This is a genomic window from Nonomuraea sp. NPDC048826, assembly GCF_043198225.1.
Taxonomy (GTDB): domain Bacteria; phylum Actinomycetota; class Actinomycetes; order Streptosporangiales; family Streptosporangiaceae; genus Nonomuraea.
This window is the reverse complement of record NZ_JBICUQ010000002.1, coordinates 917,022-971,744: the sequence shown is the minus strand read 5'-3', so window position 1 is coordinate 971,744 and position 54,723 is coordinate 917,022. Positions and strand designations below refer to the sequence as shown.

Below are 54,723 nucleotides of genomic sequence, written 5' to 3'. Positions count from 1 at the left end.
GCCGGACCTGCTGGTGTGCGACGGCTACGGGCGGGTGCACCCGCGCGGCTTCGGGCTGGCCTGCCACGTGGGCGTGCTGACGGGGCTGCCCTCGCTGGGCGTCGGCAAGACCCCCTTCGTGGGCACGCACGAGCCGCCGGCGCCGGAACGCGGCGCGTGGTCGCCCATCGTGCTGGACGGCGCGGTGGCCGGGCGCGCGCTGCGCACCCGGGACGGCGTCAAGCCGGTGTACGTGTCGCAGGGGCATCGCATCACCCTGGACACGGCCACCGGCCAGGTGCTGGCCCTGACGCCGCGGCACCGGCTGCCCGAGCCGGTCCGCCGCGCCGACCACCTGGCCAGGCACGGCGGCTGACCGGACCCTAGGGCCGCCAGGACCAGACCAGGAGCCACACGCTCAGCCCGAACAGCCCTGCGCCGAGCGGCACGTGCGTCAGCACCGCGCCGGATCCGCCCAGCATGGACTGCACGAACCCGAGCAGCAGCACCGCCAGGCTCACCAGCGCGGGCCAGCCCGCCCGCCGCCCCGGCCGCCACAGCAGGACGGCGGCGACGAGCAGCACCAGGCCGAGCACGTGGACTGCCCCCGCGCCCGCCCCGTGCATGCCCGCCCCGGCGCCGCTGAGCATCTGTCCTGCCGTGACAGCCTGGAAAAGCACCGCCGCCGCGTTGAGCAGCGCCGCCGCCCGGAAGGCCATCAGATATCCGTTGCGCTGCGCGACCTCGGTGACCACCACTGGTTCCTCCTCGAACCTCGTACGTGATCACCAGCATCGCGGCCCGGCGGCCGGTGGACATCCGCCGGTGGTTGACATCGCGTCTACACCAGCCGTCGTACACCGATTCCGTCGGCGGGCCCTGGCATGCTCGCGGGGTGCGTGGAGAAAGGGAGCGGGCGCGACGGCCCGAGGACCTCAACCGGCTCGTCCTGGAGCGGCTCAACGCGGGCGATGTCGACGGCCTGGTCGAGCTCTACGAGCCCGGGGCGGTGCTGGCGTTGCCCGGCGGGCTGACGGCGACGGGCCATGCCGAGATCCGCGCCGCCTACGAGCGGATCGTGGCCGGCCGGCCGTCGTTCGCGCCCGGGGCGCAGGGGCAGACCCTGGTGTCCGGCGAGCTGGCCATGACGTCGGTTCGCCTGCCCGGCGGCGGCGCCACCGCCGAGGTCGCCCGCCGCCGGCCGGACGGCACCTGGTTGTGGGTCCTCGACCAGCCCGACGTCCTCGCCTGAGGCCGACGCGGCGCTCCCGGACGCGCGGTCTCAGGTGGATTCCGCGGGCGCCGGGGCAGACCGGTGAGCGCCGGACTGCGCCAGGGGCGGGAGCACGGCCTGGGCGTCGGCGCCGGCGAACCACAGGCCGATCACGAACGCGGCCGTCGCCTCCAGCAGTGCGGCGCGGTCGAGCCCGCCGCCGTGCACCGGGGTGCATCCCAGGTCCGCGGCCAGTTCGCGGGTGAGCGCGAGCGCGTCCGGGTCGTCGCCGCAGTACGGCACGGCGAGCGGGCGCCCGCCGAAGACCGGCGGCGTGCTCCGCCACACGTCCACGTGACACAGGTTGAAGGCCTTGACCACGTGCCCGCCGCTGAGCCGGGCGATCTCCCCGGCGACGGGCCGGACCCCGTGCGGTCCCACGTCGTTGGTCACGTCGATCACCGGCTTGCCGCGCAGCGCCTCCCTTGCCTGGCCGAGCACCGCGGGCACCGCGTCCGCCAGGACCGCCACCACGGCGGCCTCCCCGAACCCGGCCGCCTCCCGGAACGTCCCCGCCCGCGCCCCCGCCCGCGCGGCCCTGGCCGCCGTCCGGCCGGGGTCGCGCCCGCTGACCATGACCTCGTGCCCGGCCCGCGCCCACGACGCGCCGAGGGCCTCGGCCATGTTCCCCGCTCCCAGGATCCCGATCCGCATGTCACTCCTCCACGTCCTGATACATGTAGGAATGACCGTAGAAAATCCGATACGCACCATCCGGTGCCCGACGGAGGCCGCGTTGTTCCTCGCCGACTGCCAGGCCAGGCTCGCCTTCGACCTGCTCGCCAACACCTGGAACGCGGTCGTGCTGTGGTCGCTGCGCCACGGCCCCCGCCGTCCCGCCGACCTGCGCGCCGAGATCGGCGGGATCAGCCAGAAGGTGCTCACCGAGACTCTGCGCCGCCTGGAGTCCAACGGCCTGGTCGACCGCCGGGCCTACGCCGAGGCGCCGCCCCGGGTCGAGTACGGGCTGACGGACCTCGGCCGGAGCCTCGTCGAGCCGATCGGCGCGCTCGGCGCCTGGGCGTTCGAGCACGCCGACGAGGTGCTGGCGGCGCGGGACCGTGCTGACGGCCTCAGCCCATGACGGCCGTCAGCCCGGACGCGCCCTGACGCGGCGGGAAAGCGATCACCCCTTCAGCCCGGTGTGCGCCAGGCCCTCGATGAACTGCCGCTGCGCCAGCACGAACACCACCAGGACCGGCAGCGCCGTCATGCTGGCCGCGGCGAGCTGCACGTTCCACATGGGCCCGCCGTAGGCGTCGACGAACTGGGTGAGCGCCTGCGGCAGGGTGAAGCGGGCGGGCGTGGACAGGAAGACGATGGGTTCGAGGTAGAGGTTCCAGGAGTGCAGGAAGGTGAAGATGGCGACGGCGCCGAGGGCGGGCCGGGCCAGCGGCAGCGCCACCCTGGCGAAGGTGCCGAACCGGCCGAGCCCGTCGACCCGGGCCGCCTCCTCCAGCTCGCCGGGCAGCGCGATGAAGAACTGGCGCATGATGAACGTGGCCAGCACGCTGGGCGCGCCCAGGATCGGCACCAGGATGAGCGGCCAGTGCGTGTCGGTCAGCCCGGCGGTGTGGAACATCTGGAACAACGGGACGATCGTCACCTCGCTCGGGATGAGCAGGCCGATGAGCACGACCACGAACAGCGCGTTCTGCCCGGGGAAGCGGATGCGGGCGAAGGCGTAGCCGGCCATGGCGGCGACCGCCATGGTGCCCACGGTGACGACGGCGGCGATGTAGAGGCTGTTCCAGTACTGCTGGGCGAAGGGCTGCAGTTCGAAGACGCGCCCGTACGAGGAGAAGTCCCAGCGGCCGGGCAGCAGCGACGGCGGGAAGGCGAAGATGTCGCTGATCGGCTTGACCGACGAGGTGACCATCCACCAGGTCGGGAAGACGAACGGCACGCACAGCACGCACAGCAGGCCGTACAGCGCGAGCTTGACCCTACGACTCATGGAAGACCCACTTCCGGCGCATCCGCCACTGCACCAGCGTCAGCACGGCGACGATCAGGAACAGCAGGACCGACAGCGTCGCCCCGTACCCGAAGTGCCTGAACTGGAAGGCCTGCTGGTAGAGGTAGTAGACGAGGACCGTGGTCGACATGCCGGGCCCGCCCTGGGTGAGCACCGCGATCTGGGCGAACACCTGCAGCGACCCGACCACGGTGATGATCGAGGTGAGCAGGATCGTGGGGCTGATCAACGGCACGGTGACGCGCAGGAAGCGGGTCCACGGGCCCGCACCGTCGAGCTGGGCGGCCTCGTACAGCTGGCGGGGCACGCCCTGGAGCGCGGCCAGGAAGAGCACCATGTTGAGCCCCACGTTCTTGATCACCTGGACGACGACCACCGACAGCAGGGCGGTGCCCTCGCCGCGCAGCCAGTTGGGCCCGTCGAGGCCGCCGACGGCGAGCAGCGCGTTGACGCCGCCCTCGCCCTGGAGCAGGAACTGCCAGACGATGGTCCAGGCGACCAGCGAGACCAGCACCGGCGAGAAGAACAGGGTTCGGAAGAAGACGGTGCCGGCCAGCTTCTGGTTGAGCAGGATGGCCAGGGTGAGCGCGAGCGCGAGGTTGAGCACGACCAGCCCGGCCGAGAACAGCGCGGTGCTGGTCAGGACCGCGCCCATGTTGGGGTCGGCGAGCAGCTTCGCGTAGTTCTGGGCGCCGATGAAGTCGAACGTCCCGGCCAGCACGTTCCACTCCTGGAGGCTGTACCAGACGACCAGGCCGAGCGGCAGCAGCACGAACAGGGCGCTGCCGGCGAGCTGGGGTGAGACCAGCAGGTAGCCGACGAGGGCGTCGCGGCGCGGGATGGTCCAGAAGGGGCGGCGCCGGGTGGCGGCATGACCCGCCACCCGGGTTCTGAGGTCCGTCGCGGCCACGTCACGCGCCGAGCATCGGCTGGATCTTCGCGCAGACGCCGTCCAGCACGGTCTTGACGTCGGCGTCGGGGACCCAGAGCGCGTCGAGCGAGGCCCGGATGGTCTGGCCCAGCTCGGCCTGACCGGTGTGGCCCGGCTTGACGACGCCCTTCTCGATGCCGTCGATCACGACCTCCTGGAGCTGCTCGGGCTTGAGCAGCGGGCTGGTCTTGGCCATGGTCTCGGCGGTGAGCTGGGAGCTGCGGGCGGGCGGGAAGTAGGCGGCGAGCTTGGCGGAGTTCGCCTGGTTGGTGAAGAAGGCGAGGAAGTCGGCCGCCGCCTCGGCGTTCGCCGACTTCTTCAGCACGCCGATCCCGGCCTGCCCGATGACCGCGTACTCGCCCTTGGGGCCGGCGGGCAGCGGCACCAGGTCCCAGCCGAACGTCCCGTCCTCCAGCATGGCGGCCCGGGAGATCTGCGCGATCACCATGGCGGCGTCACCGGCGAAGAAGTCGGCGACGGTGCCGGGGCCGGGCATGGCCTTGTCCTTGAAGATCATGGTGTGCAGGAACGTCATCGCCTCGACCATCTCGGGGCTGTTGAACCGGCAGGAGGCGCCGTCCTCGCTGTAGACGGTGGCGCCCCAGCCGCGCCAGACGGTGGCCAGGTTGTCCCAGCCCTTGTAGTCGAAGTCCCAGATGGTCAGGCCGTGCTTGCCGTCGGCGGCGACGGCCTTGTTGATCTCGTTGGCGTGCTCCCAGTCCCACTGGCCGGCCTCGATCAGCTCCCTGGGCGTCTTCTTGCCTGCGGCCTTGACCAGGTCGGTGTTGACGAAGACGCCGAACGGCGAGGTGGAGAACGGGTAGGCGAACAGCTCGCCGTCCTTCTCCCACAGCTTGGTGGCGGACGGCGCGAGCTCGCCGACGTTCTCGATCTTGCTCTTGAGCGGCACGAGGGCGCCCGAGCCGACGAAGTCGGGGGCCGAGTTCTCCAATATCCAAGCCAGGTCGGGCGCGTTGCCGCCGGCGATCTGGGTGGTGAGCGTGGTCGTGTAGTTCTCGAACGGGAGCGGGTCGAAGGTGATCTCGCCGGTCTCGGGACGGGACTTGCGGTAGTCGTCGGCGATCTCCTTGAACAGCTTGAGGTGCGCCTCGTTCGAGGTCCAGATCGTCATCCGGAGCGGCTGCGGGCCCTGCGCGGCCGGCGCGCCGCCGCCCCCGCCGCACGCCGTGGCCGTGAGCAGCGCGGCCAGCGAGAGGGCGGCCAGCTTGACGGATGTCTTCATGGGGGTTCTCCTTCGTCAGTAACCGGAGACGTCGGGCCAGCGCAGCTCGACCCCGTCGCGGGCCAGGCGGTGCCGGTAGTCGGCCAGGAGCCGCTCGTCCTCCCGCACGGCGTGCGGGGTGGTGGCGTGGTCCAGGCAGAACGCGGCGAGTGCGCCGGCGGCCTCGCCGACGTTCCACTCCACCGGGTGCAGGCGGTAGGCGCCGTTGGTGATGTGCGTGGTGCCGATGTTCTTGCCGGCGGGCAGCAGGTTGGCCGTCCGCCGCGGGATCAGCGCGCCGAGGGGGATCTCGAACGGGGAGCAGGCGACGTCGATGTAGTTGTCGCCGCCGGTCGACGGGTGCAGGTCGATGCGGTACATGCCGATGCCCACCGAGTCGGGATAGGAGACGGCGCCCTTGTCGCCGCGTACCGCCACCGACAGGTCCTGCTCGGTGACGGTGGTGAGGGCCCGGATGCGCCGGGACTCGCGGATGTAGGGGGCCATGGCCAGGCCGTCGGCGCCGCCCGTGACGTCGCCGCGCGGCCGCAGGCCGGGGTAGCCGGTGCCGCCGTCGTGCCGGGGCGCCTCGGTCTGCAGCCAGTAGAGCACCGAGAGGGACAGCTCGCGGGCCGCCGCCAGGTGGCGGTCCGCGTCCGGCACGTCGATGACCGGACCTTCCAGGTAGTCGATCATCGGCCAGTTGACGAGCGTGATGTCGCTCTCGTACGCGCCAGGCAGGAAGTTGTCGCGGGCGGCGATCCTGCGGAACGTCCACAGGTTGGCGTCGCCCGGGTTGACCCGCTGGTCGGCCTCCACCAGCCGGGGGTCGTCGCCCGGGTTGGGGGTGAAGGAACGCTCCACGATCTCCAGCGTGCGCGGGCTCGGGCAGCGCCACGACAGCAGCCGGTCGCCCCAGAACGACGGCTGGTAGGACCGCCAGAAGTCGTACGAGGCGGGCCGGTCGACGGTGTGGTCGCCGTCCACGTGGTCCATCGCGAAGCACACGGACACGGCCTGCATGTTGAGCGGCTGCGCGGTGGCGGGCGCGCTCGGCTCGCCGGTCTCGGCCTGCGACTCGAAGCCGGTCACGTACTCCACCCCGGCCAGCGGCAGCAGTTCGCCGGTCTCGGTGGCGTCCAGCACGTACGGGGCGGTCGCGATGATCTCGCCGCCGCCGTCGCGGTGCGCGAGCCGCACCGCCGTCACCCGGTCGCCGTCCACCTCGGCCGCGACCGGCCGGTACGGCTGCAGCACGCGCAGCCTGCCCGACCCGCGGTACGGGGCGAGCATGGCCTCGATGACCGCGACCGCGACCCGGGGCTCGTGGCAGAGCCTGCTGACGTGGCCGGCGCCCGGGTTCAGCTCCGCCCACGCCCGCGCCCGCTCGGTGAGCGGGTAATGGTCGCGGTAGTAGCGGCGGATGCCCTCGCGCAGCGCCCGGTAGCTCGCGGTGACGCCGAACCGCTCCACCCAGGTGTGCTCGTCCGGGGGCACCGCCTGACTGGTGAGCTGGCCGCCCAGCCAGTCGTACTCCTCGGTGAGCACCACCGAGCGGCCCGCCCTGAGCAGGGCCAGGGCGGCGGCCACGCCGCCCAGCCCGCCGCCGACGACGAGCGCGTCTGCCGATGTCTCCAGCACGTGGGTGATTACCTTCCTTCCGGTACGCGTGCCAGGGTCGATCCCTCGACCAGCTCGCACGCCAGCAGTTCCTGCGGATGGTCGCCGCGTTCCAGCACCTGGGTGAGCAGCTCGACGGCCCTGCGGCCCATCTCGCGCCTGGGGATGCGGAACCCGGTGAAGTCGAGGCCGGCCGGCGCCGTCGGGGCGCCGAGCGTGACGATCGACAGGTCGCCCGGCACGTCCAGGCCGCGGGCCCGGGCCGCCTCGGCGATGGCCGCGCCGTCCGCCGGTTCCTCGGCGAACGCCACGGTGGCGCCGGAGTCGAACAGGTCGGCGGCCCGCAGGCGCAGGCCCGTCACGCCGGCGGCGGCGACGCCCTCGGTGAAGCCGCGCAACCGGTCGGCGTAGGACTCGGCGCCCTCTCCCGCGCCGACGTAGGCCATCCGCCGGTGCCCGAGCGCGGCGGCGCGGGCGACGAGCGCGCGCACCGCCGGCGGGTAGTCGGCGCCCACGTACGGCACGGGCCCGCCCGCGTCGTCGCGGCGGCCGACCGAGACGAACGGGATGCGCTCGGCCAGCAGCCTGGCCAGGTCGTCGTGGTCGACGGTGCGGCCGAGCAGCACGCATCCGTCGGCCAGCCGGATCCGGCTCTCCGCGCTGAAGATCCGCCGCCGCTCCCCCTGCTCCGCCTTGGCGCTGGTGAACAGCAGCAGGTCGCAGCCCGCCTCCTCGGCGCACTCCTCGATGCCGACGAGGAAGGGGTGGTAGAAGTCGGCGCTTTCGGCGGGGAAGACGGCCTCGTAGGTGAACACGCCGTAGATGCGGTTGCGCCGCTCGGCCAGCCGGCGCGCCGCGGGGTCGGCCACATAGCCCGTCTCCCGGATCACCTGGAGCACCCGTTCGCGGGTCTCCGGGGAGATCCGCACCTCGCCCTCGGCTCTTCCGTTGAGCACCAGCGACACCGTGGTCTGGCTCACCCCGGCCATCCGCGCGATGTCCTGCTGCGTCAGACGCCGCCCTGAAGCAGTCACACTCCGTCACCCGTTTCGCTTGCTAATGCGCATTAGTCCGACATTGTGCGACCGCTCCGGATACGCGGTCAAGAACTAATTCGTATTAGCAAGCGGGCGGGAGATTACAGTCGCATCTCCGCCGGCATCAGGGTCTCGGCGTCGGTCAGCTCGACGCCGAGCAGCGCGCCGTCGTCGCCGAAGTCGAGCACGACGCCATCGGCGACCACCTGACGGGTCGCCTCGCCCGCCCCGATCTCATGCTTCATCGATATATATGCGATGTTGTGGTAGCGGTCCCAGCTGGTGTAGACGGTGCGCGTACGCCTGCCGCCCGGTTCCTCCTCCTCGGCGAGCAGACCCTCCTTGGCCTCGTGCGAGCCCGCCAGCGCGGCCCGCACCATCGCCATCGCCAGCTCCACTGCCTGCAAGGAGTCGCTCCCGGTGGCCTTCCGCTCGTGCTCCCAGCCGGCCAGCCCGTCGATCCGGTACGGGCAGGACCAGTCTCCCTCGGGATCCTCGTACGGCATGCCGACGGCGGCGATCACCTCCTGAGGGGGCTCGGTGCGCAACGTCAGCGTGCGTCGGGCGATCTCGTACATGTTCGTCGCTTTACCCGGAGCGCCCGCTCCGGAAGACTGCCCATGCGACTTCACGAAGGGGGCGTGCGATGACCGAGTCGTTCGGAACACGTTTACGAGCCAGGATCGACAAGTACGGACCGCTCTGCGTGGGGCTCGACCCGAGCCCCGAACTGCTGCACGCGTGGGGGCTGGACGACTCACCGGCCGGTCTCGAACGCTTCAGCCGGAGCGTGGTCGACGCGGTGAGCGACCTCGCCGCCGTGGTCAAGCCGCAGTCGGCCTTCTACGAGCGGTGGGGCAGCCGGGGCGTCGCCGTGCTGGAGCGGACCATCGCCGATCTGCGCGACGCCGGCCCGCTGGTGCTCCTCGACGTCAAGCGCGGCGACGTCGGCAGCACGATGGCCGCCTACGCCGAGGCCTACCTCGACCGGGGCAGCCCGCTGGCCGCCGACGCGATCACGCTCAGCCCCTACTTCGGGTTCGGCAGCCTGGCGGGCGCGATCACCTCCGCGCTGGCCAGCGACGCGGGCGTGTTCGTGCTCGCCCGCACCTCCAACCCCGAGGCGGTCCGCCTGCAGCAGGCGGTGGCCGGGGAGATCTACGAGGGCATACGGGCCGCCAACGCCGGTCGTGAGCCCCTCGGCTCGGTGGGAGTGGTGGTGGGCGCCACGGTGACCGATCCCGGCTACCCGCTCGACCGACTCAACGGGCCCGTCCTGGCGCCGGGGCTGGGGGCCCAGGGCGCGACCCCGGCCGACATCGGGCGGTTGTTCGCCGGGGTGCGCGACGCGGTGCTGCCGTCGGCCTCCCGGGCCCTGCTCGCGGACCAGTCGGGGCTGCGGGCCCGCACAGAGCGCTGTCGCGACGAGTGCGTTCACCACCTGACCTCCTGGAACTCCTCGGCGGAGAACTAAACCCGAATCTCGCTCTTGATCACTTCGGCCGGCGGTCACATAATCCGGATGATCCCCATTTGCAGGGGACGAGGTAGAGGAGAAGTCCTTGGTCTCACTCATCCAGAAACTCAGCGACCAGATGCTCGGCTGGCTGGTGCCGAAGGCCGAAGCAGCCGCCGGGCAATGCAGCTGCAACTGCGGCTACAGCCCTCCCTACTCCTGTAAGAACTGCACGCGGTGCTACCGCTGCACCGACTGTACGAGCGGCGGCAACTGCCTGCAGTGTCACACCCGGTCGGCCTGCTGCTGAACACGTCGTGACCTATCTGGCGATCGGCCGCGCCTGCCTGGTGAGCGTCGTCTTCGCGACCTCGGCGCCCAGCAAGGCGCGCGGGCGCGCCGCGTACGGCGAACGCGCCCGAGCGGTGCGGACATCGATGCCCGCGCTCCGCGGCAGGAAGGCCCTCGCCTCGGCGACGGCGTCGACGGTCGCCGCCGCGCAGGCGGCGGCGGCCGTGCTCACACCCGTGCAGGGAGGAACTCACCATGACCATTCTCATCGCCGCAGTCATCCTGGTCGGGGCGCTGTGCCTGCTGGATCTGCTGCTGACGTTCGGCGTCATCCGCAGGCTCCGCGAGCACACCACACACTTGGAGGGGCTGCTCAACACGGTCGGCATGGGTGATGCCCAGCGGATCCTCGGCAAGCCGGTCGGCGACTTCGCCGCGACGACCACCGACGGCGAGCCGGTCTCGCGGGCCCTGCTGAGCGGCGAGACCGTGGTCGCCTTCTTCAGTCCGACGTGCGGTCCCTGCAAGGAGAAGGCGCCGGTGTTCGCCGACCTGGTGCGGGCGCACGCCCTGGACCGGCAGCAGGTCCTGGCCGTCGTGGCCGGCGACGGCGGCGAGGAGGAGAGCGCGCGGATGGCCGGGCTGCTGGAGCCGTCCGCCCGGGTCGTCATGGACCGGGGCGGCGAGGATTCCGTGGCCGGGGCGTTCCAGATCTCGGCCTTCCCGACGTTCTGCCTGGTCGACGCCGAGGGTGTGGTCCGCGTCGTGGACTCCGACGCCGATCGGCTCCTGGTCCCGGCCGACGCGTGAGCGACCGGCCCGACGCCGGGGCCGGCGCGGATCCCCCAGCCGGGACCACGCCGGATCCCCCCGCCGGGGCCGCGCCGGATCCCCCCGCCGGGACCGCGCCGGATCCCCCCGCCGGGACCGCGCCGGATCCCCCAGCCGGGGCCGCGCCGGATCCCCCCATCGGACCCGCGGCGGATCTTCCCGGCGCCGGGCCCGCGGTGCCGGAGTGGCGTGCGCTGCTGGTGAGCGCGGCCGAGGCGGCGCGGCTCGCGTGGCGGTCCGCGCCGCGGCAGCTCGCGGGCGTGAGCGCCGCCACCCTGGCGGGCGGCGTCGTGCCGGTCGCGGCGGCCTGGCTGACCAAGGCCGTGCTCGACCGGATCGTCGCGCCCGGCCCGACCGGCGTGGTGGTGGGCCTGGCCGTCGGCCTGGCCTGCGCAGGGGTGGTGGGCGCGGTCCTTCCGCTGCTGGGCCAGTACCTGCAGGGCGAGGCCGAGCGCCGGGTGGGCCTGCGCGCCCAGGACGAGCTGTTCGGCGCGCTGGAGCGCTACACCGGACTGCGCCGGTTCGAGGACCCGGCGTTCCTCGATCGGCTGCGGCTGGCCCAGCACAGCGCCCAGTCGCCGGGACAGATCATCGCCGCGATGCTCTCGCTGGCGCGGGACTCCGTCACCCTCATCGGGTTCGTCGTGTCGCTGGCGCTGATCAGCCCGGTCTTCACCGCGGTCGTGCTGCTGTCCGCGATCCCCGCGCTGGTGGTGGAGCTGCGCGTCTCGCGGCGGCGGGCGGACATGATGCTGCGGATCGAGCCCGCCGAGCGGTGGCAGTTCTTCTACAGCGGTCTGCTCTCCTCGGCCGAGGCGGCCAAGGAGGTGCGGCTGTTCGGTCTCGGCCCCTTCCTGCGCGGCCGGATGAACGCCCAGCTCGGCGCCGCCGACGCCGCCCGCCGCGCCATGGACCGCAAGGAACTGGCCGCCCAGGGCGCGCTCGTCCTGCTGGCGGCGGCCGTCTCCGGCGGCGGGCTGGTCTGGCTGCTGGCCGGGGCCGCGCAGGGACGGTTCACCGTCGGGGACGTGTCGATCTTCATCGCCGCGGTCGCGGGGGTGCAGGGCGCGCTCGGCGGCTCGGTGAACGCCACCGCCTCGGCGCACCGGCTGCTGCTGCTGTTCGGTCACTACACCGCGATCGTCAGGAGCGGCCCCGACCTGCCGGAGCCCGCCGCGCCCCGCGCCCTGCCGCCGCTGCGGCACGGCATCGAGCTGCGCGACGTCTGGTTCCGCTACAGCGACGAGCATCCGTGGGTGCTGCGCGGCGTCAGCCTGCTCATCCCGCACGGCCGTTCGGTGGCGATCGTCGGGCGCAACGGCGCCGGCAAGAGCACCCTGGTCAAGCTGCTGTGCCGGTTCTACGACCCGACGCGGGGCGCGATCCTGTGGGACGGGGTGGACATCCGGGACGTCCCGGCCGCCGAGCTGCGCGCCCGCATCGGCGCCGCCTTCCAGGACTTCGTCGCCTACGACTTCAGCGCCGCCGACAACGTGGCCGTCGGCGACCTGGCGGCGGTGGACTCCCCGGCCAGGATCGAGGAGGCCGCCCGCCGCGCCGGGGTGCACGACGTCCTGGCGGGCCTGCCGCACGGCTACGACACGTTGCTGACCCGTACCTTCGCAGCCACGTCCGCCGAGGAGGACCCGCAGGCCGGGACCATGCTTTCCGGCGGGCAGTGGCAGCGGGTCGCGCTGGCCCGGGCCTTCCTGCGCGGCGACCGCGACCTGATGATCCTCGACGAGCCGAGCGCCGGGCTGGACGCCGAGGCCGAGCACGACATCCACACGCGGCTGCGGCGGCTGCGCGCGGGCGGCACCACCCTGCTCATCTCGCACCGGCTCGGCACCGTGCGCGACGCCGACCTCATCGTCGGACTCGCCGGCGGGCGGATCGTGGAACAGGGCGGCCATGACTCCCTGATGAGAGCGGGCGGCCCCTACGCCCGCATGTTCGCCCTCCAGGCGGCCGGTTACGCGCCGTCCTCCCCCGCGGAGCTGCCGTGATCACGGCGGTGGTGGTGACGGCGGTGGCGGTGCTCGCCGGCGCCCTGCTGTGGGTGCGCCGCCGGTACGTCCTGATCACCGTGCGCGGGCTGAGCATGTGGCCCACGTACCACGACGGCGACCGCGTCCTGATCCGGCGGGTGCCCGTGACCGCGGTCCGGGCCGGGCAGGTGGTGGTCGTGGCGGCGTCCCCGAGGGACGTGGCGGTCCCGGGCCGGGGCACGCGGTGGCTGCTCAAGCGGGCGGTCGCGGTGCCGGGCGACCCGGTGCCCCGCGACCGGTTCCCGGCGCTGCGCTCGGTCCCTGATCCGGCCGTGCCGCCCGGTCACCTCGTCGTGCTCGGCGACAACCCCAGTCAGTCGTACGACTCGCGCCAGGCCGGATACATGCCACCCGGGCGGCTCCTCGGCGTGGTGGCCCGCCGCGTGGGCGGCGTCCCCTCACCACCGGGCCCTGCGTAGCACCCGTGGCGGCACGGCGTGCCGGGGCGGCGGAGGCCGCCGTTCCCGGGTCGGCTAGTCTCGGCGCCGTTGATCACTTCGCCGGGGGGACGCCGACCTATGCCCACGCCATCATCGCCACCCGCCGACGGGGCGTCCGTCCGGATCGGCGCTCTCGTACCGCTGACCAGGCCGGGCTGGGTCCAGGCGGGCCGGCACCTGCTCGCCGGGCTCGACCTGGCCGTGCACGAGGTCAACGCCGCCGGCGGGATCGCGGGCCGGCCGCTGGAGCTGGTGGTCCGCGACACCGCGGCCGACCCGGGCAGAGCCGAGGCGGCCGTCGAGGAGCTGGCCCGTTCGGGCGTGGCCGCCCTGGCCGGTGAGTACCACAGCGTCGTCGCCCGCGCCGCCGCCGCCCGGGCCGACGCGCTCGGGGTGCCGTACCTCTGCTCGTCGGCGGTGCTCGACGGGCTCACCGACCAGCGGACGGATCGGGTGGCCCGCCTCGCCCCGGCGCAGTCCCACGGCTGGCGGATCTACGCGGACTTCCTGCTCGGCGCGGGCCACCGCCGCGTCGCGGTGGCGGCCCAGCCGAGCGTCTACTGGGCGTCAGGGACCGGCATCCTGCGCGACCATCTCGCCGCGCGCGGCGGCGACCTCGTCGAGCTCGACATGGGCGCGCTCAGCCCCGAGGCGGCCTGTGAGGAGCTGGCCCGCGACGGCGCGACCGCGGTCCTCCTGCTGACCGGCATCCCGGAGCCGGCCGTGTCCCTGGTCAGAGCCGTCCGCCGCGACCGGCGGCTCGCCGGGGTGCTGGTCGGCGCGCCGGCCGGACAGCCGGAGTTCGCCGAGTGGGCGACCGAGCTGGGCGACGACGGTGCGGGGATCCCGTTCCTGCGTTACCTGCCCGCGCGGCTCGGGCCGCTCGGCGCCCGGGTCGGGTCGGCGTTGCGCGAGCTGCTGGCCGAGGCGCCGTCGTTCGTGGCCTTCGAGGGGTACGACACGGTCACGGTGCTGGCCGAGGTGCTCCGGGCGCACGGCACGGACCGGGCGCGCGTCGCCGCGGCCTGGCCGGACGTCTCGGTCGAGGGCACCCGGGGGCCGATCCGGTTCTCCCGCGTGCCGGGCATCGGCGTGTGGCAGTGGGCCTGGCCGCCCGTCCAGGTGGTCGACCGTGATCCCGCGGCGGCCGGCCGGTTCCGCGTCCTGCACTCCGGCTGACGGGAAGCCGCCGCTCAGCCGGTGGGGCCGACGTCGGGGCGTTCCTCGTCGCCTTCGGCGTGGCCCCGCTCCTCGGCCCTGTCCTCGTCGGTGTGCTCGTGCTCGGACTCGTCCCTGGCCTCGGGCGGGTCGGCCGGGACCGGGCGAGGGGCCTTCTCGGTGCTCGCGCCGGACCGCTCGGCCACCACGTCACTCTCGGCGCCGAGTCCGTCCGCCGCCGGGGGCAGGTCGTCGGGGTTCTCACTCATGCCCTCCCCTTGCCCGGGAGGAAGGGTTCGATGCGGGATGTCAGCCGAGCGCGGCGTCGATCTCCGCGCGCTGCGGCATGGAGGTGGAGGCGCCCTCTCTCCGCACCGACAGCGCCGCCGCCGTGGTGGCGAAGCGGAGGGCGTCAGCGGCGGCCAGGCCCTCGGACCTGGCGACCGCGAGCGCTCCGGCGAACGTGTCGCCCGCCGCCGTGGTGTCGACCGCCTTGACCGGCACCGCGGGCACGTGCAGCCGCTCCCCCGAGCGCGACCCGTACAGCGCTCCTTCGGAGCCGAGCGTGATGACCGCCTCCTCGACCAGGCCGAGCAAACCGTCCAGGGCGGCGTCGGGGGCGGCGGCGCCGGTGATGCCGGCCGCCTCGTGCTCGTTGGGCAGCAGCAGGGTGACCGCCTCCAGCAGGCCGGCCGGAAGGGACTGGGCCGGGGCGGGGGTGAGGATGACGGGCACGCCGGCCTCGCGGGCGGCGCGGGCGGCGGCGGTGACGGCGGCCATGGGCAGCTCCAGCTGGAGCAGCAGCGCCCGGGAGCCGGCGATGACGGCGCGCTCGGCCTCGGTGGGGCCGGTGACGGCGCCGTTCGCGCCGGGCACGACGATGATCGAGTTGCCGCCCTGGTCGTCGACCACGATGTGCGCGATGCCGCTCGGGCCGGGGACCCGGCGCAGCAGCGTCACGTCGACCCCGGCGGCGGCGAGCGTGTCGCGCAGCTCGGCGCCGAACGCGTCCTCGCCGACCGCGCCCAGGAACGTCACCTCGGCGCCCGCGCGGGCGGCGGCGACGGCCTGGTTGGCGCCCTTTCCGCCGGGCACGGTGCGGAAGTCGCGCCCGGTCACGGTCTCGCCCAGCCGGGGCGCGCGTGCGGTGTAGGCGACCAGGTCCATGTTGGCGCTGCCGAAGACGGTGATCACGCGGGCATCAGCTCCTGGGTGCGGCGGGCCAGCTCCTTCAGCCCGATGCCGTCGAAACCGGTCAGGCTGCTGGCCAGGCTGTCGCGCAGCGCCCACTGTCCGGGGACGCCGCCGCGGAGCGCGCCGGCGATGGCGCCCGCGGTGGCGCCGGCGGAGTCGGTGTCCCAGCCTCCGGCGACGGCCCCCGCGACGGTGGCGGTGAAGTCGCCGCGGCCGTGCACCAGGGCGGCGGCCACCAGCGCGGCGTTGTTGACCGTGTGCACCCAGTGGAGTCCGCCGTGCCGCTGGTGCAGCAGGTCGGCGACGCGCTCGAAGTCGTCCTCGCGGGCGGCGTCCGCGACCGCCCGCCGGACGGCCCGGTGCAGCCGGGAGCCGGGCGGCACCACGGACAGCCCGGCCTCGACGACCTCCTCGGTGGAGCCGGCGACCATCGAGGAGGCGCACATGGCCGCCACGAACATGGCGCCGTAGAGGCCGTTGGCGGTGTGGGTGAGCCGGGCGTCCCGCCAGGCGTACTCGGCCGCGGTGCCCGGATCGCCGGGGTTGACCCATCCGTACACGTCTGCCCTGATGAGCGCGCCGATCCACTCCCTGAACGGGTTGCGGCGGGTGGCGGTCCGCGGGGGCTCGACGCCGTCGAGGAGGTTGCGGTACGCGACGCGCTCGGCGGTGAACGTGCGCCCGGCGGGCAGCTCGTCGAGCCAGAGCCGGGCCACGTCGTCGGTGGTGAAGCCGCGGCCGTGCCGTTCGAGCACGGACAGGGCGAGCAGCGGGTAGTTGAGGTCGTCGTCCTCGGGGATGCCGTCGATGTTCTCGGCCAGGGAGTTGACGGCGCTGCGCCGGTTCCACGGCCACCGCGCGGCCACCTCGGGCGGCAGGCCCTCGGCGGTGAACCAGCCGCGGATCGGCCAGTTGCCGGTGGCCTCGGCGATCTCCCTGATGCCGGTACGCGGGATCTTCTCGACCGGCTTGCCCAGCACGCACCCGGCGGCGCGGCCCTGCCAGGCGCCCAGCACCCGGTCGGGCCCGGCGGCGGCCCCGCCCGGTCGCGGCCAGGATGGGCAGGCGGCGATGATCGCGGGCAGGTCGTCCGGCTCGTCCAGCGGGGACGGGATCGCGGCCAGCTCGTCCAGGAGCTCCTCGGCTAGCGGGCGCAGCGCCTGCGCGCCCGGCTCGGACGCGCCGGCCCGGGGCGGGGCGTCGTGCCCGCCCGCGGCGTGCCACCGCGCGGCGACGGCGGCGACCCGCGCGCCGTCAGGGCCGCCTTCCCTGCCGTCCTCGGCGGCCTGCCGCAGCTCGTGGCCGATCAGGTCCTCCGGCTGGACCCAGGTGAGCCGGATCATCAGCCCTCCAGGAGCGCGGCGAACGCCGCCTCGTGGGCGCGGCGCCTGGTCACGTCGTCGTCGTGCACCCGGCGGGCGACGGCGGCGAGGGCGCGGCCGGGCGCCACCAGGTCGGTCCGGCTGGCCGTGCCCACCTGCTCGACCCACTCCGGCGGGACCGCGCCGAGGCCGCCGAGCGCGCCGGCGATGGCGCCTCCCATGGACGCGATCGAGTCGGCGTCGCGACCGTAGTTGACGCCGCCCAGCACGGTGTCCCGGTAGTCGCCCTTGGCGATCACCAGGAACGCCAGGGCCAGCGGCAGTTCCTCGATGCTGTGCACGCGGCTCGGCCGGCGGGCGCCGAGACCCTGGTCGCGGTAGGTGTCGGCGACCGTGTCGTAGGGCCGCATGGCGGCGCGCAGCGCCTCGAACGAGCCGTCCCAGTGGCCGAGCCCCCTGGCCGTCTCGCACACGGCCTCGATGGCGGCGCGGGTGCCGTCCTTGGCCAGCCGGGCGCAGGCGGCGACCACGGAGTCGGCGGTGGCGCCGGGCCGCATCGCCTCGGCCACCGCCGCGGCCATCACCCCGGCGGCCTCGCGGCCGTAGCTGGACTGGTGGGCGCCGGTCAGGTCGAGCGCCTCGGCGTAGGCGGCGTCGGGATCGCCGGCGTTGACGACGCCCACCGGGGCCACGTACATGGCGGCGCCGCAGTTGACGATGTTGCCGACGCCCGCCTCGCGCGGGTCGGCGTGGCCGTAGTGGAGGCGGGCGACGATCCACTTCTCGGCCAGGAAGATCCGCTGCAGCGGCAGCGCCTCCGCCTCCAGTTCGGGGATCCACCGCCGCTCGGTCATCAGCTCGGGCACCAGGTGGGTGGCCATCGCGTACGCGTCGAGGTGGCCGCGCACCTTCTCGTAGACGCGGATGAGCGCGTGCGTCATCAGCGTGTCGTCGGTGATGTGGCCGTCGCCCTTGTGGTACGGGGCGATGGGGCGGGCGTTGCGCCAGTCGTCGTTGTACGGCGGCACGATGCCCTCGACCCTGCCCCCGTAGCGTTCCACGATCTGCGCGGGGGTCCAGCCCTCGGTCGCGCCGCCCAGCGCGTCACCGACCGCCGCCCCCGCCACGCAGCCAGTCGCCCTGTCCTCAAGCGGCGTCATGAGAGTCCTTCCGTGATGTCGATGAGATCTTCGCCCGCCAGCTCCGGCAGGCAACAGCCGGCCAGCGTGCGGGCCGGTGCGATCCACCCCTCCGGGATCGCACCGTACCCTCCGCAGGCCCCGGTGAGCGCGCCGGTGAGCGCGGGAGCCGAGTCGGCCAGCGCCGCCAGGCACGCGGCGGCGGGCACCGCCCGGACGAGCGCGCCCTCCGCCACCTCGGTCAGGGCGAGCGCGGCCGGCACGGTCAGCGCGGCCCCGACGCCGTAGCTGTAGACGTGGTCGAGCAGGGCGGCGTCGAGCGCGGGCACCGCGCCGAACGGGTCACCGGCGGCGCGGGCGGCGGCCAGCGCCACGCGGGCGTTGTGCCCGATGGCGGTGTCGCCCGGCAGCACGTCGAGCGCGGCGGCGACGGCCTTGACCGCCGAGCCGGTGGCGACGGCCTCGGCTACGGCGGCGGCCATGGCGCGCGCGCCGAGCAGGCCGTCGCCGGCGTTGGTGACCTGGGCGTCCTCGTCCGGCTCCGCGCCGCGCAGGCCGTAGGCGACGGCTCTGACGGCGGCGGCGTCGTCGAAGTGGTGCGGGTTGTCGTGCCCGCTGGCGGGCGGTTCGACGCCTCGGGCGAGGTTGTCCAGGGCGGTGGCGACCGAGACGCGGGCCCTGATGTCGTCGCGGCCCACCAGCGCACGGAACGCGTCGGCGCGCGGCGTGCCCATGGTGAGCAGCGTCCAGGCCAGCCATTCGGCGTCGTCGGACGGGCCGACGGCCAGCGGCGCGGTCGGCTGGTTGAGCGCGAACGGCACCGGCAGCGTGGTGACCCGGTGCTCCTCGGCGAAGGCGTCGAGCTCGCGGTGGAGCCTGCGGCTCCACGGGGCGTGCAGCGCGGCCCGGTGCCTGGCCGCGGGCCAGCCCGCGGCGTCTCCCGCGGCGAGCCCGATGACGGCTCCCGCGATCCTGTCCCCCGGCATGTGTTCTAGAGTCCTTCCACCCGCCCGGCGCGGGCGAGTTCGTCGGCGGCGTCCAGCACGTGCCTGCCCGCCACGACCGGCAGGCACTTCCCGGTGGCGGGGCCGATCCTGGCCGCCCACCGCTCGGGGACGCCGCGTTCGCCCTGCCCCGCTCCGGCGACGGCGCCCGCGATGGCGCCGATGGTGTCGGCGTCCCTGCCGAGGCTCACCCCGAAGGTGACGGATTCCTCGACGTCGCCCGCGCCGTGCACGTACGCGGCCAGCGCCAGCGCCACCGCCTCGGGCGCGACGTCCGTCCACGGGTAGTGCCTGACCACGACCGCCTCGTGCAGCGCGGCGGCGGGGTCGGCGGCGTCCAGGGCGGCGCGGGCGCGGATGATGTTCCTGGCCGTCCACGAGTCGGCGGGCACCGCCGACAGCGCCGCCTCGACCGCCTCGGACGGGGCCGCGCCGGTGATGGCGGCGGCGACCGCCGCGGCCACCGCCCGGCCGCCGAGCACGCCCTCGCCCGACTGGCTCACCCGGCCGTCCTCGGTCACCAGCCGGGCCGCCTCCGCCGGGTCGCCCGGGCAGAACACCCCGTACGGAGCGGCCCGCATGGCCAGCCCGTCGGACCAGCCGTGCTGGTGGATCAGCCCGGTCAGCGGCGGCTCCAGTCCCCGCCGCAACGCCTGCACGGTGCCCAGCTCGGAGAACCCGGCCCCGCGCATCGGCCCGGTGACCGCCGGGATCACCTTCTCCCGGTACGCGGCCGCGACCAGGGCGGACGTCAGCCCGTGGCCGTGCTCGGCCAGCAATCCGGCGGCGAAGATCGCGTACTCGGTGTCGTCGGTGCCGCCGCCCTCGATCTCGGTGAGCCGCCCCCACCGGCGGCTGATCTCCTGCGGCGTGAGGTTCTCGGCGGGGGCGCCGAGGGCGTCGCCGGCCGCCAGGCCGAGCAGACACCCCCGGGCCCTGTCGCGATACGTCACCGCTGATACCGCTCCAGCACCTTGTTGCCCTCCTCGACGAGCCGCTTGGCCGCGTCGTCCAACGTGATCTTGTTGGCGAAGAACTCCTGCAGCACCGGCGTGGCCACCTTGCTCTTCCACTCGTCGTACCCGTTCACCTTGAGGAACGGCGCCACCACGAGCTCCTTGGCGGAGGCGGTGGCCACGTCCCAGCCGTCCTCCTTGCCGGTGATCGACGGGTCGGCGGCGGCCTCCTGCGAGGTCGGCAGCAGCCAGTCGCCCTTGGCGAGCCGGGCCTGGTTCTTGCCGTTGAGGAAGAACGAGATGAACTGGACGGCCTGCTCCTGGTGCTCGCTGTCGACCGACACCGACAGGGTCTGCGACACCGCGCCCTGGTTGGCGGTGGTGCCCTTGAGCGGCGGCAGCGTCACCCACTCGAAGCCGTCGGGAGCCTGCTCGGCCACCTGCTGGCGCAGGTAGACGCCGACCGGGAGCATCGCGTACTTGTCGGCGAAGAAGCCGGGCAGCGGGTCGGCGGTGCCCATGCCGAGCGCCGCCGGGTCGGCCGTCTTGTCCTTGTAGAGCTGCTCGTGGATGCGCTGCAGGACCGCCTTCTCCTCGGCGCCGACCTTGACGGTGGTCTTGCCCTCGGCGGTCTGGAAGAAGGTGCCGTCGAAGTTGAGCGCCAGGTTCAGCACCTTGTTGACCGGCGACTTCATCGGCCAGGCGACGCCGAACGTGTCGCCCTTGGTGAGCTTCTTGCTCGCCTCGGCGAACTCGTTCCAGGTCCACGGCTCGGCGGGGGTGGGGATGCGCACCCCGGCGGCGTCGAGCAGCTTCTTGTTGGCGATGATGACCTGCGACTCCTGCAGGAACGGCACGCCGAACACGCCCTGGTCGCCGTTGCCGTCGTCGAAGGTGACGGTGTCCCAGGCGGCCTGCGGGATGTCGTTCTGCAGGGCGCCGGGCAGCTTGCCCTTCAGGTCGAGCAGGTAGCCCTTGGAGGCGAAGCCGGCCAGCGCGGGCGAGTCGTTGTGGAAGACGTCCGGCGCGTCGCCGCCCTCGAAGGAGGTGACGAGCTGGTCGTTGACGTTGTCCCAGCTGCCCTGGACGTAGGTGACCTGGATGTTCGGGTTGGCCTTGTTCCACTCCTCGACGATCGCCTTGTTGGCCTCCACCGACTCCTTCTGCCAGGCGAGGCTGAGGAAGTCGAGCTTGACCGGCTCACTGGAGCCGCCCGACGGCTCGCCGGAGTCCCCGCCGCCGCCGCACGCGGCGGCCAGGGCGACGACCGCCACCGCCGCCAACGCGGATTTGATACGCATCTGAGCCTCCTAGCCCTTCACAGCGCCGGCCATCAGGCCGGACCTCAGCCGTCGCTGGATGATTGCGAAAAAGATCAGACTCGGGATCGTCGCCATCAGCGACGCCGCGGCCAGCGGACCGAGCCTGGCCACTCCCTCGGGGCCGGTGAACCGCACCAGCGTCAGCGGGAGCGTCATCACGTCCGGGTCCTTCAGGACCACGAGCGCGAACAGGAACTCGTTCCACGACGAGATGAACGAGAAGAGCAGCGTCGCCACCACGCCCGGCGCCAGCAGCGGGGCGACCACGCTGACGATCGCCCGCATCCGCCCGGCCCCGTCCACCGACGCGGCCTCCTCCAGCTCGCGCGGCACGGAGCGCACGTACCCCTGGAGCATCCAGAGCGCGAACGGCAGCGTGAACGTCATGTGCACCGCCACCAGCCCGGCCAGCGTGTTGACCAGGTCGAGCTGCCGCATGACCATGAACAGCGGGATGATGATCAGGATGAACGGGAACACCTGGCTGACCAGCACCCACCCGAGCGCGATCCGCTTCAGCGCGCCCTGGTAGCGCGCCAGCGCGTACGCCGCGGGCAGCGCGACCGCGACGGTCAGGAAGGCGCTGGCCACGGCCACGATCAGACTGCGCAGCCCGGCCCCGACGAGGTCCTGCTCGCTGAACGCGTCGGTGAAGTTGGTGAGCGTGGGCTCGCGCGGGATCCAGGTCGGGTCGAGGCTCGCCATCTCCTGCGGCGTCTTGAGCGCCGTCGATAGCAGCCAGATCAGCGGGAAGGCGAGGAAGACCAGGTAGACCAGCAGGGCCGCGTACTGCGAGAGCTTTCTCATGACGCCTCCCTGAGTTGCCGCCACAGGTACACGCCGAGCAGGGCGAGAATGATGATCACCATGACGACGCCGAGCGCGGCCGCGTAGCCGAAGAAGCCGTAGTCGAACGCCTCCTCGTACGCGAAGAGCATGGGCAGCCTCGTCCGGCCGCCCGGTCCGCCCTGGGTGAGCACGTAGACCAGGCTGAACTGGTTGAAGTTCCACACGAAGTCGAGCGAGGTGATGGCCACGATGATGGGGCGGAGCTGGGGCAGCGTGATGTTCCAGAACCGGCGCCAGGTGCCCGCGCCGTCCATGGCGCCGGCCTCGTACAGCTCCCTGGGCACGTTCTGCAGGCCCGCCAGCAGCACCACGGTGGTCTGCGGCATGCCGCTCCAGACGCCCATGACGATGACGGCGGGCAGCGCCCAGGCGAAGTCGGCCAGCCAGTTGATGTCGGTGCCGAGCGTGCTGTTCACGATGCCGGCGTCCGGGTGGTAGACCAGTCGCCACATCAGGCCGATCACCACGGGCGGCATCGCCCACGGCACCAGGGCGAGCACCCGGGCCAGGGAGCGCAGCCGGAGCCGCTCGTTGAGCAGCAGGGCCAGCCCGAGCGAGGCGAGGAACTGCAGCACGGTCACCGAGACCGCCCAGATCAGCCCGACCTGCATGGACTGCCAGAACATCTCGTCGGCGAGCAGCCTGCCGAAGTTCTCCAGGCCGACGAAGCCGGTGTCCCGGTTCCGGCCGGCCTTGGCGTCGGTGAACGCCAGCGAGATCCCGTAGAGCAGCGGGCCGACGCTGAAGAGCAGCACCGGCACCAGCGCCGGCAGCAGGAGCACCAGCATCTCGCGGTTGCGCCGCGACCGGGTCTCGCGCCGGGGGCGGGCGGGCGGCGCCGGCCGCGTGGCGGTGGCCGTCACAGTCCTCCCTCCCCCGCTCCCGGCGCCTGGAACGGTGCGGGCTCCTCCCCCGTCGTCGAAGCCCGTACCGCCAGCCGCGGCGGCACGGTCACCCTGCGGGGCTCCCTGTCGCCGTTCTTGAGCCGGTCGACCAGCAGCTCGGCGGCCGCTCTGCCGCGCTCGGCCGAGCCCAGCGAGACGCTGGTCAGCGACGGCCAGGAGGCCGCCGCCAGCTCGGTGTCGTCCATGCCGGCCACCGCCACGTCGTCCGGCACCCGCCGCCCGGCCGCCCGCAGCACGTCCAGCGCGCCGAGGGCGATCAGGTCGTTGGCGCACATCAGCGCGTCCACGTCGGGCCGCCGCGCCAGCAGCGCCGCGACGGCCCTGCCGCCCTCGGCCCGGTAGAAGTCGCCGATCTCCACCAGGTCCTCGTCGTACGGGAGACCGAGGTCTTCCAGCGCCTCGCGGTACGCGGCCCCGCGCGCGGCGCCGGGCACCGTGTCGGTCGGGCCGTTGACCATGCCGATGGTGCGGCGGCCGAGCCGGTAGAGGTGGTCGACGGCCAGCTTCACGCCGGTCCGCGAGTCGGCCCTGACGTTGTCCACCGGCGTGCCCTCCGGCACCGAGCCGATGATCACGACCGGGGCGCGGGCCGCGGCGAGCATCTCCAGGTGCTGCTCGGTGACGCGCAGCGGGCTCATGATGAGCCCGTCCACGTACCGTTCGCCCAGACTGTGCAGCACGTCGATCTCGTCGGCCACCACCGCGTCCGTGGAGTGCAGGACGAGGCGGTAGCCGGCCGACTTGAGCACCGGCTGGATCTGGCGCAGCATGGCGAGGTAGGCGGGGTTGCCGACGTCGGCCATGGCGAAGGCCACCTGGTGGGTGCGGCGAGACTTGAGGGAGCGGGCGACGGCGTTGCGCACATATCCGAGCTCCTCGGCGGCGGCCATCACCTTGCGCACGGTCTCCTGCCGGGTGGGCAGGCCGTTGAGCACCCGCGACACCGAGGCGATGGAAACCCCGGCGCGCTGGGCGATCGTGGTGATCGTGGGTCCGTCGGCCAAGGCTGTCCTTCCAAGTACGTAAACGATTTCAGCCAAGCGCCTGTAAACGTTTACTGGGTGTGCGCCATGAAACCCTTTCGCAATGTGTCCGGTCAAGTCACGATCACATCACGCGCTCGTACGGGAGGAAGTCAGTCGCGGGCCGCGACCGGCTCGGGAACGGCGGGCACGGTGCGCGCGGTGAGCGCGCGGATGGACGGCACGCCCGCCAGGGCGACCACGGCCGACAGGACCGCGGGGACGATCAGCGCGACCGGGAGCGAGGACGACTCCGCGATGTAGCCGAGGATCGCCGGGCCCGCCAGCAGGCCGGTGTAGCCGCAGGCCGTGACCAGGGCCAGGGCCTTGCCCACCGGGCCGCCGGCGGCGCCGACCGCGCTGAAGATGACCGGCACCACCGTCGCCAGGCCCACGCCGGCCAGCGCCCACCCGGTCCAGGCCGTCGCCGTGGCCAGGCCCCCGGTGACCGGCGAGACCAGGACGAGCGCGTACCCGCAGGACGCCAGCACCCCGGCCAGCCGGATCGTGCGCACCGAGCCGAGCCGGGCCCTGATGGGGTCGCCGAGCAGCCGGATCGTGGTCATGGCCACCGCGAAGACCGTGTACGCGAGAGGCGCGGCGGCCGGGTCGGCGTCCAGGACCCAGCGGGCGTGCAGCGCGGCCCAGTCGATCGCGGCGCCCTCGGCCAGATGCCCGGCGAAGGCCGCCACCCCGAGCAGCCCGAGCAGCCACCAGCCCACGGGGCCGCCGGAACGGGCGCCGCCGGCCTGCGGCGCGGGCTGCTCGGGCGGGTCGGGCAGCAGCAGGTGAGCCGCCGGCAGGAACAAGAACGGCACCACGACGGCCCCCACCACGAGCAGCGTCTGGGCGTCCGCGCCCGCCCGGAGCGCCAGCGCGGTCAGCCCGCCGGCCGCCGCGCCGCCCAGGCTCCACGCGCCGTGGAACGCCGAGATGATCGGCCGTCCGTAGGCGCGCTCGACCTCGACGGAGTGGGCGTTCATCGCCACCTCGGTCACGCCCAGCCCCAGCCCGAACAGCACGGCCAGCCCCGCCAGCATCCCGTATCCGGTCGCGAGCGCCGGCCCGAGCAGCGCCAGCGCGCAGACCGGCCCGGCCACCCAGCAGACGCTCCGGCTGGAGAGCCGGTCCACCAGCGGCCCGGCCGCCAGCATCGACACCAGCGCGCCGCCCGAGATGAGCAGCAGGACGCTGCCGAGCCGGGCCGGGCCGAGATCCAGCCGCTCGTTCAGCGACGGCAGGCCCGCCGCCCACAAACCCATCACGAATCCCGTCAGGATGAAGAACCCGAACACTCCGGCGCGGGCACGTCGCGCGTCTCTCAGTTTTTTGTTCACGGCTAGAGCATAATGAAGGACACCATGACAGGGAATGGCGCGACCACAAGTGGCGAACTGCGCGCCCACAACCGGGTCCGGCTGCTCCGCGCCGTGCACGACGGCGGCGCGACCAGGACGCGCTCGCAGCTGACCCGCGACCTGGACCTGGCCAGAGGCACCGCCTCGGTGCTGGTGGGCGGCCTGACCGAGGACCGGCTGCTGCACGAGGAGCCCGCGCCGGAGCACGGCAGGGGGCGGCCCACGATGATCCCCGGCCCGCACCCGCACGGGCCCGTCGTGCTCGCCGCCGACGTCCGCGAGGACTCCTGGGAACTGGCCGCCTGCGAGCTGGGCGGCCGGGTGACCGTGCTCGCGGTCCGCCCGCACGACGGCACCCCGGAGGGCGCGTTCCTGCCGCTCGGCGCCGCCATCGCCACCCACGGCGCGCGCTACGGCGACCGGGTCGTGGGGGTGGGCGTGGCGGTGGCGGGCCCGGTCCGCCCGGACGGCCGCGTCGACGTCTCCCACCTCCGCTGGCGCGCGATCGACGTCCCCGCCCTCCTGTCCCAGGGAGCCTCCACCTCTCGCGACCTGCCATCAGACAACCCCGCCGGCCTGCCGGCGCACCAGGGACCCGCCGCTCACGGCAGCCCAGGGCCGTCCGACCGGCCCGCGCACGCCAACCTGGCGACCACAGACCCGGGGCCCGCCGATCAGCGCGCTCCAGGGCTGTCCGGCGACCCCACCGACCGACCCGCACGCGCCGAACACCCGGGGTCCGCCGAGTGCGGCGGGATGAGGGCGTCAGGACTCCGCTTCCCAAGGCAGAACGCTCGCGATCCCGCCGACCGGCCCGCACACGCCACCGAAAACCCGGTCGCCGCCGATCGCGGCGGGGTGGGGGCGGCAGGGTTCGGTCTCGCTGGGCAGGCCGGTGGGGATCCGCTTTCGGTGTTCGGGGAAATGATCGTTCCTGGTGTACGGGTGGGGAACGACACGGCGTTGGCCGGGTTGGCCGAGGCGCGGCGGGGGCGGCTGCGGGGGGTGGGGATCGGGTTGCATCTGCATGTGGACTTCGATCTCGGCGGGGTGCTGGTGGTCGGCGGCCGGCCGCTGGGCGGGGCGAGCGGGGCGGGGGCCGAGTTCGGGCACATGGCGCTGGGCGGCCCGGGAGCCGGGGAGCCCGCGCTGTGCATGTGCGGGGCCCGCGGATGCTGGGGGATGGACGTGGGCGCGAACGCCCTGCTGCGCCACCTGGGCCTCGAGTACGGCGGCGGCAGGGGCCGCGGTCAGGCGGAGGAGATCCTGGCCCGGGCCGAAGACGGCGACGAGGGCGCGGGCGAAGCGGTCCTGGCCGTGGTAGGGGCGCTCGGCAGGGGCATCGCCGCGCTGGTGAACGCGCACGATCCCGAGGTGGTGACCCTCTCCGGGCTCGGCGCCGACCTGCTCGACCGGGCCGGGGCGGAGCTGCGGGCGGCGGGCGAGCCCTGGCTCATGACGATCCGCCGGGAGAGCCCTCCCCCGATCGTGGCGTCGGCCCTGCGGTGGCGGGGTTCGCTGCTCGGGGCGATGGAGGCGGTGTTCGACGCGTTCCTCACGCCTGCCGGGCTCGCTTCCTGGACGGGCTCCGACACGCCCGGAAACAAAGTGTGACTAAAAGCACGCTTCAGGGTCAAAACTCGCCATCGACCGCATAACGCGACCGGGGTACGGGGCGCGCAGCGTAAGGGCCTGGAAGGAAGGGCGGCGAGCCGTGACGCGCGGCCAGTACGGGCAACCCGCCTGACCTCGCAGGGGATGCCGTATTGCCTGGTCAAAGGGCCTGCCGATGCCCCCGATACCGCACTCCGGCAGCCGCCGACCCCCAGGGGGACGGGGAGCGTGCCCGGCGGCGTGGGCGGCCGCCTCGACACGCCCGGGCGGGAGGCGGCGCGGGCCCGCGCGGTCCCCGCAGCCCGGCGGACAGGTCGAGCGGCGCTTTCCAATACACGATCCGCTGGTATCCGCCATGATTAGCCACTGCACTACGGGTAACAGAATCCCCGATCGTTAACTCCCCGAGGAGAGAACAACAGATGGCACTTCCTACTCTCACCCCCGAACAGCGCAAGGCCGCGCTGGAGAAGGCCGCGGAGGCCCGTGCTGCCCGCACCGCCCTGCTGGCGAAGGTCAAGGCAGGCGAGCTCTCGTTCTCGCAGCTGCTCGAGCGCGATGACGACATCGCCAAGAAGATCAAGGTGTCGCAGGCGCTCCGCGCTGTGAAGGGCGTCGGCCCCGCCAAGGCCACCGCTCTGATGGAGGAGGCCGGCGTCGACGAGAAGCGCCGCCTCGGCGGCCTGGGCGCCCAGCAGCGCAAGAAGCTGGTCGAAGCGCTCGGCTGACCCCGGGCTGCCAGGTCCGCGCGGTGCCCGCGCGGACCGGCCGGCGACGGGAGCACGGGTCGGCGAGGGATGCCGGCCGGCACACATGGGGATGACCGGGCCGAGTGGGGGCTGACGGGCGGGACGTACCGCCCCGAAGCGGGCCCGGTTCCGGCTGCCACGACCACGGGCACGCCAGCTGCTCCGGCCCCCGCCGGAGCGGGCCCGGCGGTCCGCACGGCGGCCGGCGAGACCGGCGCGACCGCCGCCCTCAGGGCGGCCCGAGGCCGCGCCGCGGGGTGATGCGCGCTCGGAGCACGGCCGAGCGAAGCCGGGACGACAGCCGTAAAGGGACGACAGCCGTAAAGACAACTGCCGTAAGGGGCGCTGACACGCGCAGCCCGAACGGCAGGCGTTCCGGAACGCCGACAGGCAAACCGGAACGGCGGGCGTTCAGGAGCGCAGGTAGGCCAGGACCGCGAGGACCCGGCGGTGCTGGTCGCTGTCGTCGGCGTAGAGGCCGAGCTTGTTGAAGATGCTCCTGATGTGCTTCTCCACCGCTCCGTCGCTGATGACGAGCTGCCTGCCGATGGCGGGGTTGGACTTGCCCTCCGCCATCAGGCCCAGCACCTCGCGTTCGCGCGGGGTGAGGGAGGCGAGCGGGTCGTTCCTGCGCCTGCGCACCATCAACTGCGACACCACCTGAGGGTCGAACACGGTCCCGCCCGCGGCGACCCGCCGCAGGCCCTCCATGAACTCGTCCACGTCGACGACCCGGTCCTTCAACAGGTAGCCGACCGCGCCCCTGGCGTCGGCGAGCAGGTCGTCGGCGTAGGACACCTCGACGTACTGCGACAGGATGAGCACCGGCGCCCCGGGCACCCGCTCCCGGGCGCGCACGGCTGCCCGCAGCCCCTCGTCGGTGAAGCTGGGCGGCATCCGCACGTCCACCACCGACACCTCGGGCCGATGCTCGACGACGGCCTCGACGAGGGCGTCGCCGTCGCCGACGGCCGCCACCACCTCGCAGCCGAACTCCTCCAGCAGCCTGACCAGGCCCTCTCTGATGAGCACGGCGTCATCGGCAACGACTACCCGCACGGCACCTCCGCTACGATCACCGTCGGCCCGCCGTCGGGCGAGCTCACCGTGAGCTCCCCGTCGACCGCGCGGAGCCGGTCGGCCAGCCCGGCGAGACCGTGTCCCTTGGCGACGTGCGCGCCGCCGACCCCATCATCGCCGATGGTCAGCACCAGACGATCACGGGTGTGCGCGAGCCTGACGGTGCAGACGGTGGCCTGGCTGTGCTTGGCCACGTTGGTGAGCGTTTCGGCGACGACGAAGTAGATCGCGTTCTCGACCGCCGCGTCGTACCGTCCGGTGGCCTGGACGTCCAGGTCGACGGGGACGGTGCAGCGGCCGGCGAGGGCGGCGAGCGCGGGCGCGAGCCCCCGGTCGGACAGGACGGGCGGGGCGATGCCGCGGGACAGGGCGCGCAGTTCGTCGAGCGTCTCGCGGGTGGCGGTGATCGCCGATCTGATCGTGTCCTGGGCCGCGCCGGGGTCCTTGGCGAGCTGCCGCTGCGCCCGTGACAGGTCCATGGCCAGCGAGACCAGCCGCTGCTGGGGGCCGTCGTGGATGTCGCGCTCCAGCTTGCGCAGCGCGTTGGCCTCGGCGGAGACGGCGGCGGCGCGGCCCTCGGCCAGGTCGTCGATGCGCTCCTGCAGTTCGGCGACTCCGGTGAGCAGCGCCCGGCCGAGCCCGGCGCGCAGCAGCGCGGTGCCGCGGACCACGAACGGCAGGATGAAGAGGAACAGCAGTCCCACCGACACGTAGAAGATCGCGTTGACCAGATATCCGTCGCCCAGCCCGAGCAGCTCGGGCAGCTCCACGTTGCCGGGGATCCGCGAGGTGACGATGCCGTAGATGGGCCAGGTGAGGCCGCCGAGCGGGACCGCCCAGAAGGCGACCGTGAGCGAGAACGAGACCACCGCGATCGGGAAGTTCACGATGGCGTGCAGCAGGTCGAGCCAGGACTGGCCGCTGGTCAGCGGGTTGACGATGCGGCGGAAGCGCCCGGCGCCCGGTGGCGGCGCCTTGTAGCGGGGGCGTACCGGAGGACGCGCGAGGACGTCCGAGAGCCAGGCGCGCTCCCCGTCGGCGAACGCGCGGGCCATCAGCAGGGTCCCCGCCAGCACGGGCACCCCGATCCACACGACGGTCGTGCCGATCCCGGCGGCCAGGCCGGCGATCGTGATGCAGAAGGCGAGCACGGTCGGGGGGAAGCCGACGAGCGTGTAGCGGGTGTCGAGCAGAACCCGCCTGATCACGGAGCGCATGGCACAAACGCTAAGCCCCCGGCTCATCCATTTCGACCCGGTATGCCGGTGTCCGGGGGTGGGGCCAGCCCTACCTTCCCCGGTCGCGCCGGCCCGTCCAGAAGACGGCGGCGCACGGCACTGTGCCCGGCGGCCGCGAGCGGAAGCCTTGACCGCATCACCCCCGATGAATCGAGGCATCCCCATGACCGTCATGCTGGAACGTCCCCGCCCGGCGCCGCCCGCCTCGCGTGATCCGTTCCTCGACATCCTGCGGGTGTTCGGGATGGCGCTGGTGGTGCTGCAGCACTGGACCATCCCGGTGCTCGGCTACGACGGCGCCCGGCTGACCACCGGCAACGCGCTGGCCACGCCGGGCGTGTGGGTGGTGACGTGGGTCAGCCAGGTGATGCCGCTGGTGTTCTTCGCGGGCGGCGCGGCGAACGCGATCAGCTTCGGCCGCTCCCCCGCCGGCGGGCCGCGCTGGCTGGCGGGCCGGCTGCGGCGGCTGGCCTGGCCGCTGCTGCCGCTGGCGGCGGTGTGGATCCCGCTGCCGCACCTGCTGCTGGCGCTGGGCGTGCCGGAGCAGCCGCTGGAGACGGGGGCGCGGCTGACGGGCCAGTTGCTCTGGTTCCTCGCCGTCTACCTGATCGCCGTGACGGCGACCCCGTACCTGCTGGGGCTGCACGAGCGGTACGGGGCGCGCGTCCCCGCGGCGCTGGCCGCCGGGGCGGTGCTGACGGACGTGGCCCGGTTCATGTCGGGGATCGACGCGGTGGGCTACCTGAACGTGGTCTTCGTCTGGCTTGCGGTGCACCAGCTCGGGTTCCTGTACGCGAGCGGGCGGCTGGCCCGGCCCGGCCTGCTGGCGGCCTGCGGGTACGGGGCGGCGGCGCTGCTCGTGGCGTTCGGCCCGTACCCCGGCAGCATGATCGGGCTGCCCGGAGCCGAGACGTCGAACATGGCGCCGCCCACCCTGGCGATCATGGCGGTCGGGTTCGGCCAGGTGGGGCTGGCCGTCCTGCTGCGGGAGCGGATCCTGCGGCTGCCCTCGCGCCGGCTGCTCGCCTGGGCGGCGCCGCGCATGATGACCGCGTACCTCTGGCACATGCCGGCGCTGTTCGCGGTGACGGGCGTGGTCGTGGTGGGGCTGGGCGCGCGCACGCCGGAGCCGGGCGGCGTGCTCTGGTTCGCGGGCTGGCCGCTCTGGTTCGGGCTGCTGTCGCTGGTGCTCTGGCCGCTGCTGCGGTGGTTCGCCCGGTACGAGGAACCGCCCGCCTTCGGGTACGGGGTCGCGACCTGGGGCACCACGCTGGCCGCGGCCGCACTGGTCGGCGGCGGGCTGCTGGCGCTGACGGTGGCGGGGTTCGCGCCGGGTGCCGTGCCGGTGCTCGCGGTGGCCTCGATCGCGGCCGGGCTCTGGCTGACGTCGGTGAGCGCGCCGCAACCCGCCCGTCATCTCGCCCCGGCAGAATGACCGGCCATGACGACCGTCCGTCCCCTGACCGAGTCCGACCTGCCGGCCGTCGCCTCGATCTACGCCCACTACGTCACCGAGACCGTCGCCACCTTCGACGAGACGCCGCCGACGCCGTCGGAGTGGCGGGCGAAGGCGGCGGCGATCACCGGGGCGGGGCTGCCGTTCCTGGTGGCCGAGGAGGACGGCGCGGTGCTCGGCTACGCGTACGCGGCCCCGTACCGTCCCAAGCCCGCCTACCGGCACACGCTGGAGGACACCGTCTATCTCGCGCCGGGTGCGACCGGGCGCGGGCTGGGCGGGCTGCTGCTGGGCGCGCTGATCCCGGCCGCCAGGAAGGCGGGGGCCGCCCAGCTCGTCGCGGTCGTGGCCGGCACCGGGCAGGAGGCGGCGTCCCTCCGGCTGCACGCCGCCTTCGGGTTCACCGAGTCGGGACGGCTGCGCCGGGTGGGGTTCAAGCACGGCCGCTGGATCGACACCGTGCTGCTCCAACTCGATCTGGGGTCCTAGCACCCCGCGGGCTTCGGCAGGATAGAGGTGTGAGCCTTCTCATCGACCGCCTGCCCGCAGAGATCGACGCCGATCCCGACGCCATCTACGAAGCGTTCGCCTCCTGGAACGCCGAGAGGGGGCTCACGCTCTATCCCGCCCAGGAAGAGGCGCTGATCGAGGTGGTGTCGGGCAGCAACCTGATCCTGGCCACCCCCACCGGCTCCGGCAAGAGCCTGGTCGCCGCGGGCGCCCACTTCACCGCGCTCACCCGCGACCAGCGCACCTTCTACACCGCGCCGATCAAGGCGCTGGTGTCGGAGAAGTTCTTCGACCTGTGCGCCGTCTTCGGCACCGAGAACGTCGGCATGATGACCGGCGACGCCAGTGTCAACCCGGGCGCGCCGATCATCTGCTGCACCGCCGAGATCCTGGCCAACGTGGCGCTGCGCGACGGCGCCACGGCCGACATCGGCCAGGTGGTGATGGACGAGTTCCACTTCTACGCCGAGCCCGACCGGGGCTGGGCGTGGCAGGTGCCGCTGCTGGAGCTGCCGCACGTGCAGTTCGTCCTGATGTCGGCGACGCTCGGCGACGTGGCCATGTTCGAGCGCGACCTGACCCGGCGCACCGGCCGCCCGACCGCGGTGGTCAAGAACGCCGAGCGGCCCGTCCCGCTGGTCTACTCCTACCGGATGACGCCGCTGCACGAGACGCTGGAGGAGATGCTGACCACCGGCCAGGCCCCGGTCTACGTGGTCCACTTCACCCAGGCGGCGGCCATGGAGCGGGCCCAGTCGCTGATGAGCATCAACATGTGCACCAAGGCCGAGAAGGAAGCGATCGCCACGATGATCGGCGGCTTCCGGTTCACCACGCGCTTCGGCCGCGCCCTGTCGAGGCTGGTCCGCCACGGCATCGGCGTGCACCACGCGGGCATGCTGCCCAAGTACCGCCGGCTGGTGGAGCGGCTGGCCCAGGCGGGGCTGCTCAAGGTCATCTGCGGCACCGACACGCTGGGCGTCGGCGTCAACGTGCCCATCCGCACCGTGCTGTTCACCGCGCTGTCCAAGTACGACGGCAACAAGGTGCGGCGGCTGCGCGCCCGCGAGTTCCACCAGATCGCCGGCCGGGCGGGCCGGGCCGGGTTCGACACCATCGGCTACGTCTCCTGCCAGGCCCCCGAGCACGACATCGAGAACGCCCGCGCGCTGGCCAAGATCGGCGACGATCCGAAGCGGCGGCGCGGCTACGCGCGCAAGAAGCCGCCGGAGGGGTTCGTCGGCTGGAGCGAGGAGACGTTCCAGAAGCTGCAGCAGGCCGAGCCGGAGCCGCTGCAGTCCCGGTTCAAGGTGAGCAACGCGATGCTGCTGGCCGTCATCAACCGGCCGGGCGACTGCTTCCAGGCGATGAAGCACCTGCTGACCGACAACCACGAAGACCGCAAGTGGCAGCGGCGGCACATCAGCCAGGCCATCGCGATCTACCGGTCGCTGCTGGCCGGCGGCGTGGTCGAGCAGCTCCGCGAGCCGGACGAGCAGGGCCGCCGCGCCCGCCTGACGATCGAGCTGCAGGAGGACTTCGCGCTCAACCAGGCGCTGTCGACGTTCGCGCTGGCCGCCTTCGAGCTGCTCGACCGCGAGTCGCCCGGCTACGCACTCGACATGGTGTCGATCGTGGAGTCCATCCTGGACGACCCGCGCCAGATCCTCTCGGCCCAGCTCAAGAAGGCGCGCGGCGAGGCCGTCGCCGAGATGAAGGCCGACGGCGTCGAGTACGAGGAGCGCATGGAGGCGCTCGCCGAGATCATGTATCCGATGCCGCTGGAAGACCTGCTGCTCGGCGCGTACGAGACCTACCGGCGCGGCCACCCGTGGGTGGGCGACTACACCGTCAGCCCCAAGTCGGTGGTCCGCGACCTGTACGAGCGGGCGATGACGTTCAGCGACTACATCCAGTTCTACGAGCTGGCCCGGTCCGAGGGCACCGTGCTGCGTTATCTGGCCGACGCCTACCGGACGCTGTCGCGTACCGTCCCCGAGCATCTCAAGACCGAGGACCTGGTCGACCTGATCGAGTGGCTCGGCGAGCTGGTGCGCCAGGTCGACTCCAGCTTGATCGACGAGTGGGAGAAGCTCGCCAACCCGGACGAGGCGCTGGAGCGGCGCGAGCAGCTGGAGACCAAGGTGCGCCCGGTCACCGGCAACCCGCGGGCGTTCCGGGTGCTGGTGCGCAACGCCATGTTCCGGCTCGTCGAGCTGTGCGCGCTGGAGAAGGAGGAGGAGCTGGAGGAGCTGGCTCCCGACGTCGACTGGAGCGCGGCGCTCGACGCCTACTACGACGAGCACGAGGAGATCCTGACCGACGCCGACGCCCGGGGTCCGGCGCTGCTGCGCATCGAGGAGGAGACCGGCGTGTGGAAGGTCCGCCAGACGATCAAGGATCCGGCGGGCGACGGCGACTGGGGCATCGACGCCCAGATCGACCTGACGGCGTCCGACGAGGAGGGCCGCGCCGTCGTCCACGTGCAGGGACTCAACCGGCTGTAGAGGGTGTGCGCCGCGCCACGGGTCCTCCTGTGGACATACCGGGCCGAAGGCTCCTCAATGGAGGGCGAGAGGGGGCCGGATGGGACGCGTTCAGGAGGACGTGGCGTGGTCGTGGCAGGATCCCGCGGCGCTGGAGGCCAACGCCGCGGGTGAGGTGACGCCGGCGCAGCGGGCGCTGATCATCGGCCCCCGGGTGCGGCCGCCCTACGTGGCGTGGATCTTCCTGGTCTTCCTGGTCGCGACGGAGGGCTTCTTCGGCTGGCTGGGAGCGCGGGATGACTTCCTGGGCGACGGGCGGGGGCTTCTCGGGGCGCTCGCGGCGATGGGCCTGATCATGATCGTCTGGGGCTGGCAGGCCGTGGCGGTCGTGCTGATCCACGGGGTGCCGCGCTGGCGCGAGCGACGGCGCCGCCGCCGGATGATCACCGCACTCGGCACCGGGAGGGTGGCGCACGGCGTGGGCCGCGTGCGCGACGGGGCCGCCCAGGTGGGGCAGGACGTGATCCCGGCGCCGCCGGGCGCCCCCGCGCTGCCGCCCGGCGACTACCGGTTCTTCTGGCTGGAGTCGCCCGCGGCCGGGCGGGGGCCGCTGCTCTCGGCCCGGCCGCTGAACGAGGACTAGGACGAGGACTAGACCGCGCGGGTCATGAACACGCTGTTCGGGTCGGGCCGGTAGTCGGCGAACGGCTCGCAGTAGGCGAACCCGAACTTCTCGTAGAGCTTTCTGGCGGGCAGGTAGAACTCGCCCGAGCCGGTCTCCAGGCTGATCCGGCGCACCCCCATCCGACCGGCCTCGGCGAGGATGTGGTCCAGCAGGAAGGACGCCACCCCGCCGCGCTTGCGGGCCGTGGAGGTGCGCATCGACTTGAGCTCGGCGTGCTCCGCGTCGAGCCGCTTGATCGCCCCGCAGCCGACCAGTGCGCCGTCGTCCCAGACCGACCAGAAGGTGATCTCGGGGCGGCGCAGGCCGTCGAGGTCGAGGGCGTGCTTGCTCTCGGGCGGCGTGGTCGACAGCATCTCCTGGACGTGTTCCTCCAGGAACTTGGCGATGTCCTCACCGGTGAGGTCGTCGACCACGATCTCCATTGCCTGCCCCTTCCGCTCGCCGATCGACCGTACATTTCCGTTGTTAAGGGAATATGTCCGGCGTGATTCAGCGGCTTTTCGGAAGAGTCCCATCTGCCGGGGTCCGGGCTGGCCCCCGCGATGAGCAGCCCCGGCACCCGACGGGGGAAAGAAAAAGCCGTGTGCCGGAATGGACTGGCAAGGGCATCCCGGCACACGTCTATTACGTTCATCATGGCGTCACGATGGTCGATGTCTCGTCATGACAATGTCCCAAGATCGTGACATTTGGGGATTCGACCCTGGTCAGCAGGCGGCGATCTTGCAGATCTTGCCCAGCATCTTCTTGCTGTCCTTGATCTGCATCTTGAAGTCCGCGTTCGCGGGCGGCCCCCACTCCCCCGCGACCGTGTAGATCACCAGCGCGTTGGCCCGCCGCGTCACGATGGCGCGCTCGCCGCCGATGGCCGGCTTCCTGCCCCGGTAGGCCTGGCCGATGACCGCCAGGGACTCGTCGCCGAGCTTCACGCGCTTGGCCGAGAACCGGTAGCCCTTGGTGCCGCACGCGCGGACCGCGGCCCGGACGTCGCGCATCGCCTTCTTGGCACCGGCCCTGGAGGTGTAGAGGATGACCTGCTCGGACTTGGAGTAGTCGGGCACCGCGGTGTAGATCAGGGTCTTCGCCGCCTTGCGGCCGGACCGGGCCAGCGTGGACCGGTCGCACGGGTTGACCACCAGCCTCGCGGAGGTCCTCCCGGTCACCTCCCAGCTGTGCTCGGGATTGTCATCCTTCTTGGCGGCGGCCTTCTCGTACAGCATGAACCCGTTGGGGATGGCCACCGCCGCGGCCAGTAAGAGCATCGGAATCATGGCCCACATCGTACGAGAGCCGCGCTAACCTCCCGAGACGTCCGACTCGGCGTCCTCCGGGACGACGGTGTCCCACGGGTCGTCCAGCCAGCCCTGCGGCAGGTGCACCTTCTCGCGCTCGCCGGACTTGCCGCGCGGCGTGTCGGTGTTGGCCGGCCACGGCTGCACCGGGTCAAGCTCCGCCAGCGCCTCCCGCAGCTCGTCGAGCGACCCGGCGGTCGTCACCCGGCGACGCGACTCCGCGCCCACCGCGAAGCCCTTGAGGTACCAGCCGATGTGCTTGCGAAAGTCGGCGATCGCGTACCGCTCGGTGTCGAACGTCTCGACCATCAGCCCGGCGTGCCTGGCCATCATCGCGGCCACCTCGCCGAGTGACGGCCGCAGCCGCTCGGAGCTGCCGGCGAACGCGTTCGCCAGGTCGCCGAACAGCCACGGCCGGCCCAGGCAGCCGCGGCCCACGACCACGCCGTCGCATCCGGTGCGCGCGACCATGCGCAGCGCGTCGTCGGCGCTCCAGATGTCGCCGTTGCCCAGCACCGGGATCTCCGGCACCGCCTCCTTGAGCCGGGCGATCGCGTCCCAGTCGGCGGTCCCGCCGTAGTGCTGGCGCGCGGTGCGCGCGTGCAGCGCCACCGCCGCCACGCCCTCCTCGGCCGCGATGCGGCCCGCGTCGAGGTAGGTGAGGTGGTCGTCGTCGATGCCCATCCGCATCTTCATGGTGACGGGCAGCGCGCCCGCGTTCGCCACCGCCTCACGCAGGATACGCCGCAGCAGGTTGCGTTTGTACGGGAGTGCGGAGCCGCCGCCACGCCTGGTGACCTTGGGCACGGGGCAGCCGAAGTTGAGGTCGACGTGGTCGGCCAGATCCTCCTCGGCGACCATCTTGACCGCCCGGCCCACGGTCTGCGGGTCGACCCCGTACAACTGCAGGCTCCTGGGGCGCTCCGACTCGGCGAAGCGGATCATCTTCATGGTCTTGACGTTCCGCTCCGCCAGGGCCCGCGAAGTGATCATCTCGCACACGAACAGCCCGTCGCCCTGCTCCCTGCAGAGCACCCGGAACGGCGCGTTCGTGATGCCCGCCATCGGCGCCAGCACCACCGGCGGCCACACCTCGATCGGCCCAATCTTCATCCGCTCAGTTTTGACGCGCTCTCCTGGCTGAAGCTGAAGCCCGGAGATTCTGGCCTGTGCCGCCCCTTCACGCGGCGGCACTGCTGTGGCTTCCTGCTTCTCGAGGCTGCGCCATCCCGAAGGATGGTCTGACCGGCCCTCCACAGGCGTTTGACCTGTCCGCCCGTCCGGCGGCCAGGATGTTGATCGCAGCATTGATGTCACGGTCGTGAACCACGCCACACACGCAGGTCCATTCGCGGACATGCAAAGGCATCGGCTCGGCTACGACTCCACAGGCCGAACACAGCTTGGAGGATGGAAACCATCGGCTGACCTTGGCGAATGTCCTGCCGTACAGCTTCGCTTTATACTCCAGCATGTTCACGAACGCCGACCACCCGGCATCGTGCACACTCTTGGCCAGCCTCGTGCGCGCCAGTGCGCCCACCGCCAGGTCCTCCACGAACACCGCTTGGTTGTCGCGGATGATCTGCGTGGAAAGCCGGTAGTGGAACTCACGGCGGGCGTCGGCGACCCGCGCGTGCGCGCGGGCGACCTTGTGTCGGGCCTTGCCGCGGTTCTTGCTGCCCTTCTCTTTCCGGGACAGGGCGCGTTGAGCTTTCTTCAGTCGTTTCTCCGCCCGGCGGAGAAAACGCGGAGAATCGATCTTCGTTCCGTCCGGCAGGACGGCGAAATGCCCGAGCCCGAGGTCGATCCCGGTCTCGGCTTCGACGGCGATCAGCGGTTGCGCGGTGACCTCGACCACGAAGCTCGCGAAATACCGACCCGCCGCGTCCTTGATGACCGTGACCGAGGACGGGCCGGCAGGCAGTGCCCGTGACCAGCGCACCGCGACCTCGCCGATCTTCGGCAGGACGAGTTTCCCGTTCTGGCTCACCTTGAACCGGGCATTCCTGGTGAACCGGATCGCCTGCCGGTTGTCCTTACGAGACCGCCACCGGGGCGGGGCGAGTTTCGGTCCCCTGCGCTTGCCCGACACCGATGCGAAGAAGTTGCGGAACGCCGTCGTGCAGTCGGCGAGCGCCTGCTGCAGCACCACGGCTGACACCTCGCCCAGCCACGCCCGATCGGGGTGTTTCTTCGCCTCGGTGATGACCTGGCGCGACAGCTCGGCGTCGCTCACGAACGGCAACCCGTTCTCATGGGCGTCGTTACGCATGCGCAGTGCATCGTTATACACCGTCCGGGCGCACCCGAACGCCCGGCCCAGCGCGATCCGCTGGGCGGGGGTCGGGTCGATCCGGTAGTTGTACCGCAACTGCACCTGATCATCATACAGTTAGGTTATGGCCGAGTACGGCTATATCAGAACAGGCAGGCACTGCGTTGGGTGCTTCCCGCTCATTTGGTCTTCGTGACGAAGTTCCGGCATCCGATCCAGCCGTGCGGGCACCTAGATGACGGGGACGCCCCTGACCGAGCTGGTCGGGCCCCAGGAGATGCTGGGGTGCCCACCAGGGCAGACCCGGCGAAATGGCTGGGCTGCCATCGGCTGGGAACGCCTCGGTGAACAGCTCGTCCGAGATTCTCTCCCTCGCCCACACGCACTGACTTTCACCATCAGTGTCGATTTGATATCTCATGAACACAATGGTCGTAGTGAGAGACCCCCAATCAACGGGGCCCTGAAGCCGGGACGGGAGTACTACCGACAGTTCTGGTAGCGCACGTCCGCCGTGAAGCGGTATTCGCCCGATACGCTGACCCCGACGTGCGGGGAAGAGGGGACCTGATGCTGCTACGCGTACGCGTCGCGCTGCCCGACCGGCCGGGCTCGCTGGCGCGGCTCACCCAGGCGCTCGGCGACGCCGGGGCCGACATCACCCAGATGATCGTCCTGGAGCGGGGCGACGGCCGGGCGGTCGACGACTTCACCGTGTTCTGCCCCGAGGGCACGACCTCCGAGACGCTGCGCGAACGCCTGCGGAGCGTGCCCGGCGTCGCCGTCGAGGGCGTCTGGCCCACCCGCGAGGCCGCCGGCACCTACCCCGAGCTGGAGATCCTCAAGTACGTCACGACGGCGGGCGACCGCGGCCTGACCACGCTGGTCGACTCGCTGCCGGTGCTGTTCAGCGCCGACTGGGCGGCGACCGCCGGCACCGGCGGCGTCGTCTACGCGAGCTGGCGCGCCCCGCAGGACGTGCCGCTGCCCGAGCCGGCCCCGGCCCGGCCCGCGGCCACCACGCTGGAGGGCGGCCTGCACGTCATCCACGCCCCGCTGCCGCCGCTCGCCCTCACGCTCCTGCTGGCCCGTTCCGACGGCCCCGCCTTCCATCGCATCGAGGTCCACCGCCTGACCCGCATCCTGGAGATCTTCCTCACCATGCCGGCCACCGAGCGGACCGTCGCCCGCCAGCTGCGCGGGTGAGGCGGGGCGGCGCGAAATTCGCTACAGTAGTCGGGCAACGCGGAAGTGGCTCAGGGGTAGAGCATCACCTTGCCAAGGTGAGGGTCGCGGGTTCGAATCCCGTCTTCCGCTCGGAGAGGTCGCCCCGGTGGAGTGGCCGAGAGGCGAGGCAGCGGCCTGCAAAGCCGTGCACGCGGGTTCAAATCCCGTCTCCACCTCCAAGGACGATTAGCTCAGCGGGAGAGCGCTTCCCTGACACGGAAGAGGTCACTGGTTCAATCCCAGTATCGTCCACCAGGCTCCACAGCCGGCCAGGTCTGTCCTGGTCGAGCGGAGACCGAGCCCCGGTCCGCGTGTCGCGCGGCCGGGGTTTCTTGTTGTTCCCTGGCGGGGCGCCGTTCTGACCTGGATTGTGGACGACTTTGATCGATTGAGTTAGGTTGCGCGGCATGAGGCTTCGTATCGCGTTAGGCGCCCTGACCGCGGCGGCCTGTGTGCTCGCCGTCACCCCCGTCCAGGCCCAGGCCGTCACCGGGCCGCGGTGGGAGCCGCAGGAGACCGGGGTGACCGCGCGGCTGCGCGGGCTGTCGCCGGTGAGCCGGCAGGTGGCGTGGGCGTCCGGGTCCGCGGGAACCGTGCTGCGGACCGTCGACGGCGGGCGGAGCTGGCAGAACGTCTCCCCGCCCGGCACCGAGGCGCTGCAGTTCAGGGACGTGGAGGCGTTCGACGCGCGCCGGGCCGTGGCGCTGTCCATCGGCGAGGGCACCGACTCGCGGGTCTACCGTACGGACGACGGCGGGCGGACGTGGGCCGAGACGTACCGGAACGACGAGCCGCGGGCCTTCTACGACTGCCTGGCCTTCTTCGACCGGCGGCACGGGCTGGCGATGAGCGACCCGGTCGACGGCAGATTCCGGATCCTGGCGACCGAGGACGGCGGGCGGAGCTGGCGCGTGCTGCCCTCCGACGGGATGCCCGAGGCGCTGCCGGGCGAGGCGGGGTTCGCGGCGAGCGGGCAGTGCCTGGTCACGGCCGGTTCGCGGGACGTGTGGCTGGCCGCCGGCGGGGCGGAGCGGGCGCGGGTGTTCCACTCGCGTGACCGCGGGCGCACCTGGACCGTGGCCGACACGACCATCCCGGCGGGCGACCCGGCCCGCGGGGTGTTCGCGCTGGCCTTCCGCGACCGGCTGCACGGGATCGCGGTGGGCGGCGACTTCCAGCCCGGCCTGCCGTCGCCGGACGCGGCCGCGGTGACCCGCGACGGCGGCGCCACCTGGCAGCGGTCCGCCGTGCCCCCGCCCGCGTACCGGTCGGGGGTGACGTGGTTGCCCTACCTGCCGTTCGCGGCGATCGCGGTGGGGCCGACCGGGAGCGACGTCACCTATGACGGCGGGCGGACCTGGCGGACGTTCGACACCGGGTCCTTCGACACGGTGGCGTGCACTGGGGACCTGTCGTGCTGGGCGGCGGGCGAGCAGGGCCGCGTCGCCCGGCTCACCCTGGGCCGGTGACCCGTCTGGCGTGACGCCTGCCGCGCGAGCGGCGGCCTCAGCGGACGCCGCGGGGGCGGAACTGGACGCTGATGCGCGGGCCCGCCGGGCGGGTGGTCTTGGGCACGGCGTGCTCCCAGGTGCGCTGGCAGCTGCCGCCCATCACGACGAGGTCGCCGTGGCCGAGGTCGTAGCGGAGCGATGGGCCGCCGCCGCGCGGGCGGAGCAGCAGCGGCCGGGCGTAGCCGACGGACAGGATGGCCACCATCGTGTCGTGGGTGCTGCCCCGGCCGATGGTGTCGCCGTGCCAGGCCACGCTGTCGCGGCCGTCGCGGTAGTAGCACAGCCCGGCGGTGGCGAACGGCTCGCCCAGCTCCTCGGCGTAGTGCTCGTCGAGTGCGCGCCTGGCCTCGGCGAGCACCGGGTGGGGCAGCGTCTCGCCCTCCTCGTAGAACTTCAGCAGCCGGGGCACGTCGACGACGCGGTCGTACATCTTGCGCCGCTCGGCCTTCCACGGCACCGACTCGGCCAGCCGCTCGAACAGCTCGTCGGCGCCCGACAGCCAGCCCGGCCGCACGTCGAGCCAGGCGCCCCGGTCGAGGACGGTGCGGCGGACCGCCGGGCCGAGCGGCCCGACGGCGAGCTCCTCGTCCATGCTGAGCAGAGATGCTTGGTAAACAGCCGCCATGAGGCCGAGTGTACGCGATCGTTCAAACAAGCTTTCGACTATGCGCCGCTTCGCGGTGGGCACCGGGTGGGAAGGAACGGGCAGCCCGCTGGATCGTCTACTTCCAGGCGCGCGGTTCGCGGTGATCACCAGCGCGGCCTGACCGGTCCGGGCCCGCGCCCGGCGGGGGTGTAACGTCTCCAGGGTGCTGACGCGTTACATGATCGGCGCTCTGGCCTCCCGCACCGGCGACGAGATGTCCGGGCCCGCGCTGCTGGTCGCCGGGCTGGCCGTGACCGGGTCGCCGGTGCTCGCGTCGGCGCTGCTGGCGGGGCTGACCGTGTCGGCGGCGGTCGGCGGGCCGCTGCTCGGCGTGCTGCTGGACCGGACGCGGCGGCCGGGCCGGGTGCTGGGCTGGTGCCTGGCCGGGTACGGCGCGGGCCTGCTCGTCGTGCTGGCCGGGCTCGGGCGGCTGCCGGACGCGGCGCTGATCGGGGTGGCCGTGCTGACCGGGCTGCTCGGTCCCTCGCTGAACGGCGGGTGGACCGCGCAACTCCCGCTGGTCGTGCCGGACGGCCGGCTGCCCCGGGCGAACGCGCTGGACGCGATGAGCTACAACGTGGCGGGGCTGGCCGGGCCCGCGCTGGCCGGGCTGATCGCCGCCGTCGTCAGCGGGCAGGCGGCGGTCGCGGCGAGCGTGGCGCTGCTGGTGGCCGCCCTGCCCGCGGCCTGGGTGCTGCCGCGCCGGCGGGAGAGACGCGAGCAGGCGGGCGCGGTGCGTGCCGAGATCGCCGCCGGTTTCCGTGCCATCGTCCGGAACCGGTCGCTGCGGCGGGCCACCGTGGCGTCCATGATCTCGATGGCCGGGGTGGCCATGCTGGTCGTCACCGCGCCGCTGCTGGGCCTGCGGCTCGCGGGCGACGCCGGGTACGGTGCGCTGCTGCTGGCGGTGACGGCCGGGGCCGCGCTGGCGGCCAACGCCGTGGTCGCGCGGGCCGGGACCCGGTGGCGCTGGGACACGGTGCTGGTCGTGTCCACCCTGCTGATCGGGGCGGGGACCGCGCTGGCGGCGCTGGCCGGGTCGTTCGCGGTGGCGGTGGCGGCCGCGGTCGTGGCGGGGGTGGGCGAGGGGCCGCAGCTCACGGCGCTGTTCGCGGTGCGCCATCGGGAGGCGCCGGAGCGGCTGCGCAGCCAGGTGTTCACGACCGGGGCGAGTTTGAAGATCACCTCGTTCGCGGCGGGCTCGGCCCTGGCGGGACCACTGGCGGCGCACTCCCCCGCGGTCGCGCTGCTGGCGGGCGCCGGGGTCCAGCTGCTGGCCGTCGCGGCGTACGGTCTGCTGTCGCTCCCCCGGCGGCCGGAGGAACGACATCAGGAAGGACCCGTGGTCGTCGAAGATGATCAGGCAGGACGGGTGGAGCGGTAGGCCGCCACCCGTTCGCGGGTCGCGCAGCGGGGGCTGCAGTAGCGGCGGGGGCTGCCGCCGCCCGCGTGCAGGAAGGGCCGGCGGCAGGTCGGCGACGCGCACAGGCCGCCGGGGATCCGCTGGTGGTCGGCCAGGAGCACGGCGAAGGCCATCGCCGACGACGCCTGGAACCAGTCGGCCCAGGGCGCGTCGTCATGGCCGTCGACGTGCAGGTGCCAGCCGGTCGTGCCGTCGTGGCTGGTGAGGCGGGGCGGCCCGGCGGCGCTCTCCAGGAGGTCGTTGAGCAGGGCCGCCGCCGAGGCCGCGTCGGGCGCGGCGAGGACCTCGACGAGCCGGCCGGCCGTCTCGCGCATCGCCCGCAGGTCGGACCCGGTGAGCTCGATCGGCCCCCGCTCCCCGTGGGCGCGCAGCACCCGGGCCGCCGACTCCGCCGTCGCTTCCTCGTACAGCAGGGCGACGCACAGGTCGACGGCCCTGGCCGCCATCGCCTTGGTCGAGTGAGCCTCCACGCCCCCGAGGGTAGAGGCTCAGCCGCCGCAGGCGGCGAACGACTGCGCGTCCTTCGGCAGCCGGTAGCGGTCCCTGACCTTGACCGTGCCGGTCTCGGAGTCGATCTCGACGACGGTCATCCGCTTGCCGTCGAGCAGGTGGAGCGTGATCTGCTGGTCGCCGGTCCAGTCGATGGCGCTCAGGTCGCCTTTCGGCAGCTTGACCGGGACCCGGCGGAGTACCTGGTCGCTCTCGACGTCGTACAGCAGGAGCTGGGACTTGCGCGGGATGAACCCGGCGACGGTGCGCCCGTCCGCGGCCAGGGCGAGCGGCATGCCGGCCACGACGAGCTGCGGCGGGGTGGCGCGGGAGAGCCGCTCGCCGGTGTCGGCGCGAACCACCAGATCGATCACGGACCCGCCGGCCTCGACGGTGCTGATGACCTCGCCGCCGTCGGCGCTGAAGTCCAGCATGGCCTCGCCGCGCGGGATCGTGCCGACGCGGCTGCCGTCGGAGGTGTCGAAGATCCGCACCTCCTTGTGAGCCTCGTAGCCGGTCTCGTAGCCGATCTTGATGGCGAGCCGGTCGCCGTTGTTGGACAGGACGAGCTCGACCACGTGCTGCGCTTCTTTGGGCGTGGCGTTGGCGGGCAGCAGCGTGACGCCGCCACCGAGCGTGCGGACCGCGATCCGGCGGGACTTCTTGACGAAGTAGGCCACCGTCGTGCCGTCGCCGCTGACCGCGACCGGCGCGGGCAGGTAGGGGTAGGTCGCGCCGTCGGGCATGAGGGAGACGGTCTGCGCGTCGGGCAGGGTGCGCTGCTCGCCACTGTGCATCGTCAGCCGCCACGGCCCGCAGGGCCCTCTTCCGGCGCTGCCGGCGCAGCTCTTGATGGAGGCGTAGCGGATGGCGTCGTGATGCGGCTCGGCCTGAGCCTGAGCCGGGGCCGCCAGGGGCATCGCCAGCAGGGCCGCGGCCACCAGGATGATCTTCATGTCACTCTCCCGCCACGTGGTACTGGTAGTGGTTCGCGCCGACCGCGTAGCGTGCGGTCCGCTTGACGGCGCCGGTCTCGGGGTCGGCGGTGAGCACCCGTATCACCGCCGGCTCGTCTTCGCCGCTCTCATTCAGGTGCATCGTGAGCTTGCCGTCCTCGCGCCATCGGGCAAAGTACGGACTGTCGCCGGGAGCGAGGTCAAGATCGACCCCCGCCGACAACTCTCCTGTCTCCAGGTCGTACAGGTGCAGCCTGGGAGGTTCGCCGCTCGCAGGGAGGCCCGAGACGACCGCCGCGACAGTCCGTCCGTCGGCGGCCAGCGCCGTGGCCCGCGCGTTGGCGACGACCTGCGGCGGCGTGCGCCTGGCCGAGGTGCCGTCGAGCCGGTACGCGATGAGCGCTCTGGTGCCGTCGGCGGTGTCGCGCTCGGCGAGCACCCGCCGGCCATCCGGGCTGAAGCCGACGGGGTAGTCGGCACCGCGCAGGCTGACGGTCTCACCGGTGGCGAGGGTGTAGAGCTTGGTGGGCACCCGGCCGTCACTGTCGCCGTGATCGACGAGCACGCGGTCTCCGGCGGGCGACAGGAAGAGGTTGACCAGTGCGGTGCCGGCGCCCTTGGGCAGCAGGGATTTCGGCAGGGTGGTGCGGCGCCCGCTGGGGAGGTGCCACACGACCAGGCGGTGGTCACCCCGACGCTGGTGGGCGATGGTCCGGCCGTCGGCGCTGATGGCGACGGGGGCGCTGTCGCCGGTGCTCCGGCCACGCCCGTCGACGCTGGTGAGAGCGATCTCCTTGGCGGTGGTCAGGCCACCGCCCGGGGCGATCAGCCGCCACCCGCCGCACGGGCTGGAGTCATAGGTCTTCTTGTCAGTGCAGGACGGCACCCAGATGAGGCCCGCCTGCGCGGGCCGGGCGTGAGCGGCGGGCGCGAACGCGATCCCGCCGAGGACCGCGGACGCCAGGATGGCGGCGGTCGCCGAGCTGATTCTCATGTCAATTGAGACATACGCTCAGCCGTATTGGTTGATCACGGATCCGCTACGTCTGCGGCAATCTGCGGCGGCCGGGGAAGCCCAGCTCCGAGCGGTGGTACCAGCCCAGCTCCGGCTCGCCCTCGATCCAGCACAGCCGTACGGACGCGCCGTCGAGCACGGCGGGGAAGTCGAGCAGCACCGGCGCGATGCCCTTGACCTCCAGGCCCAGGCCGGTCCAGCGGCTCAGGATCTCCTGCATGCGCGCCTCGATGCCCTTGAGCTCGGGCAGCCCGCCGAGCGGGGACGTGCCGCCGGTGTCGCGGTCGTAGGTGATCTCGGCGAGGTCGGCGCGGGCGGCGATGAGCTCGGCGGCCTCGGCGAGGATCCCCGGCATCAGCGAGCGGGCCTCACTGACGGAGAAGAGCCTGTTCATAGCCGAGAAGTTAGCGGTTCGGCTCGTAGGCACGGAGCAGAAGCTGCTCGGCGTGGTCGAGGTAGCCCTCCAGGTAGGCGACGGCGTCGTCGTGCTCGCCGGCCTCCATCAGCGCGAGCAGCTCGCGGTTGCGTGCGACGAACGGCTCGTGGAAGTCGCGCGGGTTCTCCATCACGTGGAAGACCAGGCGCAGCTCGGCGAGGAGCTGGCGCATGGCCTCGTCGAGCCTGGGGCTCTCGTTGAGCGTGACGAGGGCCTGGTGGAAGCGGATGTTGGCGGTGCCGACGGCCCGCCAGTCGTCGGCGGCCGCGGCCCGCTCCGCGTCGGCCACCGCCTCCCTGATCAGCGCCATCGCCTCCGGCGGCGGGGTGCGGCGGACGGCCGCGCCTTCGAGCACCCGGCGCACGCGGTAGAGGTCGGAGACGTCCTCGGCCGACAGCACGCGGACGAACACTCCCCTGTTGAGCCGGTGGTCGAGCAGCCGCTCGTGGCTGAGCAGCCGGAACGCCTCGCGCAGGGTGTTGCGCGAGACGCCGAGCGCCTCGCAGATCGACTCCTCGGAGAGGCGCTGGCCGGGCATGAAGAGGCCTTCGATGATCCGGTCGCGCAGGATGTCGGCGACCCGCTCGGCGGTGCTGCTCCGCCCGAGGCGGGATCGGTCCTGAACGAGATCTGCGACAGCGTTATCCACAGGCTACAGGAAATCATCGAACAAACCCCTTGTCGAATCGTTCAACGATCCCTACGTTGAAACGGTGACCCCTTGACGGAAGGAGCGATCGATGTCCGGCTCCACCTCCCAGTCCCGGCGGGTGATCCTCGCCAGTCTCATCGGCACGTCGCTGGAGTGGTACGACTTCTTCCTGTACACCACGGCCGCCACCCTGGTCTTCGGCAAGCTCTTCTTCCCGAACTTCGACCCCCTCAACGCCACCCTGCTGGCCCTGACCACGAACGCGGTGGCGTTCGTCGCCCGGCCGCTGGGCGGCATCGTGTTCGGCCACTTCGGCGACCGCGCCGGCCGCAAGACCGTGCTGGTGGTGACGCTGCTGGTCATGGGCATCTCGACGTTCCTCATCGGCGTGCTGCCCGGGTACGACACGGTAGGCGTGCTGGCGCCTGTCTTGCTGGCCACACTCCGGTTCGTCCAGGGCCTCGGGCTCGGCGGCGAGTGGGGCGGCGCGGTGATCATGTCGCTGGAGCACGGCGACCCCCGGCGCCGCGGGTTCAACGCGAGCTGGCCGCAGGTCGGCGTGCCCGCGGGCTACGTGCTGGCCACCGGCCTGCTCGCGCTGCTGTCGTTCACCCTGCCGGAGGCCGCCTTCATGTCCTGGGGCTGGCGGGTGCCGTTCCTGCTCTCGGGCGTGCTGGTCTTCGTCGGCCTGTGGGTGCGCCTGAGGATCACCGAGTCGCCGCTCTTCACCGAGGTGGAGCAGAAGGGCGCCAAGGCGCGGATGCCGCTGGTCGAGGTGCTGCGCACGCACCCGCGCGCGCTGCTGTCTACCTTCACCGCCCGGATCGGCGTGGACGTCGCCTTCTACACCTTCACCGCGTACATCCTCGTCTATCTGACCGGGCCGCTGGGGCTGGATCGGCAGGTGGGGCTGAACGCGGTGCTGATCGCCTCGGCGCTGCAGCTCGGGCTGATCCCGCTGTTCGGCTCGCTGTCGGACCGGTACGGCAGGCGTCCGGTGTACTTCGCCGGCGTGCTGGGCGCCGCGGTCTGGGTGTTCGCCTTCTTCCCGCTGCTGGAGACCCGGTCCACGTTCCTGATCATCGTGGCCGCGGTGGTCGCGCTGGTGACCCACGCGGCGATGTACGGGCCGCAGGCGGCGTTCATCGCCGAGCTGTTCAGCACCCGGCTGCGCTACAGCGGAGCCTCGATGGGTTACCAGCTGGCCGGCATCGCGGGCGGCGCGCTCGCCCCGATCATCGCCATCAAGCTGTTCGACACGTTCGGCACCACGGTCGCGGTGTCGGTGTACGTGGTGGCCGCGCTCGCGGTCACCGCCCTGGGCCTGGCCATCGCGCCGGAGACGCGGGACCTCGACCTGGCCGCCGAGCCGGGCTCGATGCCGCAGCGCGCCTGAGACCACCCCTCCTGTACTTGCCGCGAAACAACCGCGGGCGGCGGCTGCCACCGCCGCCCGCGGAGGGAGAGGACGACGATGCGCATCGCCCTGCTCGTGATCGCCGCGCTGATCTGCGTGCCGTTGCTCGTCGGGGTCGTCGGTGGCCTGGAGCGGACCGACGCCGGCGAGGTGGCGGTCGTCCGCGACGGCGGCTGGTTCGACGACACCCAGGTACGCGAGATCATCCCGCCGGGGTCCGGCATGACCTGGACCGGCCTGTGGTCCTCGGTGCACGCGTACCCGGCGCAGCAGCGCTTCTACACGATCACCGCGGACGCCAAGCGCGCCACCACGCTGGGCGTGGACGTGGTGACGGTCCCCAGCAGCGACGGGGTGAACCTGGGCGTCGAAGGCACCCTGTACTTCACGCTCACCCTGGACCCGGCGACGCTGAAGACGTTCGACGACAAGTACGGCACGCGCACCTTCCGCGCCCAGGACGACTCCTTCCTGTACGCGTGGGACGGCGACGAGGGCTGGACCGCGTTCTTCGGCCAGGCGGTCCGGCCGGTGATCGACAACGCCCTGCGGGCCGAGGTGGGCGCCCGGCGCTGCGCCGAGCTGGTGCCGTCGTGCTCGCTGCTGGAGAACTCGGCGCTGAAGCCGCAGGACAGCGCCACGAGCATCAAGGCGGTGCAGGACGCGGTCAACGCCGCGCTCGCCCGCGACCTGCCGCGCACGCTGGGCGGACAGTTCTTCTCCGGCATGAACTTCTCGCTGTCGCGGGTGACGCTGCCGGCCGAGGTGCAAAAGGCGGTGGACCGCTCACTGGCGGCCGGGGCCGCCGTCTCGGAGGCGCAGGCGAAGGTGGCGCAGGCCGAGGCGGAGGCGAAGGCCAACCAGGCCAGGCAGGACGGCTACGACAAGTGCCCCGCCTGCGCCGAGATCGACAAGCTGAAGTCGCTGCCCCAGGGGATCACCGTCTACGCCCCGGGCAACCAGGACGCGGTGGTGGTGCCGACCCGCTAGGCCGGGAGCTTGCCCGACACAGGGGCGCGGGTGAGCCACGGCCCTCTGAAGGCGGCCAGGGCCAGCAGGAACAGCACCTGGCCGCCCAGCCCCACCATCAGCCACGTCCCCCAGCCGCCGACGGCGACGACCTGAGGCGAGATCACCAGCATCGCGACGATCATGACGCGGACGACCATCCCCCACAGGCCGAGGGCCGAGCCCTGGAGGCGGGCGTCCACGTCCTCGGCGTTCTCGGAGAAGTTGGCCATCCACGGCACGTAGGCGATGCCCATGGTCAGGAACAGCAGCGCGTACACGATCACCACATGGGTGGCCGAGGCCCCGGCTCCGACCAGGGTGATGAAGTAGGCCAGGGCGCCGATGGTCAGCACGGTGCCGACGGCGGTGAACGGCTTGCGCAGCCGCAGCCGGTCGGAGACGCGGCCGACCACGACGACGGCCAGGGCGTTGAGCACGATGCCGAGCGCGACCACGCCGTTGGCCGCGGCCGCCGCCATGCCGAACGCGGTGACCAGGATGGTCTGGCCGAAGATCGCGAAGGTCCAGTAGAGCACCTGCCAGCCGGTGTTGCCGAGCACGTGCGCCCACAGGTGGGGGTGCCGGAACAGCTCCCTGATCTTGCCGGGGTCGATCTTCTCCTCTGCGCTCACCGCCTCCTCGGCGTCCATGACCTGGGCGCGCAGCGCGGCGGACGGCTCGGCGATCTGCCAGATGATGATCACGCAGAGGGTGAGGGAGACGATGCCCATGAGGATGGCCTGCGACTGCCAGGCGTTGCCGAACAGCGGCAGCGTCAGGCTCGCCAGCGCCGAGGCCAGGAACGCCGCGCCGACCGGGCCCCAGGTCCAGAAGGCGAACGCCTGGGCCCGGCCCAGCCGCGGCGAGAAGTCGCGCACCAGCGAGGCGGTGATGGTGATGCCCGCGCCCTCGATGAACAGCATCAGGCAGCGGACCGCCAGCAGCGCGCCCACCGAGTCGACGGTGGCGAGCAGGAAGTTGCAGGCGGCGGTGACGGTCAGGGTGGGCACCAGGATGGCGACCCGTCCCCACCGGTCCGACAGGATGCCGCCGAACCCGGCGGACACTCCGCCCACCAGCACCGACAGTGCCGCGATGAGCCCGTACTCCTCCAGCGACATGCCGAGGTCGGTCATCAGCAGCGGCAAGATGGTGGCGATCGTGGTCTCGAAGTTGGCCACCAGGCTGGCGAGCACCGCGATGGCCAGCAGGCGCACGCGGCGGGCGCCGACGGGGTAGACGCTGAGCTCGCGGACGTAGAACGGCTTCATCCCCAGCCTCCGGGGTACGAGCGGGACAAAGAGCGCTCTAGAACGCGTTTCTAGTAATCCAAGAGTTTGCCGATATCTGCGCGCAAGTCAACAATTCCGGTCATCACGATGTGATCTCGGTCACAAGACTGCGCGTTGTGACGCAATCGCTGCCGATTCCCGGAACCTGATCGACCGATTCCGCATAAACTGCGCGCCTGTGAGCCTCCCTGTACGCGAACGTTCCCCCCGCCCGGGCGGGGGCCGGCACCGCCGGCCGGTCCCCACGTCCCTGCCACCGGACGCGCCCGTTCTCGTGCTCGCGGCGCCCGGCGACGCCACAGGCGTGGCGGCGGACGTCGCCGCCGTGGTGCGGGTCGACAACCCCCAGATCGAGGTACGGCTCACCGCCGCGGACGCGCTGGCCGAGGCGCTGCCGGCAGGCCGGGACGCGGTCGTGGTGCCCCTGCTCACCTGGGATGATCCCGGGGTCCTCGGCCCGATCAACCAGGCCGTCGCCGACAGCGGCTCGGGCGCCGTCGTGACCGGCGCGCTCGGCCCGCACCCGCTGCTCGCCGAGGCGCTCCACATCAAGCTGGCCGAGCGCGGCCTGGCCAGGGCCGACCGGGTCCGCCTGCTCAACGTCTCCAGCCCCGTCGACGCGGTCATCCTCGGCATGATCGGCGGCGAGCTCGCCGTACGCGCCGCGCAGGCGACCGCCGTGCTGCTGGCCTCCCGGCTGACGCTCCCGGTGGTGGCCGCCTCACTTGACAGCGAGCCCGGTGTCACCGTAGCCGCGGAGCGGCTGCGCGCGGCCGGCGCCGCCCGGCTGGCCGTCGCGCCGTGCATGATCGGCCACGAGGCCCCCGCCGACCTGGTGAAACAGGCCGCGGACGCGATCAGCGCCGGACACGCCGAGCCGCTCGGCGCGCACAGCATGATCGCCGAACTTGTCGCCCGCGCTTACGGCAGTCAACTCGCCACTTGACATGGGCTTGTAGAGATCACTGAAGTAGCGTTACCGTCGCCCCATGTGCGAGGTCGTGTGCAAAGGTGAGCGTCTTTGGCTTCGTGAGGTCACCGAGGCGGACGTCGCGCCGCTGCACGCGGTCTACGGCGATCCGGCCGCGACCCAGTACATGCCGTTCGCTCCCCGCACCCTCGGGCAGGTCGCCGAGCTCGTGCGGGAGGCGATGGCGACCGCGGCCCAGGATCCGCGCCGCCTGTACGCGCTCGCCGTGCTCGACGCCGCCGACCAGGACGTGATCGGCGTCGCGCGGCTGCACATCGACACCGAGCGGCCGCACTGCGCCGAGATCCGCCTCGGCCTGCGCCCCGACCACTGGGGCCGCGGCATGGGCACCGACCTGGTGCGGCTGCTGCTGGGGTTCGGCTTCAAGCAGCTCGGCCTGCACCGCATCTGGGGCGCGCGGGCCCCCGCCAACCTGCCCGCGCAGCTGGCCATGCTGACGGCGGGCATGGTCGAGGAGGGCCGCCTGCGCCACCACGTGGCCTCGCCCGAAGGCTGGCGCGACTCGGTGATCCACGCCGCCATCGAGGACGAGTGGCGCCGCCGCTGACTCAGCGCACCAGCCTGAAGAACTCCCGGATGTCGGCCACCAGCAGGTCAGGGGCCTCCATCGCGGCGAAGTGCCCGCCGCGGTCGAACTCGGACCAGTGCACGATCTTGTGCTCGCGCTCGGCGACGCGGCGGACGCCGGGGTCTCCGGGGAAGACCGCGACGCCGTGCGGAAGCGCCGACGGCTCCTGCCGTCCGCCCCAGGCCGCGGCGCCCTCCTTGTAGAGGCGGGCCGAGGAGCCGGCGGTCCCGGTCAGCCAGTAGAGGCTGATGTTGGTCAGCAGCTGGTCGCGGTCCACCGCGTCCTCGGGCAGCTCGCGGGCCGGGTCGGTCCACTCCTTGAACTTCTCGGCGATCCAGGCGAGCTGACCCGCCGGGGAGTCGTGCAGGCCGTAGGCGAGCGTCTGCGGCCGGGTGGACTGGATCATCGCGTAGCCGAGGTCGTCCTGGTCGCCGTACCGCGCCAGGCGGGCCCGCTCGGTCTCGGTCAGGCCCTCCAGCTCGGCCGGGTCGCCGCTGGGGAAGCCGAGTCCGCCGTTGACGTGCACCCCTGCCACGTGCCCCGGGTCGAGCCTGCCGAGCGTGGGGGAGATGACGGCGCCGGTGTCGCCGCCCTGCGCGCCGTACCGCTCGTAGCCGAGGCGGCTCATCAGCTCCTTCCACGCGGCGGCGACCCTGGTCATGTCCCAGCCGCGCTCGCGGGTGGGACCGGAGAAGCCGAAGCCGGGGATGGACGGGGCGACGACGTGGAAGGCGTCGGCCGGGTCGCCGCCGTGCGCGCGCGGGTCGGCGAGCGGGCCGATGACGTTCATGAACTCGGCCACGGAGCCCGGCCAGCCGTGCGTGATCAGCAGGGGCAGCGCGTCCGGCTCGGGTGAGCGCACGTGCAGGAAGTGCACGTTCTGCCCGTCGATCTCGGTCGTGAACTGCGGGAACGCGTTGAGCGCGGCCTCCTGGGCGCGCCAGTCGAAGCCGGTGCGCCAGTACTCGGCGAGAGCTCGCGCGTACGAGACAGGCACCCCGTACGACCAGCCGACGCCGTCCAGGTCGTCCGGCCAGCGGGTACGGGCGAGCCGATCGCTCAGATCGTCCAGGTCGGCCTGCGGGATGTCGATGCGGAAGGGTCGGATGTCGTTCATGTCCACCACGCTAGGAGCCGGTTAGGACAGGTACGGTCCTAGGTGTGCTGGAAACCTCCGCCCGATTGCTGAAACTGCTGTCCCTGCTGCAGACGCGGCGTGACTGGCCCGGATCCGAGCTGGCCGAGCGGCTCGGCGTGTCGGCCAGGACCGTGCGGCGCGACGTGGAGCGGCTGCGTGAGCTGGGCTACCGGGTGGACGCGACCGCCGGCGTGCCCGGCTACCGGCTCGGCGCGGGCGGCGACCTGCCGCCGCTGCTGCTCGACGACGAGGAGGCGGTGGCGGTGGCCGTCGGGCTGCGCACGGCCGCGCAGGGCAGCGTGGCGGGCATCGAGGAGACCTCGGTGCGGGCGCTGGCCAAGCTGGAGCGGGTGCTCCCGTCCCGGCTGCGGCACCGGGTGAACGCGCTGCAGTCGATGACCGTGCCGCTGACCGGCGGCGCGGCCGCGGTCGAGGCGGACACGCTGTCGGCCATCGCGGCCGCCTGCCGCGACCACGAGAGCCTGCGCTTCGGGTACGAGTCCGGCGACGCGACCGTCACCGAGCGCCTGGTCGAGCCGCACCGGCTGGTGGCGTCGGGGCGGCGCTGGTATCTGGTGGCCTTCGACCGGGGCCGGGAGGACTGGCGGGTGTTCCGGGTGGACCGGCTGCGGCTGCGCACGCCGAACGGGCCGAGGTTCGCGCCCCGGGAGCCGCCCGCCGAGGACCTGGCGGCCTACGCCTCACGCCAGATCTCCAGCGCGCCGTACCGGTACCGGTGCCGGGTCACCGTGCGGGCGCCGGCGGAGGCCGTGGTGGCGCGCATGGGGCCGTCGGTGGCCTCGGTGGAGCCGCTGGACGCGGCCGGTTGCCTGCTGCTGACCGGCTCCAACTCGCTGGACGAGCTGGCGTACTGGCTGGTGTCGCTGGGGATGCCCTTCGAGGTGCACGAGCCGGACGGGCTGCGGGCGCACCTGCGGGTGCTGGCGCGCAGGCTGGCGGAGGCCGCGGGGGGTTGAAACACCAGGGTGTCGGCCCGGGGAATTGTCGGTGGCGAGCCCTACCATGAGGCTCCTCACCGGAGGGATGGCCCATGCTCGACTCGCTGATCGTGCCCCTGTTCGTCACCACCGACCTGCCCCCGCGGGCCGAGCTGGCGGAGTTCGGCGAGCTGCTCGCCGGCGCGGCGCGCACGCTCAGCCACGAGGGCGCGAGCTACGACGGCTTCCTCGCGGGCAAGGTGTTCTGGCTCGACCGCCCGGTGCTGGCC

57 protein-coding genes and 3 tRNA genes (2 of these 60 running past the window's edge) are annotated in these 54,723 nt (G+C 72.7%); 26 read left to right on the top strand and 34 right to left on the bottom strand.

All coding sequences use genetic code 11. The features are described from left to right. Positions 1–355 carry the 3' portion of an endonuclease V gene (locus ACGFI7_RS10130; protein WP_393401655.1) on the top strand. 305 nt of this gene lie to the left of the window's left edge, so only the last 355 of its 660 coding nucleotides appear in the window; its start codon lies off the left edge, out of view; it ends in the stop codon at positions 353–355. 7 nt (positions 356–362) lie between these two features. On the opposite strand, the gene ACGFI7_RS10125 is transcribed toward ACGFI7_RS10130, so the two are convergent. Then, positions 363–737: a hypothetical protein gene (locus ACGFI7_RS10125; protein ID WP_393401653.1), complete on the bottom strand. Its 375-nt coding sequence runs from the start codon at positions 735–737 to the stop codon at positions 363–365. Positions 738–874: 137 nt separating this feature from the next. Here ACGFI7_RS10125 and ACGFI7_RS10120 point away from each other — a divergent pair, with 137 nt between their 5' ends. After that, positions 875–1,231 carry a YybH family protein gene (locus tag ACGFI7_RS10120; protein ID WP_393401651.1) on the top strand — a complete coding sequence of 119 codons (357 nt, stop codon included), beginning with the start codon at positions 875–877 and terminating at the stop codon, positions 1,229–1,231. A 30-nt stretch (positions 1,232–1,261) separates the two neighbouring features. Here the strand turns inward: ACGFI7_RS10120 and ACGFI7_RS10115 are convergent, their stop codons facing one another. Next, the gene (locus ACGFI7_RS10115) at positions 1,262–1,906 is read right to left on the bottom strand and encodes an NADPH-dependent F420 reductase (protein ID WP_393401648.1); all 645 of its coding nucleotides are present in this window, start codon (positions 1,904–1,906) and stop codon (positions 1,262–1,264) included. Positions 1,907–1,988: 82 nt separating this feature from the next. Between ACGFI7_RS10115 and ACGFI7_RS10110 the strand changes: the two genes are divergently transcribed. Beyond that, entirely contained in the window at positions 1,989–2,336 is a 348-nt protein-coding gene (locus ACGFI7_RS10110; RefSeq protein WP_393401645.1) for a winged helix-turn-helix transcriptional regulator, read from the top strand. Between the two features lie 42 nt (positions 2,337–2,378). Here ACGFI7_RS10110 and ACGFI7_RS10105 read toward each other — a convergent pair whose 3' ends face one another. The 6 genes from ACGFI7_RS10105 to ACGFI7_RS10080 form a co-directional block, all read right to left on the bottom strand. Further along, positions 2,379–3,209 carry a carbohydrate ABC transporter permease gene (locus tag ACGFI7_RS10105; protein WP_393401643.1) on the bottom strand — a complete coding sequence of 277 codons (831 nt, stop codon included), beginning with the start codon at positions 3,207–3,209 and terminating at the stop codon, positions 2,379–2,381. Then, the gene (locus ACGFI7_RS10100; protein WP_393401640.1) at positions 3,199–4,140 is read right to left on the bottom strand and encodes a carbohydrate ABC transporter permease; all 942 of its coding nucleotides are present in this window, start codon (positions 4,138–4,140) and stop codon (positions 3,199–3,201) included. Before ACGFI7_RS10100 ends, ACGFI7_RS10105 begins: the two co-directional genes overlap by 11 nt. A 1-nt stretch (position 4,141) precedes the next feature. Further along, a complete protein-coding gene (locus ACGFI7_RS10095; RefSeq protein WP_393401637.1) occupies positions 4,142–5,404 on the bottom strand; it encodes an ABC transporter substrate-binding protein in 1,263 nt (420 codons plus the stop codon). A 15-nt stretch (positions 5,405–5,419) separates the two neighbouring features. After that, positions 5,420–7,024, bottom strand: coding sequence for an FAD-dependent oxidoreductase (locus ACGFI7_RS10090; RefSeq protein ID WP_393401634.1), 1,605 nt, complete (start codon positions 7,022–7,024; stop codon positions 5,420–5,422). Between the two features lie 8 nt (positions 7,025–7,032). Then, entirely contained in the window at positions 7,033–8,037 is a 1,005-nt protein-coding gene (locus tag ACGFI7_RS10085; RefSeq protein WP_393401631.1) for a LacI family DNA-binding transcriptional regulator, read from the bottom strand. Positions 8,038–8,141: 104 nt separating this feature from the next. Beyond that, on the bottom strand, positions 8,142–8,618 hold the full coding sequence (locus tag ACGFI7_RS10080) for a DUF2283 domain-containing protein (RefSeq protein WP_393401628.1): 477 nt from the start codon (positions 8,616–8,618) through the stop codon (positions 8,142–8,144). Positions 8,619–8,686: 68 nt separating this feature from the next. On the opposite strand from ACGFI7_RS10080, the gene pyrF reads away from it, so the two are divergent. Beyond that, positions 8,687–9,514, top strand: a complete 828-nt coding sequence (pyrF, locus tag ACGFI7_RS10075; RefSeq protein WP_393401626.1) for an orotidine-5'-phosphate decarboxylase — start codon at positions 8,687–8,689, stop codon at positions 9,512–9,514. 304 nt (positions 9,515–9,818) lie between these two features. On the opposite strand, the gene ACGFI7_RS10070 is transcribed toward pyrF, so the two are convergent. After that, complete coding sequence (locus tag ACGFI7_RS10070) at positions 9,819–10,019, bottom strand: hypothetical protein (protein ID WP_393401623.1); 201 nt, start codon at positions 10,017–10,019, stop codon at positions 9,819–9,821. A 23-nt stretch (positions 10,020–10,042) separates the two neighbouring features. Between ACGFI7_RS10070 and ACGFI7_RS10065 the strand changes: the two genes are divergently transcribed. From ACGFI7_RS10065 to ACGFI7_RS10050, 4 genes are all read left to right on the top strand, one after another. Further along, positions 10,043–10,597, top strand: coding sequence for a TlpA disulfide reductase family protein (locus ACGFI7_RS10065; RefSeq protein ID WP_393401620.1), 555 nt, complete (start codon positions 10,043–10,045; stop codon positions 10,595–10,597). 197 nt (positions 10,598–10,794) lie between these two features. Next, entirely contained in the window at positions 10,795–12,624 is a 1,830-nt protein-coding gene (locus ACGFI7_RS10060) for an ABC transporter ATP-binding protein (RefSeq protein WP_393401618.1), read from the top strand. Beyond that, entirely contained in the window at positions 12,621–13,085 is a 465-nt protein-coding gene (locus ACGFI7_RS10055; RefSeq protein WP_393401616.1) for a S26 family signal peptidase, read from the top strand. The genes ACGFI7_RS10060 and ACGFI7_RS10055 overlap by 4 nt, the downstream gene beginning before the upstream one ends. Positions 13,086–13,184: 99 nt before the next feature. Further along, positions 13,185–14,285, top strand: a complete 1,101-nt coding sequence (locus ACGFI7_RS10050) for an ABC transporter substrate-binding protein (RefSeq protein ID WP_393401614.1) — start codon at positions 13,185–13,187, stop codon at positions 14,283–14,285. A 14-nt stretch (positions 14,286–14,299) separates the two neighbouring features. Here the strand turns inward: ACGFI7_RS10050 and ACGFI7_RS10045 are convergent, their stop codons facing one another. The 11 genes from ACGFI7_RS10045 to ACGFI7_RS09995 form a co-directional block, all read right to left on the bottom strand. Then, complete coding sequence (locus tag ACGFI7_RS10045; RefSeq protein ID WP_393401612.1) at positions 14,300–14,533, bottom strand: hypothetical protein; 234 nt, start codon at positions 14,531–14,533, stop codon at positions 14,300–14,302. A 40-nt stretch (positions 14,534–14,573) separates the two neighbouring features. After that, positions 14,574–15,458: a ribokinase gene (rbsK, locus tag ACGFI7_RS10040; protein ID WP_393401610.1), complete on the bottom strand. Its 885-nt coding sequence runs from the start codon at positions 15,456–15,458 to the stop codon at positions 14,574–14,576. After that, positions 15,455–16,801, bottom strand: coding sequence for an ADP-ribosylglycohydrolase family protein (locus tag ACGFI7_RS10035; protein WP_393401607.1), 1,347 nt, complete (start codon positions 16,799–16,801; stop codon positions 15,455–15,457). Before ACGFI7_RS10035 ends, rbsK begins: the two co-directional genes overlap by 4 nt. Next, positions 16,801–17,940 (bottom strand): ADP-ribosylglycohydrolase family protein, encoded by a 1,140-nt coding sequence (locus tag ACGFI7_RS10030; protein ID WP_393401604.1) that lies wholly within the window; start codon positions 17,938–17,940, stop codon positions 16,801–16,803. Before ACGFI7_RS10030 ends, ACGFI7_RS10035 begins: the two co-directional genes overlap by 1 nt. Next, positions 17,937–18,905, bottom strand: a complete 969-nt coding sequence (locus ACGFI7_RS10025; protein ID WP_393401601.1) for an ADP-ribosylglycohydrolase family protein — start codon at positions 18,903–18,905, stop codon at positions 17,937–17,939. Before ACGFI7_RS10025 ends, ACGFI7_RS10030 begins: the two co-directional genes overlap by 4 nt. A 5-nt stretch (positions 18,906–18,910) precedes the next feature. Next, a complete protein-coding gene (locus tag ACGFI7_RS10020) occupies positions 18,911–19,876 on the bottom strand; it encodes an ADP-ribosylglycohydrolase family protein (protein ID WP_393401599.1) in 966 nt (321 codons plus the stop codon). Continuing rightward, positions 19,873–21,180, bottom strand: a complete 1,308-nt coding sequence (locus tag ACGFI7_RS10015; protein ID WP_393401597.1) for an ABC transporter substrate-binding protein — start codon at positions 21,178–21,180, stop codon at positions 19,873–19,875. Before ACGFI7_RS10015 ends, ACGFI7_RS10020 begins: the two co-directional genes overlap by 4 nt. Positions 21,181–21,189: 9 nt before the next feature. Beyond that, positions 21,190–22,008 (bottom strand): carbohydrate ABC transporter permease, encoded by an 819-nt coding sequence (locus ACGFI7_RS10010; protein ID WP_393401594.1) that lies wholly within the window; start codon positions 22,006–22,008, stop codon positions 21,190–21,192. Further along, positions 22,005–22,913 (bottom strand): carbohydrate ABC transporter permease, encoded by a 909-nt coding sequence (locus ACGFI7_RS10005; RefSeq protein ID WP_393401592.1) that lies wholly within the window; start codon positions 22,911–22,913, stop codon positions 22,005–22,007. The genes ACGFI7_RS10010 and ACGFI7_RS10005 overlap by 4 nt, the downstream gene beginning before the upstream one ends. Next, entirely contained in the window at positions 22,910–23,959 is a 1,050-nt protein-coding gene (locus ACGFI7_RS10000) for a LacI family DNA-binding transcriptional regulator (RefSeq protein WP_393401589.1), read from the bottom strand. Before ACGFI7_RS10000 ends, ACGFI7_RS10005 begins: the two co-directional genes overlap by 4 nt. 131 nt (positions 23,960–24,090) lie before the next feature. After that, the gene (locus tag ACGFI7_RS09995; protein ID WP_393401587.1) at positions 24,091–25,314 is read right to left on the bottom strand and encodes an MFS transporter; all 1,224 of its coding nucleotides are present in this window, start codon (positions 25,312–25,314) and stop codon (positions 24,091–24,093) included. A gap of 24 nt (positions 25,315–25,338) precedes the next feature. On the opposite strand from ACGFI7_RS09995, the gene ACGFI7_RS09990 reads away from it, so the two are divergent. Both ACGFI7_RS09990 and mihF read left to right on the top strand, forming a co-directional pair. Continuing rightward, complete coding sequence (locus ACGFI7_RS09990; protein ID WP_393401585.1) at positions 25,339–26,949, top strand: ROK family protein; 1,611 nt, start codon at positions 25,339–25,341, stop codon at positions 26,947–26,949. 422 nt (positions 26,950–27,371) lie between these two features. Next, entirely contained in the window at positions 27,372–27,677 is a 306-nt protein-coding gene (gene mihF / locus ACGFI7_RS09985) for an integration host factor, actinobacterial type (protein ID WP_101784984.1), read from the top strand. Positions 27,678–28,109: 432 nt separating this feature from the next. Here mihF and ACGFI7_RS09980 read toward each other — a convergent pair whose 3' ends face one another. After that, positions 28,110–28,757, bottom strand: coding sequence for a response regulator (locus ACGFI7_RS09980; RefSeq protein WP_393401583.1), 648 nt, complete (start codon positions 28,755–28,757; stop codon positions 28,110–28,112). Further along, a complete protein-coding gene (locus tag ACGFI7_RS09975; RefSeq protein WP_393401581.1) occupies positions 28,748–29,995 on the bottom strand; it encodes a sensor histidine kinase in 1,248 nt (415 codons plus the stop codon). Before ACGFI7_RS09975 ends, ACGFI7_RS09980 begins: the two co-directional genes overlap by 10 nt. 184 nt (positions 29,996–30,179) lie before the next feature. Here ACGFI7_RS09975 and ACGFI7_RS09970 point away from each other — a divergent pair, with 184 nt between their 5' ends. The 4 genes from ACGFI7_RS09970 (at position 30,180) to ACGFI7_RS09955 (ending at position 35,111) form a co-directional block, all read left to right on the top strand. Then, the gene (locus ACGFI7_RS09970) at positions 30,180–31,451 is read left to right on the top strand and encodes an acyltransferase (protein ID WP_393401579.1); all 1,272 of its coding nucleotides are present in this window, start codon (positions 30,180–30,182) and stop codon (positions 31,449–31,451) included. A 6-nt stretch (positions 31,452–31,457) separates the two neighbouring features. After that, on the top strand, positions 31,458–31,961 hold the full coding sequence (locus ACGFI7_RS09965) for a GNAT family N-acetyltransferase (protein WP_393401576.1): 504 nt from the start codon (positions 31,458–31,460) through the stop codon (positions 31,959–31,961). 29 nt (positions 31,962–31,990) lie between these two features. Continuing rightward, complete coding sequence (locus ACGFI7_RS09960) at positions 31,991–34,489, top strand: DEAD/DEAH box helicase (RefSeq protein WP_393401574.1); 2,499 nt, start codon at positions 31,991–31,993, stop codon at positions 34,487–34,489. A 79-nt stretch (positions 34,490–34,568) separates the two neighbouring features. Then, positions 34,569–35,111 carry a hypothetical protein gene (locus ACGFI7_RS09955; protein WP_393401571.1) on the top strand — a complete coding sequence of 181 codons (543 nt, stop codon included), beginning with the start codon at positions 34,569–34,571 and terminating at the stop codon, positions 35,109–35,111. Between the two features lie 8 nt (positions 35,112–35,119). On the opposite strand, the gene ACGFI7_RS09950 is transcribed toward ACGFI7_RS09955, so the two are convergent. From ACGFI7_RS09950 to ACGFI7_RS09935, 4 genes are all read right to left on the bottom strand, one after another. After that, positions 35,120–35,575, bottom strand: coding sequence for a GNAT family N-acetyltransferase (locus tag ACGFI7_RS09950; RefSeq protein ID WP_393401569.1), 456 nt, complete (start codon positions 35,573–35,575; stop codon positions 35,120–35,122). Positions 35,576–35,860: 285 nt separating this feature from the next. Then, positions 35,861–36,424 carry a hypothetical protein gene (locus ACGFI7_RS09945; protein WP_393401566.1) on the bottom strand — a complete coding sequence of 188 codons (564 nt, stop codon included), beginning with the start codon at positions 36,422–36,424 and terminating at the stop codon, positions 35,861–35,863. A gap of 24 nt (positions 36,425–36,448) precedes the next feature. After that, a complete protein-coding gene (gene dusB, locus ACGFI7_RS09940) occupies positions 36,449–37,558 on the bottom strand; it encodes a tRNA dihydrouridine synthase DusB (RefSeq protein ID WP_393401563.1) in 1,110 nt (369 codons plus the stop codon). 67 nt (positions 37,559–37,625) lie between these two features. Next, positions 37,626–38,825 carry an RNA-guided endonuclease InsQ/TnpB family protein gene (locus ACGFI7_RS09935; RefSeq protein ID WP_393401560.1) on the bottom strand — a complete coding sequence of 400 codons (1,200 nt, stop codon included), beginning with the start codon at positions 38,823–38,825 and terminating at the stop codon, positions 37,626–37,628. Between the two features lie 468 nt (positions 38,826–39,293). On the opposite strand from ACGFI7_RS09935, the gene ACGFI7_RS09930 reads away from it, so the two are divergent. From ACGFI7_RS09930 to ACGFI7_RS09910, 5 genes are all read left to right on the top strand, one after another. Beyond that, a complete protein-coding gene (locus ACGFI7_RS09930) occupies positions 39,294–39,929 on the top strand; it encodes an ACT domain-containing protein (RefSeq protein WP_393401557.1) in 636 nt (211 codons plus the stop codon). 39 nt (positions 39,930–39,968) lie between these two features. Further along, positions 39,969–40,040, top strand: a tRNA-Gly gene (locus tag ACGFI7_RS09925). 15 nt (positions 40,041–40,055) lie between these two features. Further along, positions 40,056–40,129 (top strand) — tRNA-Cys (locus ACGFI7_RS09920). 1 nt (position 40,130) lies between these two features. After that, a tRNA-Val gene (locus tag ACGFI7_RS09915) sits at positions 40,131–40,205 on the top strand. Between the two features lie 152 nt (positions 40,206–40,357). Continuing rightward, on the top strand, positions 40,358–41,419 hold the full coding sequence (locus ACGFI7_RS09910; RefSeq protein WP_393401555.1) for a WD40/YVTN/BNR-like repeat-containing protein: 1,062 nt from the start codon (positions 40,358–40,360) through the stop codon (positions 41,417–41,419). Positions 41,420–41,456: 37 nt separating this feature from the next. Here ACGFI7_RS09910 and ACGFI7_RS09905 read toward each other — a convergent pair whose 3' ends face one another. Beyond that, a complete protein-coding gene (locus tag ACGFI7_RS09905; protein WP_393401553.1) occupies positions 41,457–42,086 on the bottom strand; it encodes an alpha-ketoglutarate-dependent dioxygenase AlkB in 630 nt (209 codons plus the stop codon). 184 nt (positions 42,087–42,270) lie between these two features. On the opposite strand from ACGFI7_RS09905, the gene ACGFI7_RS09900 reads away from it, so the two are divergent. Beyond that, complete coding sequence (locus ACGFI7_RS09900) at positions 42,271–43,491, top strand: MFS transporter (RefSeq protein ID WP_393401550.1); 1,221 nt, start codon at positions 42,271–42,273, stop codon at positions 43,489–43,491. Here ACGFI7_RS09900 and ACGFI7_RS09895 read toward each other — a convergent pair. Genes ACGFI7_RS09895 through ACGFI7_RS09875 form a run of 5 tightly spaced genes read right to left on the bottom strand, consistent with a single transcriptional unit; the run spans position 43,467 to position 47,075 of the window. Next, complete coding sequence (locus ACGFI7_RS09895; RefSeq protein ID WP_393401547.1) at positions 43,467–44,000, bottom strand: CGNR zinc finger domain-containing protein; 534 nt, start codon at positions 43,998–44,000, stop codon at positions 43,467–43,469. The genes ACGFI7_RS09900 and ACGFI7_RS09895 overlap by 25 nt on opposite strands. A gap of 18 nt (positions 44,001–44,018) precedes the next feature. Continuing rightward, positions 44,019–44,975, bottom strand: a complete 957-nt coding sequence (locus ACGFI7_RS09890; protein ID WP_393401545.1) for a hypothetical protein — start codon at positions 44,973–44,975, stop codon at positions 44,019–44,021. 1 nt (position 44,976) lies between these two features. Next, positions 44,977–45,969, bottom strand: coding sequence for a hypothetical protein (locus ACGFI7_RS09885; RefSeq protein WP_393401543.1), 993 nt, complete (start codon positions 45,967–45,969; stop codon positions 44,977–44,979). A 46-nt stretch (positions 45,970–46,015) separates the two neighbouring features. After that, a complete protein-coding gene (locus tag ACGFI7_RS09880) occupies positions 46,016–46,384 on the bottom strand; it encodes a DUF2203 domain-containing protein (protein ID WP_393401540.1) in 369 nt (122 codons plus the stop codon). A gap of 10 nt (positions 46,385–46,394) precedes the next feature. Beyond that, positions 46,395–47,075: a GntR family transcriptional regulator gene (locus ACGFI7_RS09875; protein WP_393401537.1), complete on the bottom strand. Its 681-nt coding sequence runs from the start codon at positions 47,073–47,075 to the stop codon at positions 46,395–46,397. Between the two features lie 91 nt (positions 47,076–47,166). Here ACGFI7_RS09875 and ACGFI7_RS09870 point away from each other — a divergent pair, with 91 nt between their 5' ends. Then, the gene (locus tag ACGFI7_RS09870) at positions 47,167–48,474 is read left to right on the top strand and encodes an MFS transporter (RefSeq protein ID WP_393401534.1); all 1,308 of its coding nucleotides are present in this window, start codon (positions 47,167–47,169) and stop codon (positions 48,472–48,474) included. A 78-nt stretch (positions 48,475–48,552) separates the two neighbouring features. Next, entirely contained in the window at positions 48,553–49,485 is a 933-nt protein-coding gene (locus tag ACGFI7_RS09865; protein WP_393401531.1) for an SPFH domain-containing protein, read from the top strand. Here the strand turns inward: ACGFI7_RS09865 and ACGFI7_RS09860 are convergent. Further along, positions 49,482–50,777, bottom strand: coding sequence for an MFS transporter (locus tag ACGFI7_RS09860; RefSeq protein WP_393401528.1), 1,296 nt, complete (start codon positions 50,775–50,777; stop codon positions 49,482–49,484). The two genes, ACGFI7_RS09865 and ACGFI7_RS09860, sit on opposite strands and share 4 nt — an antisense overlap. Before the next feature lie 199 nt (positions 50,778–50,976). On the opposite strand from ACGFI7_RS09860, the gene ACGFI7_RS09855 reads away from it, so the two are divergent. Together ACGFI7_RS09855 and ACGFI7_RS09850 are read left to right on the top strand one after the other, a co-directional pair. Further along, positions 50,977–51,744 (top strand): hypothetical protein, encoded by a 768-nt coding sequence (locus tag ACGFI7_RS09855; protein WP_393401526.1) that lies wholly within the window; start codon positions 50,977–50,979, stop codon positions 51,742–51,744. Between the two features lie 43 nt (positions 51,745–51,787). Next, on the top strand, positions 51,788–52,336 hold the full coding sequence (locus tag ACGFI7_RS09850; protein ID WP_393401523.1) for a GNAT family N-acetyltransferase: 549 nt from the start codon (positions 51,788–51,790) through the stop codon (positions 52,334–52,336). Between the two features lies 1 nt (position 52,337). On the opposite strand, the gene ACGFI7_RS09845 is transcribed toward ACGFI7_RS09850, so the two are convergent. Further along, positions 52,338–53,474, bottom strand: coding sequence for an epoxide hydrolase family protein (locus ACGFI7_RS09845; protein ID WP_393401520.1), 1,137 nt, complete (start codon positions 53,472–53,474; stop codon positions 52,338–52,340). Positions 53,475–53,518: 44 nt separating this feature from the next. Between ACGFI7_RS09845 and ACGFI7_RS09840 the strand changes: the two genes are divergently transcribed. Continuing rightward, positions 53,519–54,472, top strand: coding sequence for a helix-turn-helix transcriptional regulator (locus ACGFI7_RS09840; protein ID WP_393401518.1), 954 nt, complete (start codon positions 53,519–53,521; stop codon positions 54,470–54,472). Between the two features lie 74 nt (positions 54,473–54,546). Then, on the top strand, positions 54,547–54,723 hold the 5' portion of the coding sequence (locus tag ACGFI7_RS09835) for a hypothetical protein (protein ID WP_393401516.1). It continues 279 nt past the right edge of the window; 177 of the gene's 456 nt are visible here — the first part of the coding sequence; it begins with the start codon at positions 54,547–54,549; the stop codon falls past the right edge of the window.

What these genes read in the sequence shown, in the direction of transcription:
- ACGFI7_RS10015 (WP_393401597.1), bottom strand. Translation starts at nt 21,180, where the DNA reads ATGCGTATCAAATCCGCGTTGGCGGCGGTGGCGGTCGTCGCCCTGGCC.
- ACGFI7_RS09880 (WP_393401540.1), bottom strand. Translation starts at nt 46,384, where the DNA reads ATGAACAGGCTCTTCTCCGTCAGTGAGGCCCGCTCGCTGATGCCGGGG.
- ACGFI7_RS10045 (WP_393401612.1), bottom strand. Translation starts at nt 14,533, where the DNA reads ATGAGTGAGAACCCCGACGACCTGCCCCCGGCGGCGGACGGACTCGGC.
- ACGFI7_RS09965 (WP_393401576.1), top strand. Translation starts at nt 31,458, where the DNA reads ATGACGACCGTCCGTCCCCTGACCGAGTCCGACCTGCCGGCCGTCGCC.
- ACGFI7_RS09975 (WP_393401581.1), bottom strand. Translation starts at nt 29,995, where the DNA reads ATGCGCTCCGTGATCAGGCGGGTTCTGCTCGACACCCGCTACACGCTC.
- ACGFI7_RS09990 (WP_393401585.1), top strand. Translation starts at nt 25,339, where the DNA reads ATGACAGGGAATGGCGCGACCACAAGTGGCGAACTGCGCGCCCACAAC.
- ACGFI7_RS10025 (WP_393401601.1), bottom strand. Translation starts at nt 18,905, where the DNA reads ATGCCGGGGGACAGGATCGCGGGAGCCGTCATCGGGCTCGCCGCGGGA.
- ACGFI7_RS09850 (WP_393401523.1), top strand. Translation starts at nt 51,788, where the DNA reads ATGTGCGAGGTCGTGTGCAAAGGTGAGCGTCTTTGGCTTCGTGAGGTC.
- ACGFI7_RS10010 (WP_393401594.1), bottom strand. Translation starts at nt 22,008, where the DNA reads ATGAGAAAGCTCTCGCAGTACGCGGCCCTGCTGGTCTACCTGGTCTTC.
- dusB (WP_393401563.1), bottom strand. Translation starts at nt 37,558, where the DNA reads ATGAAGATTGGGCCGATCGAGGTGTGGCCGCCGGTGGTGCTGGCGCCG.
- ACGFI7_RS09865 (WP_393401531.1), top strand. Translation starts at nt 48,553, where the DNA reads ATGCGCATCGCCCTGCTCGTGATCGCCGCGCTGATCTGCGTGCCGTTG.
- ACGFI7_RS09910 (WP_393401555.1), top strand. Translation starts at nt 40,358, where the DNA reads ATGAGGCTTCGTATCGCGTTAGGCGCCCTGACCGCGGCGGCCTGTGTG.
- ACGFI7_RS09870 (WP_393401534.1), top strand. Translation starts at nt 47,167, where the DNA reads ATGTCCGGCTCCACCTCCCAGTCCCGGCGGGTGATCCTCGCCAGTCTC.
- ACGFI7_RS10050 (WP_393401614.1), top strand. Translation starts at nt 13,185, where the DNA reads ATGCCCACGCCATCATCGCCACCCGCCGACGGGGCGTCCGTCCGGATC.
- ACGFI7_RS10035 (WP_393401607.1), bottom strand. Translation starts at nt 16,801, where the DNA reads ATGATCCGGCTCACCTGGGTCCAGCCGGAGGACCTGATCGGCCACGAG.
- ACGFI7_RS10115 (WP_393401648.1), bottom strand. Translation starts at nt 1,906, where the DNA reads ATGCGGATCGGGATCCTGGGAGCGGGGAACATGGCCGAGGCCCTCGGC.
- ACGFI7_RS10105 (WP_393401643.1), bottom strand. Translation starts at nt 3,209, where the DNA reads ATGAGTCGTAGGGTCAAGCTCGCGCTGTACGGCCTGCTGTGCGTGCTG.
- ACGFI7_RS10065 (WP_393401620.1), top strand. Translation starts at nt 10,043, where the DNA reads ATGACCATTCTCATCGCCGCAGTCATCCTGGTCGGGGCGCTGTGCCTG.
- ACGFI7_RS09885 (WP_393401543.1), bottom strand. Translation starts at nt 45,969, where the DNA reads ATGAGAATCAGCTCGGCGACCGCCGCCATCCTGGCGTCCGCGGTCCTC.
- ACGFI7_RS09970 (WP_393401579.1), top strand. Translation starts at nt 30,180, where the DNA reads ATGACCGTCATGCTGGAACGTCCCCGCCCGGCGCCGCCCGCCTCGCGT.
- ACGFI7_RS09955 (WP_393401571.1), top strand. Translation starts at nt 34,569, where the DNA reads ATGGGACGCGTTCAGGAGGACGTGGCGTGGTCGTGGCAGGATCCCGCG.
- ACGFI7_RS10080 (WP_393401628.1), bottom strand. Translation starts at nt 8,618, where the DNA reads ATGTACGAGATCGCCCGACGCACGCTGACGTTGCGCACCGAGCCCCCT.
- ACGFI7_RS09890 (WP_393401545.1), bottom strand. Translation starts at nt 44,975, where the DNA reads ATGAAGATCATCCTGGTGGCCGCGGCCCTGCTGGCGATGCCCCTGGCG.
- ACGFI7_RS09860 (WP_393401528.1), bottom strand. Translation starts at nt 50,777, where the DNA reads ATGAAGCCGTTCTACGTCCGCGAGCTCAGCGTCTACCCCGTCGGCGCC.
- ACGFI7_RS10095 (WP_393401637.1), bottom strand. Translation starts at nt 5,404, where the DNA reads ATGAAGACATCCGTCAAGCTGGCCGCCCTCTCGCTGGCCGCGCTGCTC.
- ACGFI7_RS09845 (WP_393401520.1), bottom strand. Translation starts at nt 53,474, where the DNA reads ATGAACGACATCCGACCCTTCCGCATCGACATCCCGCAGGCCGACCTG.
- ACGFI7_RS09905 (WP_393401553.1), bottom strand. Translation starts at nt 42,086, where the DNA reads ATGGCGGCTGTTTACCAAGCATCTCTGCTCAGCATGGACGAGGAGCTC.
- ACGFI7_RS09930 (WP_393401557.1), top strand. Translation starts at nt 39,294, where the DNA reads ATGCTGCTACGCGTACGCGTCGCGCTGCCCGACCGGCCGGGCTCGCTG.
- ACGFI7_RS10030 (WP_393401604.1), bottom strand. Translation starts at nt 17,940, where the DNA reads ATGACGCCGCTTGAGGACAGGGCGACTGGCTGCGTGGCGGGGGCGGCG.
- pyrF (WP_393401626.1), top strand. Translation starts at nt 8,687, where the DNA reads ATGACCGAGTCGTTCGGAACACGTTTACGAGCCAGGATCGACAAGTAC.
- mihF (WP_101784984.1), top strand. Translation starts at nt 27,372, where the DNA reads ATGGCACTTCCTACTCTCACCCCCGAACAGCGCAAGGCCGCGCTGGAG.
- ACGFI7_RS09945 (WP_393401566.1), bottom strand. Translation starts at nt 36,424, where the DNA reads ATGATTCCGATGCTCTTACTGGCCGCGGCGGTGGCCATCCCCAACGGG.
- ACGFI7_RS09950 (WP_393401569.1), bottom strand. Translation starts at nt 35,575, where the DNA reads ATGGAGATCGTGGTCGACGACCTCACCGGTGAGGACATCGCCAAGTTC.